This is a genomic window from Amycolatopsis stemonae (assembly GCF_054781455.1).
Window position 1 is genome coordinate 220,849 of sequence record NZ_BAAGUJ010000005.1, and the last position, 54,949, is coordinate 275,797.

General features: G+C 71.7%; 54 protein-coding genes (2 of these 54 running past the window's edge). 36 read left to right on the top strand and 18 right to left on the bottom strand.

Going from position 1 to position 54,949, the window contains the following annotated elements; all coding sequences use genetic code 11:
* Positions 1-194, top strand: the end of a protein-coding gene (locus tag ACYVLJ_RS20325; RefSeq protein ID WP_460439824.1) for a hypothetical protein. It extends 1,087 nt beyond the left edge of the window; 194 of the gene's 1,281 nt are visible here — the last part of the coding sequence; its start codon lies beyond the left edge, outside the window; it ends in the stop codon at positions 192-194.
* Positions 195-967: 773 nt separating this feature from the next.
* Positions 968-1,711 (top strand): hypothetical protein, encoded by a 744-nt coding sequence (locus ACYVLJ_RS20330; RefSeq protein ID WP_460439825.1) that lies wholly within the window; start codon positions 968-970, stop codon positions 1,709-1,711.
* A 179-nt stretch (positions 1,712-1,890) separates the two neighbouring features.
* Here the strand turns inward: ACYVLJ_RS20330 and ACYVLJ_RS20335 are convergent, their stop codons facing one another.
* Positions 1,891-2,130: a three-helix bundle dimerization domain-containing protein gene (locus tag ACYVLJ_RS20335; protein ID WP_451987257.1), complete on the bottom strand. Its 240-nt coding sequence runs from the start codon at positions 2,128-2,130 to the stop codon at positions 1,891-1,893.
* Between the two features lie 125 nt (positions 2,131-2,255).
* Here ACYVLJ_RS20335 and ACYVLJ_RS20340 point away from each other — a divergent pair, with 125 nt between their 5' ends.
* The 3 genes from ACYVLJ_RS20340 (at position 2,256) to ACYVLJ_RS20350 (ending at position 4,078) form a co-directional block, all read left to right on the top strand.
* Positions 2,256-2,561 (top strand): hypothetical protein, encoded by a 306-nt coding sequence (locus ACYVLJ_RS20340; RefSeq protein WP_451987259.1) that lies wholly within the window; start codon positions 2,256-2,258, stop codon positions 2,559-2,561.
* A gap of 53 nt (positions 2,562-2,614) precedes the next feature.
* The gene (locus ACYVLJ_RS20345) at positions 2,615-3,037 is read left to right on the top strand and encodes a hypothetical protein (protein WP_460439826.1); all 423 of its coding nucleotides are present in this window, start codon (positions 2,615-2,617) and stop codon (positions 3,035-3,037) included.
* A gap of 498 nt (positions 3,038-3,535) precedes the next feature.
* Positions 3,536-4,078, top strand: a complete 543-nt coding sequence (locus ACYVLJ_RS20350; protein ID WP_451987273.1) for an RICIN domain-containing protein — start codon at positions 3,536-3,538, stop codon at positions 4,076-4,078.
* Here ACYVLJ_RS20350 and ACYVLJ_RS20355 read toward each other — a convergent pair.
* From ACYVLJ_RS20355 to ACYVLJ_RS20370, 4 genes are all read right to left on the bottom strand, one after another.
* The gene (locus tag ACYVLJ_RS20355; RefSeq protein ID WP_460439827.1) at positions 4,053-7,337 is read right to left on the bottom strand and encodes a BTAD domain-containing putative transcriptional regulator; all 3,285 of its coding nucleotides are present in this window, start codon (positions 7,335-7,337) and stop codon (positions 4,053-4,055) included. The two genes, ACYVLJ_RS20350 and ACYVLJ_RS20355, sit on opposite strands and share 26 nt — an antisense overlap.
* A gap of 446 nt (positions 7,338-7,783) precedes the next feature.
* Entirely contained in the window at positions 7,784-7,936 is a 153-nt protein-coding gene (locus ACYVLJ_RS20360) for a hypothetical protein (RefSeq protein WP_460439828.1), read from the bottom strand.
* 111 nt (positions 7,937-8,047) lie between these two features.
* The gene (locus ACYVLJ_RS20365) at positions 8,048-8,302 is read right to left on the bottom strand and encodes a hypothetical protein (RefSeq protein ID WP_460439829.1); all 255 of its coding nucleotides are present in this window, start codon (positions 8,300-8,302) and stop codon (positions 8,048-8,050) included.
* Positions 8,303-8,413: 111 nt separating this feature from the next.
* The gene (locus tag ACYVLJ_RS20370; RefSeq protein ID WP_460439830.1) at positions 8,414-8,845 is read right to left on the bottom strand and encodes an Hsp20/alpha crystallin family protein; all 432 of its coding nucleotides are present in this window, start codon (positions 8,843-8,845) and stop codon (positions 8,414-8,416) included.
* A 1,025-nt stretch (positions 8,846-9,870) separates the two neighbouring features.
* Between ACYVLJ_RS20370 and ACYVLJ_RS20375 the strand changes: the two genes are divergently transcribed.
* Both ACYVLJ_RS20375 and ACYVLJ_RS20380 read left to right on the top strand, forming a co-directional pair.
* Complete coding sequence (locus ACYVLJ_RS20375; RefSeq protein ID WP_460439831.1) at positions 9,871-10,407, top strand: hypothetical protein; 537 nt, start codon at positions 9,871-9,873, stop codon at positions 10,405-10,407.
* 269 nt (positions 10,408-10,676) lie between these two features.
* Positions 10,677-13,982, top strand: coding sequence for a protease pro-enzyme activation domain-containing protein (locus ACYVLJ_RS20380; protein ID WP_460439832.1), 3,306 nt, complete (start codon positions 10,677-10,679; stop codon positions 13,980-13,982).
* A gap of 46 nt (positions 13,983-14,028) precedes the next feature.
* Here ACYVLJ_RS20380 and ACYVLJ_RS20385 read toward each other — a convergent pair whose 3' ends face one another.
* Positions 14,029-14,955 (bottom strand): XRE family transcriptional regulator, encoded by a 927-nt coding sequence (locus ACYVLJ_RS20385; RefSeq protein ID WP_451987285.1) that lies wholly within the window; start codon positions 14,953-14,955, stop codon positions 14,029-14,031.
* A 136-nt stretch (positions 14,956-15,091) separates the two neighbouring features.
* Entirely contained in the window at positions 15,092-15,877 is a 786-nt protein-coding gene (locus tag ACYVLJ_RS20390) for an SDR family oxidoreductase (RefSeq protein ID WP_460439833.1), read from the bottom strand.
* Positions 15,878-15,997: 120 nt separating this feature from the next.
* On the opposite strand from ACYVLJ_RS20390, the gene ACYVLJ_RS20395 reads away from it, so the two are divergent.
* Positions 15,998-16,792, top strand: coding sequence for a MerR family transcriptional regulator (locus ACYVLJ_RS20395; protein WP_460439834.1), 795 nt, complete (start codon positions 15,998-16,000; stop codon positions 16,790-16,792).
* A 410-nt stretch (positions 16,793-17,202) separates the two neighbouring features.
* Positions 17,203-18,018: a hypothetical protein gene (locus ACYVLJ_RS20400; protein WP_460439835.1), complete on the top strand. Its 816-nt coding sequence runs from the start codon at positions 17,203-17,205 to the stop codon at positions 18,016-18,018.
* Between the two features lie 26 nt (positions 18,019-18,044).
* On the opposite strand, the gene ACYVLJ_RS20405 is transcribed toward ACYVLJ_RS20400, so the two are convergent.
* Both ACYVLJ_RS20405 and ACYVLJ_RS20410 read right to left on the bottom strand, forming a co-directional pair.
* Positions 18,045-19,190, bottom strand: coding sequence for an alkaline phosphatase family protein (locus ACYVLJ_RS20405; RefSeq protein WP_460439836.1), 1,146 nt, complete (start codon positions 19,188-19,190; stop codon positions 18,045-18,047).
* 68 nt (positions 19,191-19,258) lie between these two features.
* On the bottom strand, positions 19,259-20,737 hold the full coding sequence (locus tag ACYVLJ_RS20410; RefSeq protein WP_460439837.1) for an LCP family protein: 1,479 nt from the start codon (positions 20,735-20,737) through the stop codon (positions 19,259-19,261).
* A gap of 247 nt (positions 20,738-20,984) precedes the next feature.
* Between ACYVLJ_RS20410 and ACYVLJ_RS20415 the strand changes: the two genes are divergently transcribed.
* From ACYVLJ_RS20415 to ACYVLJ_RS20440, 6 genes are all read left to right on the top strand, one after another.
* A complete protein-coding gene (locus ACYVLJ_RS20415; protein WP_460439838.1) occupies positions 20,985-21,815 on the top strand; it encodes a COG4705 family protein in 831 nt (276 codons plus the stop codon).
* Positions 21,816-22,017: 202 nt separating this feature from the next.
* Positions 22,018-22,383: a ribonuclease domain-containing protein gene (locus tag ACYVLJ_RS20420; RefSeq protein WP_451987297.1), complete on the top strand. Its 366-nt coding sequence runs from the start codon at positions 22,018-22,020 to the stop codon at positions 22,381-22,383.
* A gap of 172 nt (positions 22,384-22,555) precedes the next feature.
* Positions 22,556-22,717, top strand: a complete 162-nt coding sequence (locus ACYVLJ_RS20425) for a hypothetical protein (protein WP_451987299.1) — start codon at positions 22,556-22,558, stop codon at positions 22,715-22,717.
* Positions 22,718-22,868: 151 nt separating this feature from the next.
* Positions 22,869-23,093, top strand: coding sequence for a helix-turn-helix domain-containing protein (locus tag ACYVLJ_RS20430; protein WP_451987301.1), 225 nt, complete (start codon positions 22,869-22,871; stop codon positions 23,091-23,093).
* On the top strand, positions 23,090-23,650 hold the full coding sequence (locus tag ACYVLJ_RS20435) for a Clp protease N-terminal domain-containing protein (protein ID WP_451987303.1): 561 nt from the start codon (positions 23,090-23,092) through the stop codon (positions 23,648-23,650). Before ACYVLJ_RS20430 ends, ACYVLJ_RS20435 begins: the two co-directional genes overlap by 4 nt.
* A complete protein-coding gene (locus tag ACYVLJ_RS20440) occupies positions 23,647-23,916 on the top strand; it encodes a hypothetical protein (protein WP_460439839.1) in 270 nt (89 codons plus the stop codon). Before ACYVLJ_RS20435 ends, ACYVLJ_RS20440 begins: the two co-directional genes overlap by 4 nt.
* Before the next feature lie 313 nt (positions 23,917-24,229).
* Here ACYVLJ_RS20440 and ACYVLJ_RS20445 read toward each other — a convergent pair whose 3' ends face one another.
* The gene (locus ACYVLJ_RS20445) at positions 24,230-24,835 is read right to left on the bottom strand and encodes a DUF3558 domain-containing protein (RefSeq protein WP_460439840.1); all 606 of its coding nucleotides are present in this window, start codon (positions 24,833-24,835) and stop codon (positions 24,230-24,232) included.
* A 232-nt stretch (positions 24,836-25,067) separates the two neighbouring features.
* On the opposite strand from ACYVLJ_RS20445, the gene ACYVLJ_RS20450 reads away from it, so the two are divergent.
* Positions 25,068-25,901, top strand: a complete 834-nt coding sequence (locus ACYVLJ_RS20450) for a S1 family peptidase (RefSeq protein WP_460439841.1) — start codon at positions 25,068-25,070, stop codon at positions 25,899-25,901.
* A 196-nt stretch (positions 25,902-26,097) separates the two neighbouring features.
* Positions 26,098-26,673, top strand: coding sequence for a DUF2231 domain-containing protein (locus ACYVLJ_RS20455; protein ID WP_460439842.1), 576 nt, complete (start codon positions 26,098-26,100; stop codon positions 26,671-26,673).
* 7 nt (positions 26,674-26,680) lie between these two features.
* On the opposite strand, the gene ACYVLJ_RS20460 is transcribed toward ACYVLJ_RS20455, so the two are convergent.
* Complete coding sequence (locus tag ACYVLJ_RS20460) at positions 26,681-27,706, bottom strand: nitroreductase family protein (RefSeq protein ID WP_460439843.1); 1,026 nt, start codon at positions 27,704-27,706, stop codon at positions 26,681-26,683.
* A gap of 155 nt (positions 27,707-27,861) precedes the next feature.
* Here ACYVLJ_RS20460 and ACYVLJ_RS20465 point away from each other — a divergent pair, with 155 nt between their 5' ends.
* Entirely contained in the window at positions 27,862-28,293 is a 432-nt protein-coding gene (locus ACYVLJ_RS20465) for a DUF2267 domain-containing protein (RefSeq protein ID WP_460439844.1), read from the top strand.
* The gene (locus tag ACYVLJ_RS20470; protein WP_460439845.1) at positions 28,283-30,547 is read left to right on the top strand and encodes a heavy metal translocating P-type ATPase; all 2,265 of its coding nucleotides are present in this window, start codon (positions 28,283-28,285) and stop codon (positions 30,545-30,547) included. The genes ACYVLJ_RS20465 and ACYVLJ_RS20470 overlap by 11 nt, the downstream gene beginning before the upstream one ends.
* A gap of 230 nt (positions 30,548-30,777) precedes the next feature.
* Here ACYVLJ_RS20470 and ACYVLJ_RS20475 read toward each other — a convergent pair whose 3' ends face one another.
* A complete protein-coding gene (locus ACYVLJ_RS20475) occupies positions 30,778-31,908 on the bottom strand; it encodes a site-2 protease family protein (protein ID WP_460439846.1) in 1,131 nt (376 codons plus the stop codon).
* Between the two features lie 130 nt (positions 31,909-32,038).
* Here ACYVLJ_RS20475 and ppk2 point away from each other — a divergent pair, with 130 nt between their 5' ends.
* Positions 32,039-32,851, top strand: coding sequence for a polyphosphate kinase 2 family protein (ppk2, locus tag ACYVLJ_RS20480; RefSeq protein WP_460439847.1), 813 nt, complete (start codon positions 32,039-32,041; stop codon positions 32,849-32,851).
* A gap of 16 nt (positions 32,852-32,867) precedes the next feature.
* Positions 32,868-33,053 carry a hypothetical protein gene (locus tag ACYVLJ_RS20485; RefSeq protein ID WP_460439848.1) on the top strand — a complete coding sequence of 62 codons (186 nt, stop codon included), beginning with the start codon at positions 32,868-32,870 and terminating at the stop codon, positions 33,051-33,053.
* Here the strand turns inward: ACYVLJ_RS20485 and ACYVLJ_RS20490 are convergent.
* Positions 33,044-33,661, bottom strand: coding sequence for a hypothetical protein (locus ACYVLJ_RS20490; RefSeq protein ID WP_460439849.1), 618 nt, complete (start codon positions 33,659-33,661; stop codon positions 33,044-33,046). The two genes, ACYVLJ_RS20485 and ACYVLJ_RS20490, sit on opposite strands and share 10 nt — an antisense overlap.
* Positions 33,662-33,786: 125 nt before the next feature.
* On the opposite strand from ACYVLJ_RS20490, the gene ACYVLJ_RS20495 reads away from it, so the two are divergent.
* The 12 genes from ACYVLJ_RS20495 to ACYVLJ_RS20550 all read left to right on the top strand — a co-directional run bounded on the left by ACYVLJ_RS20495 (position 33,787) and on the right by ACYVLJ_RS20550 (position 44,119).
* Positions 33,787-34,587: a universal stress protein gene (locus tag ACYVLJ_RS20495; protein WP_460439850.1), complete on the top strand. Its 801-nt coding sequence runs from the start codon at positions 33,787-33,789 to the stop codon at positions 34,585-34,587.
* Positions 34,588-34,608: 21 nt separating this feature from the next.
* Complete coding sequence (locus ACYVLJ_RS20500; RefSeq protein ID WP_460439851.1) at positions 34,609-35,196, top strand: CBS domain-containing protein; 588 nt, start codon at positions 34,609-34,611, stop codon at positions 35,194-35,196.
* Positions 35,193-35,717 carry a flavodoxin domain-containing protein gene (locus ACYVLJ_RS20505; protein WP_460439852.1) on the top strand — a complete coding sequence of 175 codons (525 nt, stop codon included), beginning with the start codon at positions 35,193-35,195 and terminating at the stop codon, positions 35,715-35,717. The genes ACYVLJ_RS20500 and ACYVLJ_RS20505 overlap by 4 nt, the downstream gene beginning before the upstream one ends.
* Positions 35,714-37,072 carry a DUF4389 domain-containing protein gene (locus tag ACYVLJ_RS20510; protein WP_460439853.1) on the top strand — a complete coding sequence of 453 codons (1,359 nt, stop codon included), beginning with the start codon at positions 35,714-35,716 and terminating at the stop codon, positions 37,070-37,072. Before ACYVLJ_RS20505 ends, ACYVLJ_RS20510 begins: the two co-directional genes overlap by 4 nt.
* Before the next feature lie 13 nt (positions 37,073-37,085).
* Complete coding sequence (locus ACYVLJ_RS20515; protein ID WP_460440190.1) at positions 37,086-37,364, top strand: DUF1918 domain-containing protein; 279 nt, start codon at positions 37,086-37,088, stop codon at positions 37,362-37,364.
* On the top strand, positions 37,348-38,253 hold the full coding sequence (locus tag ACYVLJ_RS20520; RefSeq protein WP_460439854.1) for an adenine nucleotide alpha hydrolase family protein: 906 nt from the start codon (positions 37,348-37,350) through the stop codon (positions 38,251-38,253). Before ACYVLJ_RS20515 ends, ACYVLJ_RS20520 begins: the two co-directional genes overlap by 17 nt.
* Entirely contained in the window at positions 38,250-38,657 is a 408-nt protein-coding gene (locus tag ACYVLJ_RS20525; protein WP_460439855.1) for a hypothetical protein, read from the top strand. The genes ACYVLJ_RS20520 and ACYVLJ_RS20525 overlap by 4 nt, the downstream gene beginning before the upstream one ends.
* The gene (locus ACYVLJ_RS20530) at positions 38,654-39,763 is read left to right on the top strand and encodes a CHAD domain-containing protein (RefSeq protein ID WP_460439856.1); all 1,110 of its coding nucleotides are present in this window, start codon (positions 38,654-38,656) and stop codon (positions 39,761-39,763) included. The genes ACYVLJ_RS20525 and ACYVLJ_RS20530 overlap by 4 nt, the downstream gene beginning before the upstream one ends.
* Positions 39,764-39,832: 69 nt before the next feature.
* Positions 39,833-40,441, top strand: coding sequence for a CBS domain-containing protein (locus ACYVLJ_RS20535; RefSeq protein WP_451987315.1), 609 nt, complete (start codon positions 39,833-39,835; stop codon positions 40,439-40,441).
* Complete coding sequence (locus ACYVLJ_RS20540; RefSeq protein WP_460439857.1) at positions 40,438-41,343, top strand: adenine nucleotide alpha hydrolase family protein; 906 nt, start codon at positions 40,438-40,440, stop codon at positions 41,341-41,343. The genes ACYVLJ_RS20535 and ACYVLJ_RS20540 overlap by 4 nt, the downstream gene beginning before the upstream one ends.
* A complete protein-coding gene (locus ACYVLJ_RS20545) occupies positions 41,340-43,685 on the top strand; it encodes a phosphoketolase family protein (RefSeq protein WP_460439858.1) in 2,346 nt (781 codons plus the stop codon). Before ACYVLJ_RS20540 ends, ACYVLJ_RS20545 begins: the two co-directional genes overlap by 4 nt.
* Before the next feature lie 35 nt (positions 43,686-43,720).
* Positions 43,721-44,119 carry a hypothetical protein gene (locus tag ACYVLJ_RS20550; protein WP_460439859.1) on the top strand — a complete coding sequence of 133 codons (399 nt, stop codon included), beginning with the start codon at positions 43,721-43,723 and terminating at the stop codon, positions 44,117-44,119.
* A gap of 575 nt (positions 44,120-44,694) precedes the next feature.
* Here the strand turns inward: ACYVLJ_RS20550 and cydD are convergent.
* Genes cydD through ACYVLJ_RS20565 form a run of 3 tightly spaced genes read right to left on the bottom strand, consistent with a single transcriptional unit; the run spans position 44,695 to position 50,480 of the window.
* Positions 44,695-48,066: a thiol reductant ABC exporter subunit CydD gene (gene cydD / locus ACYVLJ_RS20555; RefSeq protein ID WP_460439860.1), complete on the bottom strand. Its 3,372-nt coding sequence runs from the start codon at positions 48,064-48,066 to the stop codon at positions 44,695-44,697.
* Positions 48,063-49,073 (bottom strand): cytochrome d ubiquinol oxidase subunit II, encoded by a 1,011-nt coding sequence (gene cydB / locus ACYVLJ_RS20560; RefSeq protein ID WP_460439861.1) that lies wholly within the window; start codon positions 49,071-49,073, stop codon positions 48,063-48,065. Before cydB ends, cydD begins: the two co-directional genes overlap by 4 nt.
* A gap of 12 nt (positions 49,074-49,085) precedes the next feature.
* Complete coding sequence (locus ACYVLJ_RS20565; RefSeq protein ID WP_460439862.1) at positions 49,086-50,480, bottom strand: cytochrome ubiquinol oxidase subunit I; 1,395 nt, start codon at positions 50,478-50,480, stop codon at positions 49,086-49,088.
* 165 nt (positions 50,481-50,645) lie between these two features.
* Between ACYVLJ_RS20565 and ACYVLJ_RS20570 the strand changes: the two genes are divergently transcribed.
* Positions 50,646-51,284 carry a response regulator transcription factor gene (locus tag ACYVLJ_RS20570; RefSeq protein WP_460439863.1) on the top strand — a complete coding sequence of 213 codons (639 nt, stop codon included), beginning with the start codon at positions 50,646-50,648 and terminating at the stop codon, positions 51,282-51,284.
* Here ACYVLJ_RS20570 and ACYVLJ_RS20575 read toward each other — a convergent pair.
* Positions 51,278-52,261 (bottom strand): Acg family FMN-binding oxidoreductase, encoded by a 984-nt coding sequence (locus tag ACYVLJ_RS20575; protein ID WP_460439864.1) that lies wholly within the window; start codon positions 52,259-52,261, stop codon positions 51,278-51,280. The two genes, ACYVLJ_RS20570 and ACYVLJ_RS20575, sit on opposite strands and share 7 nt — an antisense overlap.
* A gap of 117 nt (positions 52,262-52,378) precedes the next feature.
* On the opposite strand from ACYVLJ_RS20575, the gene ACYVLJ_RS20580 reads away from it, so the two are divergent.
* Positions 52,379-54,097, top strand: coding sequence for a sensor histidine kinase (locus tag ACYVLJ_RS20580; protein ID WP_460439865.1), 1,719 nt, complete (start codon positions 52,379-52,381; stop codon positions 54,095-54,097).
* A gap of 117 nt (positions 54,098-54,214) precedes the next feature.
* On the opposite strand, the gene ACYVLJ_RS20585 is transcribed toward ACYVLJ_RS20580, so the two are convergent.
* Entirely contained in the window at positions 54,215-54,460 is a 246-nt protein-coding gene (locus tag ACYVLJ_RS20585) for a dsRBD fold-containing protein (RefSeq protein WP_460439866.1), read from the bottom strand.
* A 190-nt stretch (positions 54,461-54,650) separates the two neighbouring features.
* On the opposite strand from ACYVLJ_RS20585, the gene ACYVLJ_RS20590 reads away from it, so the two are divergent.
* Positions 54,651-54,949 carry the 5' portion of an Hsp20/alpha crystallin family protein gene (locus ACYVLJ_RS20590; protein ID WP_460439867.1) on the top strand. The gene runs 112 nt beyond the window's last position, so 299 of the gene's 411 nt are visible here — the first part of the coding sequence; its start codon is at positions 54,651-54,653; its stop codon lies beyond the right edge, outside the window.

Consider the following 54,949-nt stretch of genomic DNA (forward strand, 5'->3'; position numbering starts at 1 on the left):
CTTTGGATCCTGACACCACGCGCCAGCAGCTGCCTGATGCGCTCGCAGACTGCGAGGCCGATGTCCGGGTGGTGGCCGCGCGACATGCGCCGCTCACCGGGGAAGTCCGCCGATGGCTTGGCCGGCTGCGTGATTCTCCCATCGAGAACACGGACGTGCGTGAGGCCGCCGCCGATCGCCTCGCCTTGGCGTAAGCGCTCGCTGCACCGGTCGCGACCTCCCACCAGGTGGGTCTGCTCGCTGGAGGTAAACACCATGACGAAGGCCAAGTCGTCAGCATTCACCCATCGGCATGTGAGTGCGTCGCCGCGTTCCTCTTGTCAGGCCCGGACCTCGCGGGCGATCAGTGACGGTGATGCCCGTGAGGGGGATGGACCGCGGGGAGAGTCGAACGTAGTGCCTGCACGACGGGCCCCGGTAGCCCCAGCGTCGGCATCGACTGCAGTTCGGCCTCGAAACCAAGGTCGTCCTGGCCGCAGCCGCAGTCGAGGTACTCCTCCTCGGCGAAGCATCGACGGGCTAGGTTCGGTTCGAAGTCCGGGGGTGCGAGTCGGGCCGGCAGGCGGGTCATCGGCCCGGTCACCGCGGCCGGTTGGGCACGGAGGTCGCCGCGGTGACCGGGCGACGAGGTCCACTGCCGTCTCCGGGTCGGGCACCGAGGTCGTGTGTCGGTCGTACGCGGCGGCCAGCAGTGCGTTGGTGTCCCAGCCGCTGGCTCGTCGGCTCGGGCCGGCCAGTTCGGCGATCTCGGGATCGTCGTTGCCTTCCAGCAGTAGGCTGACTGCGACGTCCGGCCAGTCGCCCGGCTCGAGGCAACCGCGGGATTCGGTCGCCCTCGCCACCAAGAACGTCGTCCGCAGTGAAGCATCGTCCACAGCCGACTCTAACGCCCGCTCGTTCGTGATGATCGCGTGCCGCGGTTCGGGGGCGGGTAGGCTTCGGCGGGCAGCGTTGAGGGGGGACTTCGATGTCAAGGTTCGTCAGGCCTGTGTTGTGGACTTTTGGGGCGCTGGCCGTCGGTGGGTTTGCGTTCTGGCTGTTATTGGCACTGAACATCCCGTATCGAAGTACCGCCGCGCCGGAAACCACGTCGCAGACCGTGCCGGCCCCGTCGCCCGTGTCGGCGCCTCCGGCGGAATTCACCGCGACGGTCACCGACGTCCGGGCGGGTCCGGATGACCACAGTGCGGTGCTGCACGTCGGCCTGTCCGCCTGTGCTGTCGGATCGCGCACCCAGGTCACCGAAACCGCCGACCGGATCGACGCCGCAGTCCTGTACCGGACCACGGACGACTCGGGCTGCCAGTGGACCTCGGCCGACTTCCCGATGAAGACGTCGGCTCCGATCGGGACGCGGCGGGTGGTCGTCAACGACCAGGACACGTGGGGACTGGTGTCCGGCGGCTGGAAGAAGTGTGACAAGTTCCTCGGCTGCCAGCCGCCCGCCGACCATTGCGACCGGGCGTGGATCGCGCAGTTGGAGTTCCGGGTGGAGGCCGAGTTCCCGGGCACCACGCGGGCGTGCGACCAGAACTGGCTGATCCACGACCTGCGGCACCGTGGCCGGCCCGTGAGCCGTGCCATCTACCGCTGGACGGGAAGCGACTGGGCGAGTTTCGCCTGGGCTCAGGGCGGCGGCTGCGCCGAGATCCTGGCCGTCGAGCCGAAGTTCCCGATCGATCTCTGCCGGAGCCTCGCTCCTCCGTCGTGAGGTTCGGCTCTCGTCGGCTGCGTGGCCCAGTTCGTGCTGCGCGAGCTGGCGCAGGACACCGCAATCGGCGGCTGGGTTCGACCGGGCGACGTTCGTCCGCAGCGCCGGGGGCGGTGTAGCGACGTTCGGCGAATCCCGTGGTCGGCGGTGTCGTGTTTGTCCGGATGCTCCGTGCTGGTCTAGGTGCGCTGGTGCTTGCCCGGTGGTGTGGTCAGGGTCGTGCGGACGGCTCGTTCGACCAGGATGGGGACGAATGCGTGTACGCGGGCGTCGTTGAAGCGGGCGCGCTCGCTGCTGACCAGGTCGTGCAGCCGGGGCCTGGGCACGCTGGAGTAGTCGCGGCTAAGGCGGTCCTCCACCTGTTCGAGGTGGGTGTCGAGCTGTTCGGAGGCCAAGGTGTCCAGGTTCGGGTTGTTCATCGCGGACCCTTCCCTGCTGACTGCGCCGTCGCGAGTGATTGCCCTGCTCAAGCCACTATAGAGTGAACGCGAGGTGAACGACACGTGTTCGTCCTGGGGTTATTCCGCTATGCGAGAGTGGTCGCATGGACGGAACTTCGCGTGCGTCACTCGCGGTGAGCTCGGTTGCCGAATTGGCCCGGCTGTCGGCGTGGACAGTGGCGGGCGCGCGGGGCCGGTGGGTCACCGCTGAGCGGGTCGTTTATGCCGACGGCCGGCGCTGGACCATCGGCCTGACCCCGACGTCCGATGGCTTGACCGCGCTGATGCTGTGGCGGGGCGACGAGGTCCGCGTCCATCGCCGGGGGAGCGAGGCCGAGATGTGCGTGGTCGCGTTGCGGTGGGTGAGCAACCTGGTGGCGGGACGTTCGTGGGATGCCGACGAGCGCTGAATCGAGCTTGGTCCTGGATCGCCGAGCGCGCCGTGCCGGGTGATAATCGGGCGATGATCATCGCCGGCACTCGTCAGATGGGGCGGTGGACTGCCGAAATCCGTGCTGCCGAGGTGATTTTCCGGTTCAGTCCGCCCACCGAAGACCTGACTGCGGCGAGTGAGCTGCCGCGGGTGTGGCCGGGCCGCGGCCTGGGAGCGCTGGACGCGTCGTTGCCGGGGCTGTGTGCGGCCCTGGGCGAGGTGATGAAGGTGCCGGCGTACTGGCGTGGGCGGGAGCCGGGCCGCCGGTTTCCGGTTTGGGGTGCGCCGCACCGGGACGGCGAGGACGGTTTCGTCTACTTCGCCGGGCCGGCCGGACATGCCGGTCCGACGGCGGGGTATCGCGCGGTTCCGTGCTTCTCGGTCGCGATGCCCGACGTTCGCGATCTGAGGATCCGGGTCGCGGCCTATCTCGCGGCGCTTCGGCCGCACTGACCGGGTCATGCGGCGCGCCGCACGACCGTTCGGGAGTCACACGCCCAGGTGGCACACCGGGTGCGCGGCGGGCAGTGCTGCTGGGGCCAGAAGCGTCTCCAGCCGCCGGTGAATGGCGCCGGCCGCCGGGCACCGAGGATGCCCTGCGGGGACGGGTAGCGGCCTTCGGCGAGGAACCGCACCGGCTGGAGGCCGTGGGCGTGGTCGGTGTGCGCCGTGGGCGAAGCACTCCGGCCCATGTGCGTATTTGGCTTACATAACAACAGTTTCGTCGGTGATCGTCCATCATCCGAGTTTCCGTGAGCGATATCGATACGACACATGGCTGCGCCGGGACGGTCCGGAACGGCCTCCTGCCGGTCGGTCTTGCCGGTTGTTGCCGGTCACCCGTCGCGACCTGCGGGAACGGGACTGCAGTGGCAGTGGGGCGGATGTCGTGGTCGCGCTTCTTAGGTTTGTGTCACGGCCGACAACCCCGGCCGCGTCACAGGAGGAGACATGAAGATCAGGTTGCCGAGACTGCTCGCCCGGGTCGGTGTGCTGGCCGCGCTGGGTGCCGTCACGTTGGGGGGCGGTGTTGCGCACGCTGATGCCAACTACGTCACGCATGGCACCCAGGCGTACTGGATCACGGCCGGGTACGACGGGTTGAACGTCGCTGTCGCGGGTGGGTCGACCGGGGCGGGTACCCGGATCATCCAGTGGTACAACGACGGTGCGGCCGAGCAGAAGTGGTTCTTCGACACGGTGTCCAACGCCGGGACGTTCGTGGGTTACCTGATCCGCAACGAGAACAGCGGCCTGTGCATCGACACCGACGGCAACGCCGGTGACGCGGTGGTGCAGACCAACTGCACCGCCAATGACGAGGGGCAGATCTTCACCGGAGGGTTCTCGTCGGCGGCGAGCTACCGCGACAAGGGCAACGGCCTGTACCTCGACGTCCAGGGCTTCAGCTACGGTGCCGGCGCGAACGTGGATCTGTGGTACGGCAACGGTCAGCCCAACCAGAACTTCATCCAGACCCCCGTGTCGTCCTGACACGTCCGTCGCTCGTCGGGCGCCGCGCGACCCGTGTGTCGCGCGGCGCGTGCGGGTTCACCGCGGAGGGGATCCGGGCCAGCAGGCGGCGGCCACGCAGCTCGAACAGCGCGGAGCCGGCCAGCCGGCCGAGCACCAGCGCGTCCTGGACGGCCAGCAGCGCCGAGTCCGGCTTGCCCAGACGCAGCAGTGAATCGGCCTGGTCGAGCAGAACCTGAGCCTGCAGGTACGGCTGGTCCTTGGCTTCCGCCAGGTGCAGGGCGCGCTCGTGGTAGCGCAGGGCCTCCGAGGCGTTGCCTTGCCGTGCCAGTACGGTCGCGAGGGTGCTCAGGGCGCCGATCTCGGCTCTGGTGTCGGCGCTGTCCTGCGCCATGCCGAGGGCGAGGACACTGAGGGTGTGTGCCGGGGCCAGGTCCTCCAGGTCGCGGTGTGCCTCCGCCAGGACACGCAGGGTTTCCGCCTCGTTGCGCCGGTCGCCGATGGCGCGGTGCAGGGTCAGTGCCTGGTCCAGCAAGGTTTTCGCGTGCACCAAGCTGGCGCGGCGGGCGAGGCCGGATTCGTCGCAGCTGCGTTCGGCGTAGGCGGCGGCCAGGTTCGCCAGGGTGACGGCTTCGCCGGCCTGCCGTCCGGCTCTGCGGTGCAGTACCAGTGCTTCGGTCAACTGGTGGATCGTGTCCTCGACCCGGCCTGCCGTCCAGTGGCAGCGGGAGAGGTTGTTCAGCGCGACGGCTTCACATTCGACCCAGCCGGCGGCGCGCGCGAGTTCGGCGGCGCGCGCGTTGTGCCGCGCCGACTCCGCCGACTGGCCTGGCGTGGCCATCACCATGCCCGACTGCAGGTGTGCCATGGCCTGTTCGAACGGGCCACCTGCGGCTTCGGCGGCGACCGCGGCGGCGTTCACCAGGGACTGCCAGGTGGCCGAGTCCATGCGCAGCAGGAAGTATCCGTTGCTCAGGTGCGCGATTTCCCAGGCTTCCGTGTAGTGGCCTTGGGCGTTGAGTGCGACGACGAGGGCGACCAGGTTGGCGGCCTCGGCCTCGAACCAGGTGAGTGCGGCGTCTTTGCCGGCGAACCGGGTGGGCGCCGCGTTGCCCGCATCCGGCATGCGCAGCAGGTGCGGGTACAGGATGTCGGCCGCGGCGGCGACGGCGGTGCGGTAGTGCCCGGCCAGCCGCGTCAGGGCGGCGTCCCGCTCGGCACGGTCCTCCTCTTCGGCGGCCAGTTCGGCGGCGTAGCAGCGCAACAAGTCGTGCAGGACGTAGCGGCCCGGGCTCGGCTCGGTGACCAGCGCCCGCGCGACGAGCACGTCCATGCTGCGCCGCGCCGCGTCGGCCGACGTCCCGAGCAGTGCGGCGAGGGTCTCGAGGGCGATGTCCGGCCCGGCCGTCAGGCCGAGCGATCGGAACATCCGGCGTTCGCCGGCCGACAAGGCATCGACCGACAACCGGAACGTCGCCCGGATCGCCGTGGTCGCATCGCCGGGAATGCTCAGTGCCGCAAGGGGGTCCCGGGCCAGCCGCGTCACGTAGTCGGCGATCCGGTGGCCGGGCCTCGTGGTCAGGTTCGCCGCGGCGATCCGTAACGCGAGCGGCAGGTACGCGCACAACCGGGTCAGCTCGGCCACGGCCGCGGATTCACCGTCGGTGCGCCGCGCGCCCAGCATTTCGGTCAGCAGGGCGTGCGACTCGGCCTCGCCGAGCGCCTCCAGCCGCACCAGCCGGGCACCCTCCCGGGCGATCAGGCCGCCCAGCTCCTCTCGGCTGGTCACCACGGCCAGGGAGCCGTCGCCGCCGGGCAGCAGCGGGCGTACCTGTGTCGCATCGGCCGCGTTGTCCAGCAGCACCAGCACCGGCCGCCTCGCCAGCTGACTGCGATACAGCGCGGCGGCCCGCGGCTCGTCCCCGGGGATCCGCTCGGCCGGCACGCCGAGACCGTGCAGCAGCTGGGCGAGCGCCTCCAGCGGCCGCAGCGGCGGGTCGACGCTGTGCCCGCGCAGGTCGAGGTGGAGCTGGCCACCGGGGAACCGGTCGCGGACCGAGTAGGCCCAGTGCACGGCCAGCGCTGTCTTCCCGACGCCTCCCATACCGGCGATCATGACGGCCGGCCCTCGGGCACCGTGCTGCCCGAGCATCGCGTCCAGCTCACGCAGGTGCCCGGTCCGGCCGACAAAGCACGTCACCTCGGTGGGCAGCTGCCTCGCGACCATTGCGGGGCCGTCCGTCATACCCGATGGCGAGCGCAGCTGACCTCGCAGTATTCGCAGATGCGCCGCGCGCAGCTCCGTCCCGGGTGCCACGCCGAGGTCGTCGTCGAGGCGTTCCCGCACTCGCTCGAACAGGGCCAATGCGGTGGACTGCCGGCCGCCTCCGGCCAGCGCCAGCATCAGGCGTGCGGCGAGGCCTTCGTGCAGCGGTTCCTCGTCGCACACCATGCGCAACGGCTCGACGAGCTCGTCGTACTGGCCGAGCGCGAACGCGACATCGGCCCATTCGATGAGGATCGTGACCCGTAGCCGGGCAACCGCGGACACCGCCGGATGCTCACGCAACCGAGATGGCAAACCGAGCAGCACCGGGCCGCGCCAGCACGACCATGCCTCGCGGTAGCACTGGTACGCCGGTTCGGCGAGGCCGTCCGTCCATGCTTGCCGGGCCCGGGCCGCCAGATCGAGGCAATCGGCCAAGTCCAGGCCGTCGGCGTCGAGGCGGTAACCGCCGCTCTCCCGGCGCAGCACCCGCCACGGAGCACCGTCGCGCCGGTCGGGTTCCACCAGACGGCGCACCTGGCCAACATAGGTCTGAACCAATTGAGCCGCGGTTGCCGGTGGGCTGTCGCTCCACAACACGTCGACGATCTCGGCGACGCCGACCGTGCGACGGGGCTGCGTGGCCAGCAGCCCCAGCAACAGCCGTTGCATCGGGGCTTCGAGGGGCTGCTCGGCATCGTCGTGCCAGACCCGCAATGGTCCCAGTACGCCGATCTGTGTCCGCACCGGACGCGGCGATACCGGCCCCGAGGCAGTGTCCAGCACGCCGACCAATGTGTCGACCTCGACGCACAACGCCGCGGCCAGCCGGTGCAGTGACGCAGCCCGTGGGCGGGCGACCTGTCCGCTTTCCAGATATCGCACCGCCCGTACGCTCATCCCCGCCCGCGCGGCCAGATCCTGCTGGCTCAACCCCGCGCGCAACCGCAGCATCCGTAACACACCGGCAGTGCCATGAGCGGACGAGGTACCCACCTGGCCGACCCCCTTCACTACTACAGGGTTCCGTACCATTGTCGTCCCGCGGCCAGGCAACCAGAAGCCGCTGCGCGACCTCGACACCTCGCAAGGACCGCTGCTGCGTGCCCGCGCTGCCGACGCGCGCAGGCACGCAGCGCTCGAGTCCGTGGTCCAGGAAGCTAAGCCACCCGTCGCCGCATCCCACAGACCGACTTCATCGTGACCGCTGGCCGCGGCTGACCATCATCGAGGCCACAACCGCGCGTTCAGCGCAGGTCGGTCGATCCTCCGTGCCGGAGGCCGCCACCGTTGGCAGGATCAGTGTCCTTCGAACGGCCGAGGACGCCATCACTCTGCGAGCTCGAGAAGTGCTGGAGCCAGACGCTTTGGCGGCTGCCCTGATCGAGGCTTTGTCCACCGCAGCAGGGGAGAAGTCAACCCCGGTGACTCGTGCTCCGCGGCGGGCCCAGCTGATGCTGTCAAGCGTCGCCGACAAGGCCGAGTTCGAGGGATGACAGCGAGCTGGCGCCTTCTACGACGCCAGCAGCGTCGTAGCAGGTGTCGTCGTTACCGTGAAGCGTGGCACGCTCATCCCAGCTGGCCTGGTTGAGCTTTCCCGCGCGGTCGATCAACGCGATGTCCTGATCATGCGCGGATCCTGGCCCCGGCGGTGGGCGCCGAGGCATCGTCGATCTGTTTTAGCTTCGATCCCTCAGGGCTCATCACTAGAAACTTGCCCGCGGTCAGGGCCACTGTGGGTCGTCGGGCAGTGGCACGTCGCGGCGCTGGTCGGCCACGTCGGCAGGGTCGGCCTCGAGCACCTCGATCGGCTCGGTGACCGGCTCCACAACGAGGTCGAACTCGTCGTCCGGGAGTTCGGCGTCGGGCTGGGCGGGGCGCAGTTGATCGGCCACGTCGTTCCATGGCTTGTCCAGGCTCATCACGATCGTCCCTTCGGTGGTGGTGACCGCGTGGGTTTCGGTGATAACAGCGGTCACGTCGCCTGCGCCGGGCAATGACGCGTCGGCGAGCAGGCGTCGAGCCTCGGCCGGCGTGGCAGCCCCAGCACCGCCGGGCAGCGCACCGGTGGCTGGCGCCGCCGGCCTTGGTCAGGGGTTGATCTGCTTGCTGTCACCGCCGGCGCTGATGGCGATCTTGCGGGGCTTGGCCCGCTGGGCGACCGGGATCCGCAGTGTCAGCACACCGGCCTCGTAGCTGGCCTGGATGTGCTCGGAGTCCAGGGCGTCGCCGAGGAACAGTTGCCGGCTGAACACCCCGCGGGGGCGCTCGGCGACCTGGTACTCGGCGCCGTCCTCAGCCGGGCCTGAACGCTCGGCCTTGACGGTCAGCACGTCCTGGTCGACGTCCAGGCCGATCGAGTCCGGGTGCACGCCCGGCAGGTCGAAGGCCACCACGTACTCGTTCCCGGCGCGGTAGGCGTCCATCGGCATCGCTGCCGGGCGGGTCAGCGTCCCGTTGGCGCCGAAGAGCTGTTGGGTCAGCCGGTCGAGCTCACGGAACGGGTCGGTACGCATCACCATGGCACAGTCTCCTTCCACACCATCTGGGTTCGAGATCGGCGGTTCAACCCGCCTCTCCTCCTTGACCAGGCTGCATGAGGTCTTGCCTGACAGTCCGATGCCCGCCGCAGCGCGGGCTGTGGCGGGCGGATCGGACTCGACTGTCGAGGAAGGGAAGGCGCAACTCCTGCTGGAGGGCACACAACGGGCGAGCCCTGCCGGGACGTGTCGCCTGGATCGCGTCACGAGACGCCGGGCCGGCGCTCCTCGCGGGTGGCTGCCGGCGAGCACGTCAGGCTGACCGTCCACAGCAGACTCAAGACCTCTCGTCGCCGTGCCCTCCTGTCATCACCTCCTTGCCGGCCACTCGCCTTTCTCCGGTGTGTTCGCTGGATTGCCTGACGCGGCACCGCGACCGGGCGGCGGAGGGGACCGCTCCCGCGCCCCGACTCGGCGGGCCGTCCGCGCGAGATCCCCTCGTCGCGCCCAGGGTGGCGGACCGAGCCGGCGGCCCGCACCACCGGGGCGAGCGCGACGATCCCGCGCGGCACGAGGTGTTCGGCGCGGGGGAACCTCGGGGTGCTCGGCGCCGGTGCCGAAGTTGGCGGCGATGATCGCGTCGAACTCCGCACGCACCCACGCCGGCTCGGCATAGACCAGGTCGGCGAAGCCGCGCTGCTCGGTTTCGGGCAGTCTCCCGCGCTCTGTTCCCGCGGGGCGGGGAACGCTCGTGCCGTCCATCTCGATCACTCCCAGGGTCACTGTCACCAGGTTCCTGACCGATATTTTTCTTATAGCGCTGACTGTAGATTGTGTCAAGCGAGCGCTGAAGATAATCTGGAGGAGCTGGGCCACCCTTGGCCTTCCGGCAACGCTCCGAGGGTGGGCACCCGCCCCTACAACCGCCGCCAACTCCGGTTCGCCGCGCGCATCCGCACCCTGTTCGAGCCGGTTCGAGCCGTAAGAGTCGAATGGCACTTCCTCCGCAGCCCGGCCACCGGGGCGATCGGCCGCACGGAGGGCCTGGCGAGACGTAGGCTCAGACCGTGATGGAACTCGGTCACTGGTTTCCGTACATCCCAGTACACCCCGGGCCGCTCTGGGACATGGAACGCGCGAAGGCGCGCGAATGTTATGACGACATGCTGCGGATGAAAGACGACCGCATCAAGGAGCTGTTCGGGCTCCTCGAATACAACGGTATCGAGTTGACGTGCGACGAGGACGGCGTCCGGACGGTCCTGGAGTGGATCAAGGCGGAAGCCGAACCGGATCCGGGGAACCCGAAACTGCCGCGGCCGTACTGGACCGCGATCACGTTCGACCTGTTCTGGTTGACGGGCGAGGTCCTCCGGAAGGTCAATCCGGACTTGAAGTGGGGTTTCTACACCGGTCGCAAGACGAGCCTGGTCTACCAGTGTCCGACACTCATCAACCTGGTCCGCACCGAACAAGCAGGCCCGCTCGCGTTGTTCGTATTCCTGCAGGGGTTCACCGGAGCCCACGCGCAAGGCATCGGCTACAACGAGAACAACATTTGGTACGCGTTCGAGCGCGCCCGCGAACTGAAGACGCCGAGCTGATCCGGCGCGCCGAGGTCGCGTTCCGGGCAGAACGCAAGGACGTCGATCTGCCGCCCGAGTTCCCTGACGCCCGCGCCGCCGGTGTGGACCACTGGCGCGTAACGAGCCTCTGAACTGCGGAAACCGCCCCGCCGCCCCGGGGGTCGGTGAAAAACTCTGAACGTTCACTTCCCGCGTACCAAGGGGCCGCGACGCCATTAGCGTCTTCCGGCACCGGCGATCGCGCGCTTTCGAGTCGGCCGATCCCAGTCCCGCGAAGTGGAGGAACGGTGTCAAAAACCCTGTCCGCTTTCCGAGTCGTCGCGCTCGCGGCGTGTCTCGTCACGGCCGCCACCTCGGTGGCCGCCGGCGCCACCGGTGGTCCGCCGCCGACGCTGGTCCCGCTCGCTTCCGGCGGTGCTCCGGTACCGGCCGGCGCGCACCGCGACGGCACGCTGTCGGACGCCCCGCCCTTGCACGTCGCGGTGGCGTTGCGGCCCCACGACCAGGCCGGTCTCGACCGGCTCGTGGCCGCGGTGGACGATCCGCGCTCTCCCGCCTACCGGCACTTCCTGACCTCGGCCGAGTACAACGAGCTGTTCGCGCCGCGTCAGTCCGATGTGGACAAAGTGGCGAACTTCCTGCGCGGGCGGGGACTTCACGTCGACGCGGTGTCCGGCAACCGGCAGGTCGTCGACGCCTCCGCGCCGGCGGACGTCGTGGCGAAAGCGTTCGACGCCCCGCTGAGCAGCTACACCGGCCCCGACGGGAAGCACTTCTACGCCAACGACAGCGCACCGAAGGTGCCGGCCGACGTCGCCACCGTCGTGCGGGGCGTAACCGGCCTCACCAACCGTGAGGTCGCGCACCGCGCGTCCGCGCCGGGCGGTCCCGGCGGGCCGGCCGGCGGCTACACGCCCGCCCAGTTCCGCACCGCCTACAGCATGAAGAACCTCTCCGCGTCCTACACCGGGGCCGGGCAGACCGTCGGGCTCATCGAGTTCGACGCGTTCAAGCAGTCCGACATCAATGCCTGGACGAACTACTTCGGCCAGCCTTCGGTGACCCCGCGGGTGGTTCCGGTCGACGGCGGCGTGTCGAGTCCCGGCAGCAACCAGCTCGAGGTGACTCTCGACATCGAGGCCGTCGCGGCGACCGCACCCGGGGCCGCGCAGGTGGTCTACGAGGCGCCCAACACCGACAGCGCGTGGGTGGACCAGATGGCCAAGATCGCCTCCGACAACGCGATCACCGTGCTGTCGGGCTCCTGGCTGCTCGGCGAAAAGTGCGAGGCCGACCCGATCCCCGCGTCGCACGACTCCTACACCCAGCTCGCCGCCCAGGGTGTGACGATGCTGTCGGCGTCCGGCGACTGGGGCGCGACGGGCTGCGGCTACAACGGCGACAACTCGACCGTCCAGGCCGACTACCCGCCGTCGGACCCGCTGTTCACCGGGGTCGGCGGCACCCAGCTGCGCACCGCCGACAGCGCGGGCACCTACACGTCGGAGTCCTGCTGGAACCAGGGCGGCACCGGGAACACGCGCTCCGGCGGCGGCTACTCGGCGCTCTACGACCGGCCGGACTGGCAGACCGGGAGCAACGCCCACCGCTCGGTGCCCGACGTCGCGCTGGACGCCGACTACGGGGCCGGCGCGCTGTCGGTCTACATGAACGGCGGCTGGCAGGACGTCGGCGGCACCAGCCTGTCCTCGCCCCTCTGGGCCGGCTACGTCGCCATGGTCAACCAGAAGGCCAAAGCGGGGGGCAAGACCAACCTCGGCGGTATCAACCCGACGCTGTACTCGATCGCCAAGGGCAGTGCCTACTCGTCGAACTTCCACGACGTCACCACCGGCACCAACGGCACCTACTCGGCGGGCACCGGCTACGACCTGTGCACCGGCTGGGGGTCCATGCAGGGCGACACCCTGGCCGACTCGCTGATCGGCGACGCCACCCCGCCCGCGGCGAACGACTTCTCGGTGGCGGCGAACCCGGCGTCGGTCAGCGTCGACCCGGGCAAGTCCGTGACCTCGACCATCGCCACCACGGTCACCAAGGGCAGCGCCCAGACCGTGGCGCTGTCGGCGAGCGGCCTGCCCGCGGGCGTGACCGCGACGTTCGACCCGGCCTCGGTGACCGCGGGCCAGTCCGCCACGCTCACCCTGACCGCGTCGTCGTCGGCCGCACCGGGACAAGCCACCGTCACGGTGACCGGGAAGGGGTCCGACGCCACCCACACCGCGACGGTGTCGCTGACGGTCAACGGCTCCGGAACGGGCGACTTCTCCATCAGCGTCAACCCGAGCTCCGGGTCGGTGGCGGCCGGCCAGCCCGCCACGGCCACCGTCTCCACGGCGGCGGCGAGCACCGGCCAGGGCGCGAGCCCGAGCGTGATCGGCGGCCAGCCGACCACGGTCGCCAAATACCCGTTCATCATTTCGCAGCACCGCACCGGCGGCGTCCGCCCGCAGGAGCAGTCCTGCACCGGCAGCGTGGTCGCCAAGCGGGCGGTGCTGATCGCGGCGCACTGCAAGTTCGCCCAAGGGGACCCGAAGTACCTGATCTACGGGCGTGACGACCTGGCCGACACCAGCCAGGGCACCCGGATCGAAATCGCGGAGTACCGGATCCACCCGGACTACACCCCGCAGAGCGACGAGGGTTTCCGCAACGGCAACGACGTGGCGATCATCTTCACCAAGACCGACATCCCGGTGCCCGCCGGCATGACCTACCCGGCGATCGCGTCGTCCTCGGACACGCTGCCGCTGGGCACCCAGGGCACCGCGATCGGGTACGGCAAGACCGACGCCAACGACGCGAACAAGAACACCAAGCTGCGCGAGGTGGTGCTACCCACCGTCGACGGGCAGAACTGCCGGACCATCGACTCGTCGATCTTCAACCCGGACTACATGTTCTGCGACGGGTACGGCAACGGCAGCAAGGGCCTGTGCCAGGGTGATTCGGGCGGGCCGTACTACTACAACGGCAAGATCTACGGGGTGTTCTCCTGGCTGCGCACCGACTGCGCGTCCTACAACGCGCACGGGAAGCTGTGGGGCTCGATGGGCGATTGGGCCAACGCGCAGATCGGCGGCACCCCGCCGCCGGGTGGCGGTGACATCGCGCTGTCGGCGACCGGGCTGCCCGCCGGTGCGACGGCGACGTTCGACCCGGCCTCGGTCACCGCGGGCGGTTCCTCGAAGGTGACCATCGCCACCAGCGCGTCGACCCCGGCGGGCACCTACAAGGTGACCGTCACCGGCAAGAACGCGACCGCCGGTCACGACACCACGTACACGCTGACCGTGACCAAGGGCGGCAGCGGACCGGTGACCGTGCAGGACCCCGGGTTCCAGTTCACCCAGCACGGGCAGCAGGTCACCCTGCCGCTGTCGGCGAGCGGCGGCACCGGCAGCTACCGCTGGTCGGCGACCGGGCTCCCGCCCGGCCTGTCGATCAACGCCACCACCGGGGTGATCAGCGGGGCGGCGGGCAACGTCAACCAGCTGTTCCAGGTGACGGTGACCGCGACCGACACCGCCGGGACCGCCGGACGTGACCAGTTCTCCTGGTACGTCTACTGATCCTGGGAGGAGGGGACGGGCCGGTGGCTCCCGGTGGGGCCACCGGTCAGTCCCATTCCCAGCTCAGCCCGGCGATCCCGGGCTGGACGTCCTCGAGCACCAGGTGCGCGGTGTTGGAGGGGCCGATCCACAGCGGCCGGCCCTGCCGGGGCGCCGTGGCGGGGGTGCGTTGCCGGTAGGGCACGCAGTGCGCGGGCGCGGTTCCGGCGAAGCCGACCTGGAGCACCAGCTCCCGGGCCGGGCGGGTGAACCGCCGGTGGTAGGAGGTGAGTTCCGGGCCGGGGGGAAAGCGCCAGGTGAAGTCGACGACCGCCCGTTCTCCCACCGCCAGCCGCTGGTCCAGCACGAGTTCGCAGACCGTGGCCCCGGTTTCGCGGTCACGGCGGATCCGGCCGGGGCGGCAGCACCGCGGCTCGACGAGCTCCGGCAGGTCCGACTCCTCGACCCACTGGTAGACGAGGAAGCGGTCCACGTGCTCGCGCTGTGCTTCCACGACCATCCGGATGCGGACCTCCGCGAGCCGCCGGTCGGCGCCGACCAGGACGTGCTCGTGCACGGTGAGGTAGCGCAGCCGGTCGTCGGCCGGTGCGGCCAGCGCGACCAGCAGCGGGTCGTGGCCGGGCCACATCCGCCTGCGGTCCACCGATCCCGGTTCCGCGGCCCGGCCGCGCGGCCGGGGCGGCCCGAGCAGGGACACCAGGGCGGACTCGGGAAGCCCGAACAGGTCTTCCAGCGCCCGGACCGCCCGCAGCGACTCGTCGCGTTCCGGCCGGTTGCGCCCGGTGCGCCAGTAGCTCAGCGCCGCCCGGCTGACCCGCGCGCCCCGGACGGCGAGGTGGTCCTGCAGGCGTTTGAGGCTCAGCCCGTTGACGTTCAGGCAGTGGTCGAGGACCTGGGCAAAGGTGCCGTGCCGCAGCAACCTGCGCAACTCCCGGTCGCCGGGGAGCGCGGCGGGCAGGCGATCGGCGGGCACGGGCCTCCTCGGGACGGCGTGGTACCACTATCGCCGCCGGTCGGGGGCGCAGGCAAGCACCGTACGTCGGGTCCACAGTGGAGTTCCTCGGGGGAGCGCTTCCGCCGCCGAGGATCGCCCGGAAACGGTTCCTGCCTCAAACGGTCGGAACAGTCCCGCCGTCGATCACGTACTCGGCGCCCACGATCGCCGAGGCGCGGTCCGAGACCAGGAACCCGGCCAGGTCCGCGATTTCCTCGGTGTTCGCGAACCGTCCCAGCGGTACTCCGCCGAGGGAGTCGTAGATGGTCTGCTTGGCTGCTTCACGGGTGAGCCCGTTGCCTTCGGCGATCCGGTCCACGAACCTTTCGTAGGCTTCGGTCTCGATCCCGCCGGGGCTGATCGCGTTGACCCGTACGCCGCGCGGCGCGAGCTCGTTGGCGAGTCCTTTGCTGTACGTGCGCAGAGCCGCTTTCGCTGCCGCGTAAGCCAGAGACGCGTCGTACTGGGGCAGTTCACGCTGGATCGAGGTGAAGTGCAGCACCACGCCCGCCCCGGACTCGATCATCGCCGGGAGAAGAGCCCGATCGAGCCGCACCGCCCCCAGGAAGTTGAGGTTCAGCTCGGTGAGCCACTGGTCGTCGGTGATGACCGCGAAGCCGCCGGCCGGCGTCGACGCACCTCCGACGACGTGCACCAGGATGTCGAGTGCACCGGCCTCGGCGATCCGAGTGGCCACCGCGTCGGTGCCTGCGATCGTCGTCACGTCCGCCTCGATGAACCGGTCGGGGTGCTCGTACCCCTCGGGCATCGTTCGTGCCGTCACGTAGACGTCGGCACCCAGCTCTCGCAGCCTCTCCGCAACGGCTTTGCCCGAGCCCTTCGAACCGCCCGTGACCAGCGCCCGGCGACCGTCGAGACGATCACGATCCGAACTGGACATTTCACTCTTCTCTGAAGATCGGTACCGCGTGGGTTCGGTCATGCGCCCATCGTGTGATCTCGCGGCGCAGGAGGGTCAAGCCGTGGACTCTCTCCCCGGGGGAGAGTCCAGGATGGAGGGGTGCTGAGCATCGGGGAGTTTTCGCGGTTGACCCACTTGAGCGTGCGGACGCTGCGCCGGTACCACGAGGCGGCCTTGCTGGAGCCCGCCGTGGTGGACGAGACCACCGGGTATCGCTACTACGGGCTCGACCAGATCCCGACCGCGCAGGTCATCCACCGGCTCCGCGAACTCGACGTCCCCTTGAACGACGTGCAGCGGATCCTGCGGACCCCCGACCCCGGTGTCCGGGCGGCCCTGGTCGCGGACCACCTGCAGCGCCTCGAGGACGTGCTCGACCGCACCAGGGCCGCGGTCGTGTCGCTGCGGCGCCTGCTCCGTCCCGACCCCGCCCCGATCGACGTCGAGCTGCGTGCGGAGCCCGCCCGGACGGTCGCGGCGGTGGAGGCCGTGGTCGGGCACGGCGACGTCGCGGCCTGGTTCGCCGGTGCGATGGCCGAGTTGGAGGCGACCGTCGGCGACTCCGTGACCGGGCCGCCGGGCGGCTGTTACGACAACGCCCTTTTCGAACAGGAACGCGGTCACGCGCTCGTCTACCTGCCGACCGCGGCGCCACCTCGCACCGGACGCGTGCACCCCGCGGTTCTTCCGGCCGCCGAACTGGCCGTCACCACCCACGTCGGCGACCACGACGGCGTCGAGGTCACCTACGGCGAACTCGGGACCTGGGTGGTGGAGAACGCGATGTCGGTGGCCGGGCCGATGCGGGAGGTCTACGTCGCCGGTCCTCGTGACTCGAGCGATCCCGCCGCATGGCGCACCGAGATCGGTTGGCCGGTCTTTCGCGTGACCTGAAGCGTCAGTTCGGAGCTAGCTCCGGGAACGGCGCAGACCTCCGGCAGCGTCGGGTGGGGCAGCCACAGTCCGGCTGTCGCGAGGACTCGGCGCTTTGAACGCCCCAGGCAACCTCGGAGGTCAGCACGGCACGAACGGTTGGCCACAGGTCCGGTGCCACTGCAGAGCAGCACGGGACGTCATTGACTGCAGCTCCGGAGGGATCACCGGGCTGCCGTACCCGGGCTTGAAAACCGGCTACGAGCACGGGCGGGCGGACCTGGTCGCGCTCGGGCGAGAGCTGCGGTACAACCCGAACTGGCCGCTGGACGCCGCGCGCAAACTGGGCGTGCCCGATCCGTACGTCCGGGTTAACTGGATCGTGACAGATCGGCAGGGGCGGTGTAAGAGACGGCGCGGATGCTGGCCGCATGACCGATGCCGAGGCGCAGCCGAAGACCGTCCAGCGAGCGAGGACCTCGATGAGTCGTGAGCTGGTCGAGCTCGCGGCCCTGTTCATCGCCACCGGGGTGGCCGATCTGTTCGTCAGCACGTTGTCGCACAACCGCGTGGGCCCCGTCGTGCTGTTCGGCCTCGGCGGGCTCTTGATCGCCACGGCCGCGTGGCGCAGGTGGTGGACGCACCGCCCACAACCGAACCCGGCGCGCGGCAGCACGGGTGAACACCCGGCGCGGACCGGGGTGGCCTGGCGGGTGCGTGCCACGGTGCGCGACGTGCCGGGAAGCCTGGCCGGCGTGACGGCCGCGCTGGCGGCGCACCGCTACGACATCGTCTCGCTGCAGGTGCTCGCGGTACCGGACGGCGTGGTGGACGAGTTCCTGGTCCGTACGCCGGCCGACGCGACCGCGGCGGACATCGCCACGGTCATCGAACTCGGTGGCGGCCGGGACGTGCGGGTCATACCCGCGGACGCGCACGAGTTCGTCGACCTGCTGACCCGCGTGCTCACGATGGCAGCTGCGCGGGAAGTGGATCTCGGCCGGCTGCTGCCGGCGGTTCTGGGCGATTGCGACGTCGCGCGGAAACCCTTGGGGCGCCGTGGGAAGCGGGCCGGTGAAGGCATCGACGGAACGGTGATGCGGCTGGCCGACGCCGACGGTGGAGTGGTGGTGACCCGGTCGCTGCTGCCGTTCACTCCGGCGGAGTTCGCCAGGGCCAGGGCCGTCCTGGATCTTCAGCGCCGCCTCGCCGGGGCGCCGGACCAGCTCCGGGCGTCCGGAGCGTAGGTGGTGGAGCCATCCCGCCACGACCGCTATCGGCTGCGCCCGTGGCCCGGCTTCAGGGGGACGTCGTCGGGTGGCGGGAGTGTCCTGCCGTTGCGGAGGATCACCGGCGTGACCGGTTGTGATCCGCCGGGTGGCGGAGGCGGGACGGGAGCCGGTTTCGGTGCGGGACGGGGTGGTGGGGGTGGGGTGACGGTGGTGCCGGGCCGGGGTGGCACGGGGCTGATCGTCGCCGCGGTGCTCAGGTCGACGAGGTCGGCCAGTCCGGCGTCGGAGTCGAGGCGGGGAACACCCAGCGGTGGCAGGCCGAGCAGGTGCAGTGCGGTTTTCGGGATGCTGACGTGGGAGCACCAGCGGGAGTCGATGCGGTTCTTGACCCGGCCGCCGAACATCAGCAGGGGCACCCGGGGGCCGTAGGCCAGTTGCACGTTGTCGGGTGTGTGTTCGACGTCGGGGGTGGCGACGTGGTCGTCGTAGCCACCCCAGTCGTCCCAGGTGAGCAGGAATACCGTGCGTTCCCAGCCGGCCTGCACGACGGCGTCCACCGCCTGCCAGATCGCGGTCATCCCCTGGCTCACGTCGGCGGGGGGATGTTCGTCCAGGGGCGAGTCGTGCCACATCATCGACAACGCCGGCAGGGCGCGTTTTCCGGCGTCGGTGACGAACTGTGCGGAACGAACGATCCGGGGAGAACCGGACAGCTGCTTGTAGAACTGCAGGGGATATCCGCTGGAGCCCGTGTACGCGCGCCATTCGACGCCGTGGTCCTGGGCGTGCCCGGGCAGGGATGGCAAGTCCCAGACCGGTTGCGGGGCCGACCGGGGCGGGTTGCGCAGGGTGGGGGACTGGCCGCCGACGATCAGCAGGTGGTTGGGTGTGGAGTTGGTGCCGAAGCCCGAGCAGTGGTTTTCCAGGAAGGCCCCGGTCGCGGCAAGCCAGGCGTAGAAGGGCAGTGCGGTCGTCGTGTCGAACTGCACGTGGTCGCCGGTGCTCGCCTTGGTCAGCCAGCGGTAGTACGCATGCCGGTCGTGCGGCTGGTCGGACGCCGGGGGATTGGCCGACACCGGCCACCCCGTCGCCACGTTGGCCCCGTATGCGGCCATCGACCGGAAGTAGTTGTCGGTGGTGTGGTTCTCCTGCACCATGATCACGACGTGATCGACTGCGCTGGGCATGCGCCACCTTCCTGTGTCCGATGAACAGTGTGGCGTCGCTTGTTGAGAGGACGCTGAGCGGCGCTTGTTCAGTTGACGCAGGTCAGGCTGTCGGCGGTGATCGACGCATCGCCCGGCGGGGTGGTCTGGCCGGCGGATGGCGTGCCCGAGGTGCCCGCGGCAGCGTGGTAGTCGGTGCCGAGCACCACCCGGACGTGGCCGCGGGCGAGGCTGGGATCGGCGGCGATCCCGACGCCGTTCCCGAGGTGGGCGGCCACCTGCCGGGCGGCCGCCTGCTCGCCGGCCGCGTAGTCGACGACCGAGGTGCGCCGCGTGGCGCCGTTGGCCACGCTGCCCGCCTTGAAACCCAGCCCGGTGATGCTCTGCGATACGGCCGCGGCGAGTCCGTTGGTACCGCTGGCGTTGCGGACGTCGACCGTGACGGCCGGATCGCCCTTCCCGCTCCCCGTACCGGAATTCACCTGGGACGGCGGCAGCCCTGTCGCGGGCGCGACCGGGCCGGCGCCGGTGATCGCCGTCTTGATCGCCGACTGGACCGCCTGCGGGTTGACCTCGACCGCCTCGCCGTCGCCGGCGGTCTTCAGTGCCACGTTGCCCACGGGGATGGTCTTGAACTCGATCCGGCCGGAACTCATGTTCCGCATCTGCTGAGCGAACCCGAGCACGTCCCAGCTCTGGTCCAGGGTGACGGTCTTCTTGATCGCGTCGATCAGGTTGGCCAGCTTTGTGGGATCGCTCAGTGTGCCGCCCGACAGCACGGTCCTGGCCAGGCTCGCCATGAAGACCTGCTGACGCTTGACGCGGTCGAGGTCACCGCCGGGCAGCCCGTGGCGTTGCCGCACGAAGCTGAGCGCCTCCTTGCCGGAGACGGTCTGGGGACCGGCGGGAAAGTCCGCACCGGAGAAGGAGTCCCGCGTCGCCTGCTTGAGGCACACCGGAACGCCGCCGATCGCCTGGCTGATGGAGTAGAAGCCGACCAGGTTGACCGACGCGAAATGGGTGAACGTCAGCCCGGTCAGCTGCTGGACCGTCTTGATCGCGTTCTTGGCCCCCGCCTGCGCGGCGCGGACGTTCAGCTGAGCGCCACCCACGCCCTGCGCGCGCAGCGAATTCGCCTCGGCGACCTGCGCGTAGGTGTACGCGGAGTTGATCTTGTGCTTGCCGAACCCGCCGGCCAGCTGGACGTAGGAGTCGCGCGGGATCGAGAACGCGGTCGCTCCTGCACCGCCCGCCGGGATGTGGACCGCGATCATCGTGTCCGTGTTGTCCCCGCCGTCACTCGCGTCGCCCGCGTGCAGCTGGTCGAGCAGTTCCTGCGGGAGCGGGTTTCCTTCGGCGTCGGTGCGGGTGTCGAGCCCGACCAGCAGGATGTTCTGTTCGTCGGCCGGGCCGGCGGCGGCCTGACCGGGGTCGATGACGTCCGCGGTGGTCACGCCGGTTTTGAACTGCGACCAGCTCAGCCCGGTCAGCCCCAGCACCGCGACGGAGCCCAGCGCCACCACGACCTTGCCGACGCGCAAGCCCGCACCGCCTGATCGGTCGTGCACGAGAACGATCTCCTTAAGAACCAGTAACTGCCCCAGATTCCTCCTGCTCCCGTGTGGCAGGCGTGAGAGCGCGCCGTTTCCCGCACCAGGTAACCGCAGGGTTAGCGCAGGGGCTCCGGCCGGCAAAAAACGCGGCCGAGAAGCAATTGCACCAGCATGAAAGAATCCGGCAAACTTGGCAAACGGTCGAATAGGGAAACGAGTGGGTTGCGGATCGGCCTGTCCGGCCGTGTGCCAGGATTCCGCCATGACAACTGGGCAACTCCGGCTCGACGATTCCCCGGCGGCGCCGCGCCGGATGGCCGCCAAGGTCCCGGAAGTGACGGTGTACTTCTGGATCGTCAAGGTCCTGACGACCGGCATGGGCGAGACCACATCGGACTTCCTGGCGCACCTGGTGGACCCGGTGATCGCCGTCGGCATCGCCGGTGCGGGTCTCGTGGTCGCGCTGATCGCGCAGTTCCGGTCCCGGGCCTATGTCGCCTGGCTCTATTGGACGGCTGTGGTGCTGGTCAGCGTCTTCGGCACGATGGCGGCCGATGTCCTGCATGTCGGTTTCGGTATTCCTTACGTTGTTTCAACGGTGTTCTTCGCGGTTGCCCTGGCCGCTGTTTTCGGGGTCTGGTATGCGACCGAGAAGACGTTGGCGATCCACAGCATCACCACATTCCGCAGGGAGCTGTTCTACTGGCTCGCGGTCGTGACCACCTTCGCGCTCGGCACCGCGGCGGGCGACCTCACCGCGACGACGCTGCACCTGGGGTACCTCGGCTCGGGGGTGGCCTTCGCGGTTTTGATCGCGGTGCCGATGGTGGCACGCCGGACACTGGGGCTGAACGTCGTCATCGCGTTCTGGTTCGCCTATGTCGTCACCCGCCCGCTGGGCGCGTCGTTCGCCGACTGGATGGGAGTGTCGGCCGCCCGCGGCGGGCTCGACCTCGGCACCGGGCCTGTCAGCCTTGCCCTGCTGGTGGCGATTGTCGCGTTCGTCGGATATCTCTCGGCCACCGGCAAGGATGCCGGGCGCACCGATCCCGAGGGGACTCCACCTGCCTCGGCCGCAGGTGAGGCGCGATAGCTTCGGCGACTTGACGTGGGTGATTTGTGGCTCTTGCCGGAGTTCCTACTGAAGTTCATTCACATTTGGCGATGATTTTCCTAGCCTGCGAGCGATCGAAAAGTCAGTCTCATCGAGGTTTGCTCATCTGTGGCTCTTACCTGGAGGACTTGTGCGGAATCGGTTGCGTTCTCAGCGGTCGTGGGCGAAGAGGGTCGGTGTGATGGCCGGTGTTGTCGCGTCGGCGCTGAGCATCTCGGCGGCCGGCACGCCGGCGATGGCCTCGACCTACGACTCCTGCACCATCTCGGGCTGCTCCGCTGCCCGGTCGGCGAATTCGATCTGGCAGTCCGATGGCTATCCGGGCAGTCGTGGGTGGTACGACTGGCCGAACGGGCAGTGCAACTACGCCGGCGGCACCTACTACAACAACGACGGTCAGCTGCCCGGTGGGGACTCGTTCCAGGAGTACGACGTCTACCCGCGGACGTGCGGGGCGCACCGGGACGCCTACCGGATCGTGGTCGACCTCGACACCGGCGAGGTCTGGTACTCACCCGACCACTACAGCGACTTCTATCACCTGTAACGATTTCCCGTTCGTGTCGCCGTCCGCGAGGGCGGCGACACGAACCCTTTCGGCAGCCGTTTCCGCGGTGTCCTGTGAGGACGCTGAGAACGCATTCGTCGTGCCAAGCGTGATGCCTCGCGACGGTGGGTACACGCCGTGTCGTTCGGAATCGGCGTTGAAGGGAGCCGTCATGGGGTTGCTCATCGGTCTGCTGGTCGTCTGGGCGGTTCTGGTGGTGCTCGGCATGGTGATCAAGGGACTGTTCTGGCTGATCATCGTGGGTGCCGTGCTGTTCGTCGCGACGGGAGTGATCGGGATCGTCAAGCGCGGCGCCCTGAGCGCTCGCCGATGAGGTGATCACCGGCCCGTCCGCGGTGGCCGACTCGTCCCGGTCGTCACGCCGTATCCATGACGTCTGGCCTCCGGCGTCCACGTGGCGGCGAATGCCGCGCCCGTCGTCAGCATATGTTGACGACCGTCGGGTGTCAGCCTATGCTGACGGCATGGAGACGCGGATGCAGATCGCCGAAAGCGCGGCGAGTACCGACCCGGACGTCGGATTGCGTGCGGTGGCGGCGTTGCGGGTGCTGACCGAGGAACTCGAGGCGCTGCAGGTGGACCGGGCTCGCCGGGCGGGGTGGTCCTGGCAGGACATCGCGGCCCGGCTGGGGGTCACGAAGCAGACCGTGCATCGCAAGCACGGGCGCAGAAGCGGGGGGCAGGCATGAGGAATCCGCAGTTCGACGAGGACGTCCGGGCTCTGGTGCGCACCGCCCAGGACCGCGCTCGCGCCCTCGGGCACCCCTTCCTCGGCTGCGAGCACCTGCTCTACGCGATCGCGCACTCGCCCACGCCGGTCGGGGAAGCCGCTCGAGCCCTCGGCGTGACGCCGGATCGCGTCGCGGCCCAGACCGAGCGACTGCTGAACTCGCCGCGCAGCGTGTTCGACCGACTGGACGCCGAGGCGCTCGCCACCATCGGCATCGACCTGCAGGCGGTGCGGAACGCCGTCGAGGCCAACCTGGGGCCGGTGTCCGCGCCGACGCCGCGGACCTGGCGCCGGCGGCGCGTGCGGCTGCCCGGCCATCTGCCGGTCACCGGCCGGGCCCGGTCGTGCCTGGACACCGCCGCGAAGGATGCCCGGCATGCTGGAGCCTCGTGTGTCACCGAGCACCACATCGGCGCGGCGGTGGTCGCCGCGGATGGCGGGCTGGTCCCGCCGATCCTGGCCGCGCTGGGCGTCTCGCCACCGCAGCTGCGCACCGCGATGCTCCGCGGCCGATGACCAGGCGCCGTCTGCTGTGGGTGGTGCTGGGGGTGGCCGTGGTCCTGTGGGCGGGGAGCTGGCGGATCATCCACCTGGAGGTGACGCGGTGGCACCACATGGACTCGCACCTGCGGTTCATCCCGCCGCCGGTGCCGCCCGGCAGCCCGGCTCCCTCCGCGGGCCTTCCGGTGATCATGGCGTTGACCGTCGCGGCCGCTGCGCCGCTCGTGACCCTCGCCGCGGCGGTGTTGTTGTGGAGAAAGAGGCGTGCGCCTCGACGATGAACTCCCTGGGGGCTCGGTTCGCTCAGCGTCCACTCAACAGGCTTGGCCTAGTGTCGGTCACGGGACATCCGAGTGGGGAGGGCCGGCCTGATGATCGTCGTCGTGATCGTGGCGGCTGCCCTGTTCTGCTGTGCCATCGGGTTGCTGGTGTGGAGTCCGTTCTTGATTTCGAAGGAACCGCGACCGGGTCGAAGCGGCAGCGGCAAACCCGCGAACGCACCGAACGCGCAGAGCCGTGAGGGTTCTCGGCATCCTCGCGGCGGCCGGTTCGACACGTCGACGTAGGAACACTTTGTGGTGTCCCTGAGCGTGGTCATGGCGTTCGGTGGCCCTGGTACCCGATCACGTCGCCGGCGAAGGTGTCGGCTTCGGTGCACGGGTCGTCGTAGGCGGCGAGCTTGCGGTCACGGGCGTCGATGACGACGTCGAGGACCACGCCGGCGGCCACGCCGACCTCGATCCGGCAATGACCGACGCCGTCTTCGACGTGCACGGCCGGGTAGCTGTGCACGACGGTCGGCTCGAACGCCGAGAACTGCGTCCGCCGTGCGTAGACGCCTTCGAGGCCTCCGCCCGTGGTGTCGATCGAGGCGTAGTAAGTCAATCCGGAGGTGTCCGAAGGCATCCAGGAACACATGGGTCCGTCCGGGCCCGCGATGACACTGCCTGGACGGGTAACGAAGAACCGGCCCAGCGTGGACGCGGGCAGGAGATCGCAGGGTTTCGGTCCGTACGCGCCCAGGTCCAGCGGATCGCCGGGGATCGGCGGGGACAGCGGCGGCGGGGAGGGGGGAGTCGAGCAGCCGGTCGCCAGCGCAGCGGCACCCAGCACCGCGAGGGTCACCGTGACCGTTCGGACGCGTTCTTTGGCCGGTGCCCCGAGAAAGTGCGCAGGGGCCCGTCGTGGTGGCCGGTGCACGCCGGTCCTCCTCTCGGTCCGCTACCGGCCTCGACCTTAGCGGGGCCAGCCTGACAGAACGCTGAGAGCGCAGGGCCGGCGATGGCGAGATCCACTGTGGACCGAAGAACGGCCTCGCGCGGTCGTCACCTGACGGAAAATCACCGACTTTCCCTACTGAGGTAGGTGGTGACCGAAGGGCTGCTCGGGCGACGCTGGAGGTGTCCCCCTCCGGATCACCTGGGAGTGCCTCATGAACACGTCCCTGTCCAGAATCATGTTCACCGCCGGAATCGCGGCGGCCTCCGTGCTTGCCTTGGGAGCACCGGCTTCGGCCGCGCCCGATGCGGCTGCGCTCGCGTCCGCGAAAGGTGTGCTCGACCGCGTCCACAATGTCCCCAACACGGCCTGGGGTATCGATCCCGCCACGCACCAGATCGTCGTCACGATCTCCGACGCCGCGCACGGCAGCGGGATGGCGAGTTTGCGCGCCGCGATCGCTTCGCTCGGTTCGGCTGTCCGCGTCAAGCACACGACCAAGCCACTGACGACGCAGGTCTACGACGGCGACGAGATCAGCACCGGTCAGATCATCTGCTCGGCCGGGTTCAACGTCACCAGCGGCGGCCAGCAGTACATCATCACCGCGGGACACTGCACCCAGGGCGGCCCGGCCTGGCAGGGGATCGGACCCTCGGTCGATTCCAGCTTCCCCGGCACCGACTACGGCCTGATCCGCAACGACTCCGGCGACGGTCCCGGTGAGGTCGACCTTTACGACGGCACCACGCAGCCCATCACCCAGGCCGGCGACGCCTACGTCGGGGAGCAGGTCTGCAAGAGCGGCCGCACCACCGGACTGACGTGCGGCACGGTCACCGCGCTCGACCAGACGGTCAACTACGGCAACGGAGACGTCGTCTACGGCCTGATCGAGACCAACGTCCATTCCGACCACGGCGACAGCGGCGGCGCTCTGTTCGACGGCAGCACCGCGCTGGGCACCGTGTCCGGCGGCGACAGCACCACCGACTACTTCCAGCCGGTCACCGCGGCGCTGAACGCCTACGGCGTGGGCCTCGCCTGACCTGAGCCTGCGCACTTCCTCGTCACGCACGTGCGTACCTTCGCTGCCGGATCGTGTCGCGGCCGCGACACGATCCGCTCGATGCCCCGGTGAACAGGGCTGGTCTTCTTACCCTGTTCTCACCATCGTCACATCGGATGCTCACCCGGCGCCGCCAAGATGATCACCGTCGCGGACATCGACCCCGAAGGACGTCATGACGACGATCAACGGCCTGCCGGCCCACATCCTGCTCGTGCACGCGATCGTCGTGCTGCTGCCGTTGAGCGCGGTGCTCCTGGTGGTGAGCAGTTTCTGGCCGAAGGCGCGCGGCAAGCTCGCCGGGCCGAACGCGCTGCTGGCCGTGCTCGTGACGATCCTCGTCCCGGTCACCACGGACGCGGGGGAGTGGCTCGAACGGCGCGTCGCGAGCACCCTGTTGCTGCACACCCACACCGAACTCGGGGACACCGCGCTCTACGTCGCCATCCCGGTGGCCGTCCTCGCGCTCGTGGTGTGGTGGCGTCAGCGTGAAAGCACGGTCGACGCCGCTGAGTCCCGGGGCGACGACGAACTCCCGGGCACCGGCGGGGGCACCGCCACCGCGGTGCGCCGCAAGACCTACCTCGCGCCCGCCTCGACGACGGTCACCACCGTGCTCGCCATCCTCGCCGTCCTGGCCGCCGGAGCGGCCTGCTACGACATCTACCGCATCGGCGACTCCGGCGCGCAAGCGACGTGGCAGGGCAACTTCAGCCAGACCCCCGCGCCACCCGCCGGCCGCCCGGGCTGACCGTCGCTCACGACCCGGCCCGGCGCCGCAGCTGCTCCGGGATCGGCAACCCGGCACCGTAGAGGTGTGGCCGCGGCCGGAGGACTTCGTCGATCGGGCGGCGAGGTGGTGCCGGCAGCGGATCCGCGTCTTCGGGCGCGTAGCCGATCCGGATCACCAGCTGGGGCTCTAGGCGTCCACTGAGGACGCAGTCGCGGACCAGGCCGCGGGTGGCGGCCAGCTCCAGCGGCTCGCTGTACACGCACGTCGCGAGGTTCAGGCGGGTCGCGGTCAGCAGGACCGCGCTGGCGGCTTCGCCGGCCCGCAGGCGGTCGAGGGCCGAGTCGCCCGCCGTGGCCAGCACCGTGAGGGCCGCGCCGTCGGGGCCCGCCCGGTCGGGCAGCCGCGCGCCGGCGAATGCGCGGACCCGGAGTTCTCTCGCGGGGGCGAGGGCCAGGATCGCGTTGCGGGCGGGGACGCCGTCCGGGGCGTGTTCGCGGCCGCTCCACGCCGCCAGCTCGACCTCGTAGTCCGGGTCGGCCCGGTGCAGTCCCGCGGCTTCCACAGCGGCACTGGTGAGCGCCGACCGGCGTGCCGCGTCGGTGACCACGTGCAGCTGCGCACCCTGGTCGGACGCGCTTTTCTGCAGGAACACCTCGTCCCGGACGAGCAGGGGCCGGCCGGCGAAGCGACGCCGGTGCGAGCGGCGGCGCGGAATGGCCGCCGCGAGGGCGATGTCGCCGTCCCGGGTGTCGTGCGGCACCAGCTCGATCCGGGCGAGGACGCCGGGTTCGGGCAGCCGCTCGACGTGGGCCGCCCAGCCCATCGCCGCGGCGGCCACGGTGAAGTGGTGCAGCGCGCAGCCGCAGCTGACCAGCTGGTCGCGGCCGTCGGGGTCGGTGTGGCGCAACCGCCGGCGCGGGTCGGCGCGCAGCTCGACCGTGCGGCCGCCGTAGTGCCACTGCCACGGCTGGGAGTTGTGCACCGACGGGGCCCGCACGGCGAGCGCGACGGCCGCCTTGACGGTGTACGCGTCAGGCATCGTGTGGTCCATCGCTCCTCCTCGGATCGCTTACCCCCATGGTTGCGCCGGACGGCGGCGGGCCCCAGGGCCGAAGGGCTTCGCGGAAGGGACCTTGTCGAGGCCCTTAGGCCCTTTTCCCCGCAGGAGCGGCAGCCGACCCTGGGGGACCGCACCCGGGAGGCGCCATGCATGCGAACGATCCCTTCGCCCACGCGGAAAACACCGCGCGGACCTGGCTCGCGGCCGTGGGCGACGCGCTCGGGACCGAGGACCGGCACGCGGCCTACCGCGCGGTCCGGGCCTGGCTGCACACGGTCCGCGACCGGCTCACCGTCGAGGCGGCCGTGCATTTCGCCGCGCAGCTGCCCGAGCTGCTGCGCGGCGTCTACTTCGAGGGCTGGACACCGAGCCACGTGCCGACCCGGTACGACGTGCCGGGGTTCGTCGGGCGCTTCGCCGGCTCGGCGGGCATCGCCCGGGCCGAAGTCCCCGCCACTGCGGCGGCCGTGACCGCGGCTTTCGACCGGCTCTGCTCGCCCGGCCGGCTCGACCACGTCCTGAAGCTGCTGCCCGCCCGCCTCGTCGACCTGCTCACCGGGGATCGCCGTGCGCGCTGAAACCCGACGGGAAGCCGTCCTGCTCGGCGGCGTCCTGCTGCTGGTCGCCGCCGGGGGCGTCGCGTGGTGGGCCGGCGCGCCGGTCGTCGCGGACGCGGCCTGGGCGGCGGCGGACCTGCTCACCCTGGTCCCGGCCGTGGTGTGGGTGGCGGCCGATCTCCGGGCCCGGCGCTGGGGTGCCGACCTGCTCGCGGTGCTGGCGCTCGTCGCGACCGTCGCGGTGGGGGAGTACCTCGCGGGGGCGATCGTCGCCGCGATGGTCGCCACCGGGCGCGTCCTCGAAGCCGGCGCGCAACGGCGGGCCGGCCGGAACCTGACGGCCCTGCTGGAGCGGGCGCCCCGGCTCGCGCACCGGCGCACCGGGGACGGCCACGAGACCGTGCCGGTCGACGCCGTCCGCGCCGGGGAGCTGATCGTGGTCCTGCCGGGCGAGGTCGTCCCGGTGGACGGCCTGCTCCCGGACGGCGGGACCTTCGACGAGTCCGCGCTGACCGGCGAACCCCTGCCGGTGTCCCGGCCGCCGGACGACACCGTCCACAGTGGAGTGGTCAACGCGGGCGCCGCGGTCACCGTGCGGGCGAGCGCCGCCGCGGCCGACAGCGCCTACGCCGGCGTCGTCCGGCTCGCGGAGCAAGCCGCGGCCCGGACCGCGCGGATCGCCCGGATCGCCGACCGCGTCGCGGTCTGGTTCCTCCCGGCGTCCCTGCTGATCGCCGCGCTCGCCTGGCTGCTGACGGGGGAGGCCGGGCGCGCGGTCGCGGTGCTGGTGACGGCGACGCCGTGCCCGCTGCTGCTGGCCGTCCCGATCGCGGTAACCGGTGGCATGTCCCGCGCCTCGAAGGCCGGCGTCGTCGTCAAGGACGGCGCCGCGCTCGAAGCCCTCGGCCGCGCTTCGGTGCTGTTGATGGACAAGACCGGCACGGTGACCCGCGGCCGGCCTGAAATCACCGACGTCGTGTGCGCGCCGGGCCACGACGTGGCCGAGGTCCTCGAACGCGCGGCGGGCGTGGAGCAGTACTCGCCGCACGTTCTGGCTGCGGCCGTGGTGCGCGCGGCGGCTTCCGCGGGAGTCGTGCCGGCGGCGGCCGAAGACGTCTCCGAGGAGGTCGGTTCGGGCGTGTGCGGCCGGGTCCGCGGGCACGGGGTGCGCGTGGGCCGCCGGCCGGGCATCGAGCTGCCGGCCTGGGCGCGGGCGGCCGCCCGCCGGGGCCGGCTGGACCTCGCTTCGGTGCTGTGGGTGGAGTTCGACGGCGAGCCCGTCGCGGCGTTGCTCGCGAAGGACCCGATCCGGCCCGACGCGGCCCGCACGATGCGCCGGCTGCGCGCCGCCGGGATCGGCGACGTCCGGCTGCTCACCGGCGACCGCGTCGACAACGCGCGCGAAGTCGCCGCGATGCTGGGCCTGGACGACGTCCACGCCGAGGTGACGCCGGCGGAGAAGCTCCGCGAGGTGGACGCCGCGCGTGCCCGTGGGGTGACCGTGATGACCGGCGACGGGGTCAACGACGCGCCCGCCCTCGCCGCGGCGGACGTCGGCGTCGCGCTCGGTTCGCGGGGCGCGACGGCGGCCGCGCAGGCCGCGGACGCGGTGATCCTGGACGACCGCCTCGACCGGCTCGCCGACGCGGCGGAGATCGCCCGCCGTTCGCACCGGCTGGCCGTGGGCAGTGCGGTGGCCGGAACGCTGCTGTCGCTGCTCGCGATGCTCGCCGCGGCGGGCGGTTTCCTGGTCCCGGTCGCCGGCGCGCTGGTGCAGGAGGCCATCGACGTCGTGGTCATCCTGAACGCGTTGCGCGCCTTGGGAGAGCGGAAGAGCCGCGGCCCGGCACCGGCGGCGATGATGCGCCGGTTCGAGACCGAGCACCAGAAGCTGCTCCCGGCGCGCGCGGCGGTCCGGCAGGCCGCGGACGCACTGGCCGAGGGCGCGACCCCGACGGCGGACACGGCCGCGCGCACGGCCGCGCGCCTGCTCACCGACCAGCTGCTGCCGCACGAGGCGGCGGAGGAGACCGAGCTGTACCCGGCACTGGCGGCGGCCCTGGGCGGGCCCGAAGGCACGGTGACGATGAGCCGCGAGCACGCCGAGATCGGCCGCCTGGCCCGCCGTCTGCAGCGCCACCTGACCGAGGCCCCGGACGGCATCCAGCCCGACCAGGTCGACGACCTGCGCGCGACGCTCTACGGCCTCGACGCGGTGCTGACCCTGCACTTCGCGCAGGAGGAAGAAGCGTATTTCACGCTGCCTTCGGTTTGACCGGGGTGCTTCGGCCGGGGTGGCTGGGGGTGGGGCGGTGGCCTCGGTGCCCGGTGCCGCCGGTTCGGGTGTGCGGGCGGTGTCGCCGGGGGCGCGTATTTCATGCTGCCTTCGGCGTGACCGGGGTGCTTCGGCCGAGGTGGCTGGGGGCGCAGCGGTGGGCTTCGGTGCCCGGCGCCGCCGGTTTCACGCTGCCTTTGGCGTGACCGCGCGAACTTCGGCCGACGTGGCTAGTGGGCGGGGCGGTGGGCTTCGGTGCCCAGCACCGCCAGCTCCACCGTGCGGGCGATGTCGCCGGGGCTCACCACGCCCACGAGCGCGCCGTCCGCGACCACCAGGGCGAGGTCCTGCCCGGGGCGGCCGCCGATCCGCGAGAGGACCGCCGTCAGCGGGGTCTCGGGGCTCGCCACGAGGCACTCGGGCGGGCGGGCGCAGACGTCCTCGACCCGCGTCGACGCCCTCGTCCGTTCCGGCACCCGGGCGAGCTGGGCCAGGCTGATCACCCCGGCCGGACGGCCGTCGAACGTCACCACCGGGTAGGTGCGGAACCGGGCGGACGCGGCCTGGTCGACGAACGCCCGCACGGTGAACCACCCGGGCGCGGTCGCCGGCTGCCGGGTCATGATCTCGCCGAGCCGGATCCGGGCCAGGACCTCGCGTGCCGGGCCGGCCGCGAGCTCGGCACGGGCGCTGAACGCGAGGAACCAGCCGATGCCGACCAGCCACAGCCCGGCGAAGCTGCCCAGCCACAGGAGCTCGAACAGTCCCGCGGCGGCCACCACCACGCCGACGACGTGGCCGGACCGGGCGGCCGCCGCCTGGGCGCGCCGCTTGTCGCCGGTGCGCTTCCAGACGGCGGCCTGCAGCACCCGGCCGCCGTCCAAGGGCGCGCCGGGGAGCAGGTTGAACACGCCCAGCAGGAGGTTCGTCCAGCCGAGCCAGGACAGCGTGTCGCCGGCGATGCCGGTGAGCGGCAGCGACGCCCCCAGGAACGCGGCCCCGGCCACGAGGCTCGCGAGCGGCCCGGAGATCGCGACCGCGAACGCGACGCGCGGTGCCGGCGGCTCGTCGGACATCTCGGTGCTGCCGCCGAGCAGCCACAGCGTCACGCGCTCGACGGCGAGCCCGTGGTGCCGCGCGACCAGCGCGTGGCTGAGCTCGTGCACCAGCAGCGACGCCAGGAACACCACGGATCCGGCCGCGCCGGCGACCCAGTAGACGACCGGCGAGCGGCCCGGGACGGCTGCCGGCAGCAGGGACTGCGCCAGCAGCTCGGCCAGCAGGGCCATGATCAGGAGCACGGACCAGTGCGCGCCGACGCGGATGCCGGCCGGGCGCCCGAGCGGGAACGTCGCTTGCATACCCCGACGGTCCCCCGGCCCGCGCACGCGGGCGAGGGCCGCACCGCCCCGGGGCGAAGGACCAAAGGCCCCTGCTCCGCCGACGTCCGGCCGCAGTCCCGGGACGAGCGGAGTTCGTAGCGTCGGGGGTATGGCCGGACGGAAGAAAGCGCGGCTCCCCCGCGCGGTCTACGAGCGCGAACTGCTTCGCCTGCAAGCCGAGCTGGTGAAGCTCCAGGAATGGGTGCGGGCCGAAGGCGCTCGCCTGGTCGTCGTGTTCGAAGGCCGGGACGCCGCCGGCAAGGGCAGCACGATCAAGCGCGTCACCGAGCACCTGAACCCGCGCGTGGTGCGGATCGCGGCGCTGCCGAGCCCGACCGAACGCGAACGCACGCAGTGGTACTTCCAGCGCTACGTCGAACACTTGCCGGCCGCGGGCGAGATCGTGTTGTTCGACCGCAGCTGGTACAACCGCGCCGGCGTCGAGCGCGTGATGGGGTTCTGCACCCCCGAGGAGCACCGCCGGTTCCTGCAGCAGTGCCCGATCTTCGAGCGCCTGCTCATCGACGACGGCGTCCTGCTGCGCAAGTACTGGTTCTCGGTCAGCCTGGACGAGCAGGAACGCCGGTTCCGTGCCCGCATCGACGACCCCATGCGACGCTGGAAGCTCTCGACGATCGACCTGCAGTCGGTGACGCACTGGGAGGACTACTCGCGGGCGAAGGACGACATGTTCGTCCACACCGACACCACCGAGTCGCCCTGGCTCGTGGTGGAAAGCGAGGAGAAGCGGCGCGGGCGGCTGAACATGATCGCCCACCTGCTCGCGAGCGTGCCGTACTTCGAGGTGCCGCGGCAGGCGGTGTCGCTGCCGCCGCGGCCCGAGCCGGCCGGCTACTTCCGCACCGACCGGCGGTTGCAGACCTACGTACCCGACCACGCGGCGACCCTGCTGCCGCATTGACCGGAGGAGGAAAACCATGGACGACAAGGAAAAGGCCGCGATCGAAGCCGAGGCGCGGCGTGACGTCGCCGAGCGCGGGCGGCACGGCGGCCCGAAGGTCGGCCGGTACCTGCACGCGGTCGAGCACCACGCGGTCAAGGAGAACGAAGCGGACGTCGTCCCGGCCACCGAAGAGGGACCGGCCGGCGGCCGTCAGGGCTGATCCGTGCGTGTGTACGCCGCGAGGGCCCCCTCCCGGGCCTTCGCGGCGATCGCGCGGACGAGCGCCGTGTGGACGGACCCGATAGCCGGCCGCGAGAGCCGCCAGTACCGGCGGAACTTCACCCAGCTCTGCGGGTCGCTCATCCGGACCCGCGTGTGCACGGTCAGCAGCGTGCGGTGCGGGCCGTACGGGACCACCGACGCCGCCAGCACGAGCTTCCCGAACCCGGGCTCGTCGAACGCCGCGAAGTCGTCGGGTTCCACCCGGCGCCAGGTGATCACGGGCTTCCAGAACTGGCCGGCCACCCCGAGCGCGAACTCGCTGCCCGGCCGGTCGGCGAGCAGGGTCCACTCCGAGCCGGCGTCGAGGTCGTCCGGGGTCAGCCGGGTCGGGCGGCGGGGCGGGCCGTGGCGGCGGTTGTGCCAGCGCTCGGGCAGCATGCGCAGCCACCCCGCGGCCGACGCGACGCCGCCGCGGACGTCGGTGAAGTCCAGTTCGCGCGCCGCGGCGTAGGTCTCCTTCACGGGCGCGTCCACGATCGCGGTGCGCACCACCTCGAAGTGCGGGTGCGGCAGGTAGTGGTCGATGAGCAGATCGGGTGTCGTCATCGTCCCAGCGTCGGCGAACACGGCCGCCGGGACAGGCGGATTTGGTCCCCGGCGAAAGGGACTTCGTGCCCTGACCGCCCGGTACGCGCCCCGCCCATGCTGATCCGGAGACCGCAGGAGGAGCCATGACCGCAAGCCGCCCGGTGCTCGTCGGGGTGGACGCCTCGGCGCCGTCGTTCGCCGCCACTCGCTGGGCCGCGGAGGAAGCACACCGGCGTGACGCGACGGTGCGGCTGCTGCACGCCTGCGTCTTCGACGACTCACCCCCGCGAGAACACGACGAACTTCTGCTGGAGCACGTCCACCGCCTGCTTCGCCGCAGCGCCGAGATCGCCCGCGAGTGGGCGCCCGGGGTCCGGGTCGAAACGGCGGTCGAACTCGGGCTCGCCGCCGACGTGCTGCTCGCCGGCGCGGCCGGCGCGGCGCTCGTCGTGCTCGGTTCGCACGGTCTCGGCGGCCTGCGCGGCGCGCTGATCGGTTCGGTGGCCCTGCGGGTGGCTTCGGAGGCGCCCTGCCCGGTCGTGGTGGTGCCCGTGCACCAGGCGGTCCGCACCGGGCCCGTCGTCGTCGGCGTGGACGCTTCCGAGTCGAGCGAGCACGCGCTGCGGTTCGCCGTCGAGGAAGCCGCCGACCGGCGGGCGCCGCTGCTGGTCGTGCACGCCTGGCACACCGGCGACGGCGTCGACGAGCGGGAAAAGCTGGCGGCCCGCGTGGCGAGCTGGACCGGCAAGTACCCGGATCTCGAGGTCTTCACCCAGGCGGTGGCGGACCGCGTCCCGGCCCGTGCGTTGCGGCACGCCGCGCCGGACGCGCGCTTGATCGTGGTCGGCACGCGGGGCCGCGGCCCGGTCGCGGGCGGGGTCCTCGGCTCGACCGGCAACGACCTGCTCGCGCACGCGGCCTGCCCGGTCGCGGTCGTGCACTGAACTTCCAGGAGAGGAGCCGTCGTGAAGGCACGCGACATCATGACGCGGCCCGTGGTGCGGGTCGGCCCGGGAACCCCCGTCCGCGAGGCCATCGTGCAGCTCACCGAGCACTGCGTGGCGGCCCTGCCGGTGGTGGGGGCCGAGGACGCCGTGCTCGGGATGTTCACCGAGGCCGACGCGCTCCGCAGCGGCCTCCCGGGGCAAGGCCCGGCGGCGGAGGTGCTGGTGGGCGCGAAGATGACCACGCCGGCCGTGACGGTGGACCTCGACACCGACGTCGCCGAGATCGCGCGGAAGATGCTGGGCGACCGGCTGCGCAGCGTCCCGGTGGTCGACGACGACGGCGTGCTCGTCGGCATCGTCAGCCGCCGCGACATGCTCAGCCCGATGGTGCGCCAGGACGACACGATCGCCTCGCACCTCAACGCGCTGCTGACCGACTACTCGAGTCACCGCGACCGGTGGACGATCTCCGTCACCGGCGGCATGGTGACCATCCGCGGCGTCTTCGTCGACGAGGCCGAGCGCCGCGTCGTCACCGCGCTGGCGAGGACGATCTACGGCGTTGTCGGCGTCGAGTTGGGGGAAGAAGCCTCGGTGCCGACATGAAGGTTCTCGTCGCGGTGGCGACCCGGCACGGCGCCACCAGGGAAATCGCCGAAAACGTGGCCACGGCCATCGGTTCCGCGCTGACCGAAGCCGGGATGTGGTCGCTGGTCGAGGTCCGCGACGCCGGCCTGGTGCACTCGGTCGACGGCTTCGACGCCGTCGTCCTCGGCAGCGCCGTCTACATGGGACACTGGCTGGAGCCGGCCAGGAAGCTCGCGGAGTCCTTTTCGGACGAACTGCGGCGGAGGCAGGTCTGGCTCTTCTCCAGCGGCCCGGTGGGCGAGCAGAAACGCCCCGCCGAGGAGCCGGTCGTCGTCGATGACCTCGTCCGCCGGGTCGGCGCCCGCGGCCACCGGCTGTTCGGCGGGAAGATCGACCGCCGGACGCTCAAGTTCCCCGAACGTGCCGTCGTGACGGCCTTGCGGGTCGCCGACGCCGACAACCGGGACTGGCCCACGATCCGCGCCTGGGGCCGGGAGATCGGGACGATCCTCGCCCACGCCGAAAGGAGCGTGTCATGAGCGAATACCCGGTGCGGGTCGAGGCGACCCTGGACGAGCCCCTGTCCCGCGGGCTGTGGCTGGTGAAGTGGCTGCTGGCCGTTCCGCACTACGTCGTGCTGGCGTTCCTCTGGTTCGCCTACCCCTTCGTGACGATCGCCGCCTTCTTCGCGATCCTCGTGACCGGCCGGTACCCGCGGCCGCTGTTCGACTTCACCGCCGGGGTGCTGCGCTGGAGCTGGCGGGTGCAGTACTACTCCTACGCCGCCCTGGGCACCGACCGGTACCCGCCGTTCACCTTCGCCGACGTCCCGGACTACCCGGCGCGGCTCGAGATCGCCTATCCCGGACGGCTTTCCCGCGGGCTGGTGCTGGTGAAGTGGTGGCTGCTGGCCATCCCGCACTTCGTGGTCGTCGGCCTGTTCGTCGGCGGGGGCAGCTGGCTGGTGCTGCGCACGGGCGGCGACCAGACGTTCGACTGGGCCGCGGGCGGTCTCGTCGGCGTGCTGGTCGTCGTGGCCGGCGTGGTGCTGCTGTTCACCGGCCGCTACCCGCGGCCGATCTTCGACTTCGTGCTCGGCATGGACCGCTGGGTGCTGCGCGTCGCGGCCTACGTGTCCCTGATGACCGACGAGTACCCGCCGTTCCGGCTCGACATGGGCGGCGCGGAAGCCGGTCACGAGCCGCCGCACCCGGAGGCACCGCACCCGCACGCGGCGGGCTGGACCGCGGGCCGGATCGCCGCCGCGGTGACCGGCGCGGTGCTGGTGCTCGGCTCGATGGGCCTGGTCACCGGGGGTGCGACCCTGCTCTGGGCCGACCGTACCCAGCGCGACGCCGACGGTTACCTGTCCGCGTCGAGCACCTTCGTCTCGGCCGGGTACGCGGTCGCGTCCGACCCCGTGCGGCTGGAGGGATTGTCGGTGCCGAAGCTCACGAGCTTCGTCGGGGACGTCCGGATCCGGGCCACCGGCGACCGTCCCGTTTTCGTGGGAATCGGCCGCTCGGGTGACGTCGAGCGCTATCTGGCCGCGACGGAGTACGCGGTCGCCGGCGACGGGACGCACGCGGGTGGTGCCCCGGCGGCCCCGCCCGGTGACGCGGGGGTCTGGGTGGCCAGTGCGTCCGGCGCGGGCACGCAGACCGTCGCGTGGCCGGTGCTCGCCGGGCAGTGGACCGCCGTGGTGATGAACGCCGACGGGTCGCGCGGGGTTTCGGTGCGCGCGGAAGCGGGTGCCACCGCGCCCGCCCTCGGCTGGATCGCGCTGGCCCTGCTCGCTTCCGGGGCCCTCGTGCTGGCCGGCGGGGTCGTGCTGATCGCCGTCGCGGCGCACCGCGCCTCCCGGCGGCCCGAGCCGTCCACAGTGGACTCGTGAGGAAGTGATGACCATGCTCGCACAGCCGGGTGACTGGCTCGTCGTCAAGGGACCGTGGGTCGACGCGCCCGAGCAGCGCGGCCGGATCCTGGAGGTCCGCTCGGCCGACGGGAGCCCGCCCTACGTCGTCCGCTGGACGGCCGACGACCACGTGTCGACGGTCTTCCCCGGCCCCGACGCGATCGTGCTGACCGCCGAGGAGGAACAGGCGGAAGAACATCGCGCGCGCGGCCGGTTCGACCGGGTCCGGCAGGAGATCCACCGGGAGGACGGCCATGCCCGGGTTCGCTGACGGCGCGGTCGTCGCCGGGATCGACGGTTCCCCGTCCGCGGTCCAGGCCGCGGTCTGGGCCGGGGCGGAGGCCGTCCGGCGCGGTCGTCCGCTGCGGCTGGTGCAGGTCTATAGCCTGCCGCAGGTGAACGCGCCGGTCGCGTTCGGCACGCACGAGCAGGTCCGGACGGGCCTGGCGGACCGCGCCCGGGAATGGCTCACCGCGGCGAAAGCCGCCGTGCTCGCCGAGCACCCGGGCCTCGAGGTCGTCACCGCCGCGCGCGAATGGAGCCCGGTCACCGCGCTGGTCCAGGAGTCCGAGCACGCCGAACTGGTCGTGCTGGGCTCGCGCGGCCTGGGCGGGTTCACCGGTCTGCTCGTCGGGTCGACCGCCGTCTCGATCGTGGCGCACGCGCACTGCCCGATCGTCGTGGTCCGGGGCCGGACGCCGCACGACCCGCCGCCGGCCACCGGTCCCGTGCTCGTCGGCGCGGACGGTTCCCCGGACAGCGACGCGGCGGTGGCGTTCGCGTGCGAAGAGGCCCGGCTGCGCGGCGCCGAGCTGCGAGCGGTGCACACCTGGAGCGACGTCCTCGCCGACGGCATGCTCCGCGCGCACCCGCTGGAGGAGGACCCGGCGGCGATCCAGCGGGCCGAGCGGGACAAGCTCGCCGAGCAGGTGGCCGGCTGGCAGGCGAAGTACCCGGACCTGCCGATCGAGTTCGACGTCGTCCGCGGGCGCCCGGTGCGCACCCTGCTCGAGCGCGGCGAGCACGCGCAGCTGATCGTGGTCGGCTGCCGGGGCCGCGGCGGGTTCACGGGCATGCTGCTCGGCTCGACCAGCCAGGCCCTGGTCGCGCACGCGCCGTGCCCGGTCGCCGTCGTCCGGCCGCAGAGGAGCGGGACATGACCTCGCTGCGGACCCGGGCGACCATGCGCCTGCTGGCCACGTTCGAGACCCTGTTCGCCGCGAGCGCGGTGTACGGCGGGATTGCGCTGATCGCCGGGGCGCCGGGGTTCCGGCTGCCCGTCGAGTGGCTGACCCCGCTGGGCCTGACCAGCTGGGTGCTGCCCGGCATCGCCCTCGTGCTCGTGGTCGGCGGTTCGCTGGCCTGGGCGGCCGTCTTCGCCTGGCGGATCGACTTCCGGGCCCCGGTCGCGGCGCTGGCCGCCGGCGCGGTGCTCGCCGGCTGGCTCGCGGTCCAGTTCGGGGTCATCGGGGTGCGGGCGCCGATCCAGTGGGTGACCGCCGGGCTGCTCGTCGTCCTGCTCGGGCTGGCGCTGCTGGCCCGCCGAAGGCTGGAGACGTCATGAGCGCGACGGTCACGATCCTGCACGAGACGGAGTTCTTCGACACCGAGGGCCTGCGCCTGCTGAGGAACGGCCTGACCTTGAGCTCCCGCGCCGGACGGTGGTGCCTCGACACCCCGGACGGGCAGGTCAGCGTCTTCGGCGCGGATCACGGCGTGCCGCCGGCGTTGTCCCGGCTCGTGCGCGCCTACACCCGGGACGACGAACTGGTGCCGGTCGCCCGGCTGCGGGGCGGGCCGGACGAGCTCCGCGCCCGGCTCGGCAAGCGGCTCACGACGCCGGCCCGGCCCGACGACGGCTCGGCACGGAGCGTGGTGCTGCGGTACGTGCGGAAGCAGATCGCCGCGCTGGCCGCCGCGGACCTCGCCGTCCGGCAGGGCAAACCCGACTCGGTGCACCGGATGCGCGTGGCCGCCCGGCGGCTGCGTGGTGCCTTCTCGGCCTACGCCCCGGTGCTGGGCGGGCGGAAGCTGCTGAAGGAGCTCAGCGCCGCGCTGCGGTGGCTGGGCCGCGAACTCGCGCCCGCCCGGGACACCGAGGTCCAGTGGGCCCGGGCCCGGGCCTGGGCCGGGGAGCGCACCGACGCCTACTTCGCCGAACTCACCGAAGAGGCGAACGCCCGGGTGCGGCGCGCGCTGGACAGCCGCCGGTACGTCCAGCTGCTCAACGCGCTCGACGTGCTCGAGGTCGTGTTGAGCGAAGAGCCGTGGCGGAAAGCGGTTCGCCGGCCCGCGGCGAAAGTGCTGCCCCGGCTGGCCCGCGCCGTGGTCGAGGAGGTGGACGGCCGGGTGGCCGCGCTGCCGGCCGCGCCGGACCGCGATCGTGCCGTCCACGAGGTGCGCAAGGCCGCCAAGCGCCTGCGCTACGCGCTCGAAGCCGGCGCCTTGCCCTCCGGCACGAAGGCCCTGCGGACGTTCCAGGACCTGCTCGGCGAGTTCCAGGACGCGGTCGTCGCGCAAGCGCACCTGCGCGTGCTGGCGGAGCGCGGGTTCGTGGTGGACGCGGACGCCGAAGCAGCTACGGCGGAGCACTGCGCGTCGGAGCTGCCCGCGGCGTGGCACGACCTCCGACGCGAGCTGCGGCGGGACCTTCGGCCCCACGACCGGTGACCGATGGCGGCGGTGCACCGGACGCCGGCTTCCTAGGTTGACAGGTGACCCGAAAGGCAGGAACACCCGATGCGAGCACGCGACCTGATGACGGCGCCGGTGATCACCGTGCACCCGTGGACGTCCGCCAAGGAGGCGGCCGAACTGCTGTCCGCGCACGGTTTCACCGCACTGCCCGTGGTGGACGACGACGACCGGCTCATCGGCATCGTCACCGAGGCCGACCTGATCCGCGGCCGCATCCCGGCCGACCCGCGGTACGTCCACGAACCCCGCGAGACCGTCGCCGGCAAGGCGGTCGGCGACCTGATGACCACCCCCGCCACCGCCATGAGCACCGGCACCGACGTCGCGGACCTGTGCCAGGCGCTGGTGGACGCGCGGATCCGCGCGATGCCGATCGTCGACGGCTCGGCCGTCGTGGGCATCGTCACCCGCGGCGACGTCGTCCGGGTGCTCGCCCGGGAAGACGTCGAGATCGCCAGGGACGTCCGGCACCGGCTCGAGGTCTACGGCGGCAGCGGCCGCTGGAAGGTCGAGGTCCGGGACGGGTTCGTGCACATCACCGACCAGTTCGACGACGACACCGACCGGCACGTCGCGCAGCTGCTGGCGCTCGCCGTGCCGGGCGTCGTCGCCGCCGAGACCGCCTACGCGGGTGAGGAGCAGAAACGATGACCGCGATCGACCCGAGGATCACCGTGGGCGTGGACGGCTCGGCCGGCGCCGGCGCGGCCGTCGCGTGGGCGGCGAAGATCGCCTCCCTGCGCCACCTGGAGCTGAAGATCGTCAACGGCCTGCAGGTCGCCGGGTTGTACTACGGTGGCGGCCTTTCCGGCATCGGCGCGGAGACCCTGTTCGACGCGATCCTGGCCGACGGGCAGCGGGCGGTCGCCGACGCGCGCAAGCTCGCGCTGTCGGTCGACAAGGACCTCGCGATCACCACCGAGGTGCCCAACGACCCGCCGGTACCGCGGCTGATCGACGAGTCCCGGCACGCCCGGATGCTCGTCGTCGGCGCGACCGGCTCCGGCGGCTTCACGGGCATGCTCGTCGGCGGGACCGCCGCGTCGGTGGCCGGGCACGCGCACTGTCCCGTCGCGGTCGTCCGCGGCCGCCACGGCTCCGCCGCGATCCCGGAGCAGGGACCGGTCGTCGCCGGCGTCGACGGCAGCCCCAACAGCGAACAGGCGCTCGCCGTCGCGTTCGAAGAGGCTTCGCTGCGCGGTGCGCCGCTGGTGGCGGTGCACGCCTGGACCGACCTCACCTACGAAGACACCCGGGGCACGGCCCGCATCCCGGTCGACCCGGCGATGCTGGCGGAAGAGGAAGAGCGGCTGCTCGGCCAGCGGCTCGCCGGCTGGGGTGAGAAGTACCCGGACGTCCGGGTCCGCCGGGAGATCGTGCGCGACCGGCCGCGGCACGCGCTGCTGACCGCCTCCGCCGAGGCCCAGCTCGTCGTCGTGGGCAGCCACGGCCGGGGCGGCTTCACCGGGATGCTGCTCGGCTCCACCAGCCAGGCCCTGGTCCAGCACGCCCAGTGCCCGGTGCTCGTGGTCCGCCCGGAGCGGAAGGCGTGACCGCGCTCGGCACCCGGCCCGCGGTGCTCGGCAGCACCGAACTCGCCCAGGTGGACGCCCTCTGGCGGGCCGCGAACTACCTCGCGGCCGGCCAGATCCACCTGATGGCCAACCCGCTGCTGCGCGAACCGCTGCGCCCCGAGCACGTCAAGCCGAGACTGCTCGGGCACTGGGGGACCTCGCCCGGACTCAACTTCGTGTACGCCCACCTGAACCGCGCGATCCGCACGCACGACCTGAACGCCCTGCTCGTCACCGGCCCGGGCCACGGCGGCCCGGCACTGCTGGCGAACACGTGGCTCGAAGGCAGCTACACCGACGCCTGGCCCGAGGTCACCCGGGACGCCGCCGGGATGGCGGAGCTGTTCAAGCAGTTCTCCTTCCCCGGCGGCGTGCCCAGCCACGTGGCGCCGCAGGTGCCCGGGTCGATCCACGAAGGCGGCGAGCTGGGCTACTCGCTCGCGCACGCCTTCGGTGCGGCCTTCGACAACCCCGGGCTCGTGGTCGCGTGCGTCGTCGGCGACGGCGAGGCCGAAACCGGCCCGCTCGCGACGTCGTGGCACGCCAACAAGTTCCTCGACCCGGTCCGCGACGGCGCGGTGCTGCCGATCCTGCACCTCAACGGCTACAAGATCGCCAACCCGACGGTCCTGTCCCGCATCCCGCCGGCCGAGCTGGAGGCGTTGCTGCGCGGCTACGGGTACGAGCCGATCCACGTCGAAGGCCACGAACCGGCGGCGATGCACCAGGCCATGGCGGCCGCGCTCGACACGGCGCTCGGCCTCCTCGCGCAACGGCGCGGGGTGTGGCCGGTGATCGTGCTGCGCAGCCCCAAGGGCTGGACCGGTCCGTCCGTTGTGGACGGTCTGCCGGTCGAGGGCACCTGGCGGTCGCACCAGGTGCCGATCCCGGACGTCCGGAACAACCCGGAGCACCTGAAGCAACTGGAGGACTGGCTGCGGTCCTACCGCCCGGAGGAGCTCTTCGACGAAGCCGGCCGCCCGGTCGCCGACGTCACGGCGCTGATCCCGGCGGGGGAGCGGCGGATGGGCGCCAACCCGAACGCCAACGGGGGCGTGCTGCTGCGCCCGCTCTCGCTGCCGGACGTCGCGGCGCACGCGGTCGCGGTCACCTCACCGGGAGCCACGCAGGCCGAGCCGACCCGGGTGCTCGGCCGGTTCCTGCGGGACGTCTTCGCGCTCAACGCCGACCGGGCGAACTTCCGCCTGTTCGGGCCGGACGAGACGGCGTCCAACCGGCTCGACGCGGTCTACGACGTCACGGCGAAGGAGTGGCAGGCGGCGGTCGAGCCGGCCGACGAGCACCTCTCCCGCGACGGCCGGGTGCTGGAGGTGCTTTCGGAACACCTGTGCCAGGGCTGGCTCGAGGGGTACCTGCTGTCGGGCCGGCACGGGCTCTTCTCCTGCTACGAAGCGTTCGTGCACATCGTCGACTCGATGGTGAACCAGCACATCAAGTGGCTCCGCGTGCACCGGGCGATCCCGTGGCGGCGGCCGATCGCGTCGCTGAACTACCTGCTCACGTCGCACGTCTGGCGGCAGGACCACAACGGCTTTTCCCACCAAGACCCCGGGTTCGTCGACCACGTCGCGAACAAGAGCTCCGAAGTCGTGCGCGTCTACTTCCCGCCGGACACCAACACGCTGCTGGAGGTCGCGGCGCACTGCCTGCGCAGCCGCGACTACGTGAACGTGGTCGTCGCGGGGAAGAACGAAACGCCGAACTGGCTCGACGCGGAGCAGGCCGCGCTGCACTGCGCCCGGGGCGTGAGCATCTGGGAGTGGGCGAGCACGCGGACCGACCGCGAACCGGACGTCGTCCTGGCCTGCGCGGGCGACGCGCCGACATTGGAAGTCCTTGCGGCGGCTTCGATCCTGCGGCGGGAGCTGCCGTCGCTCGCGGTCCGCGTGGTGAACGTCGTCGACCTGATGCGCCTGCAGCCGGCCGACGAGCACCCGCACGGGCTCTCGGACCGCGAGTTCGACGCGCTGTTCACCCCGGACCGCCCGGTGATCTTCGCCTACCACGGCTACCCGTGGCTGATCCACCGGCTGGCCTACCGCCGCACCGGGCACCACGACCTCCACGTGCGCGGCTACACCGAGCACGGCACCACGACGACACCGTTCGACATGCTGGTGCTCAACCACCTGGACCGGTTCCAGCTGGTGATCGACGTGATCGACCGGGTACCGGGCCTGGTGGCGACGGCCGGCGTCCTGCGGCAGCGGATGACCGAGGCGCAGGGCCGGCACCGCCGGTGGATCCGCGCCCACGGCGAGGACCTGCCGGAGGTGCGGCACTGGACCTGGGAGGGCTGAGGCGTGCGCGGCGTGCTCCCGCCGGGGGCGTGAAGGTGCCCAAGACGTGGTGCCCGCCGCACAAGCCGGACGTGCCGGTGGTGCTGCGCGACCAGGCCGACGCGGTCGCCGAGGTGCTGACCGCGCGCGGGGCCTGCCGACCGGCGGGGAGCTGCACACGCCGTTGGCGGCGCGCCAGGCGTTCGGCACGCCACTGGAGGACGTGGTCGAGCTGGCCGAGCGGCTCGGCGACGCCGCCGGACGGCCACCTGACGGCCTTGGTCCTCACCGCGTTCGACATGCTGCACGAAGCCCTGGACAGCCTGCCGTACCCCGACGGCGCACTGTCCTCATCGGACGCCGCGGAACACGCGTACCGGCGGGCCGAGCACCTCGCGCTCGCCGTCCCGCGGCTGCGCCGACGCACCTCCTACGCCGTTGGCAAGATCTCCTGACTGGTCGAGTGCGCGCGGGAGGTGATGGGCACCCAGGGCCGGTTGCGCGGCCTGCTGCACGCCACCCAGATGGTGACCGGCGAGCTCGACCTGCTGACGCTGCTGCGCCGGATCGTGCAGGCGGCCCGCGAGCTGCTGGGCGTGATCGGGGTAGGCGGGCAGCTCGTCGAGTTCGTCCACGCTGCCATAGGCGACGAGACGGTGGCGAGGGTCTTCCGGCGGCCCGAGGGCAGGGCCTGCGCGGGGCGGTCGTGGAGGAGGCACGCCCGATCCGGCTCGCGAACATCGCCGACGACCGGCGGTCTTCGGGGTCTCGGACGAGCACCCGCCCATGCACAGCTTCCTGGGAGTACGACGGAGACTGGCGCAACAGCACTCTCATCACCCACCACGACCATCCACCGCAGGTGAAAGCCTCCGTGGACGAGCGGCTGTGAAACCGCGGCCGAGCACGCGAATCCCGGTGACGGTGTCCTCAGCCTGATCGCGTCGGCGGGGCCCGAACCGGGCACCGCCCACCAGATCCGCACCGACCTCGTCCGGCGTGGCTGGGGATCGCTGGCCATCACGTGGATCTACCCGCCCGAGACCGTCCTGGCCGAAGAGGACGAGTAGGCAGCGTCGAGGTCCACGGCCGGCAGGGCCGGGAACTCCGCCGGCCGGTGCGTGACGACCAGCGTCGCGCGGTTCCGCGTCGCCGCCAGCACGTCCGCGGCCAAAGCCGTGGCGGTCGGTGCGTCGAGGTGGGCCGTCGGTTCGTCCAGCAGCAGGATCGGGCGGCCCGAGAGCACCGCCCGGGCCACCCCGATGCGCTGGCGCTCGCCACCCGACACCGGCGTGCCATGGGCGCCGAGGGGTGTGTCGAGGCCCTCCGGCAGGCTCGAGAGCCACGGTCCCAGCTGAGCGCGGCTCAGGGCGGTCCTCAGCTCGGTGTCCGAGGCGGCGGGCCGGGCGAGCCGGAGGTTCTCCCGAAGCGTGCTGTCGAACAGGTGCGTGTCCGGCCCGCACCAGGCGATCCGCTCCCGGACGGAGTCACCCGTGCAAGCCAGGGTGTCCGTGTCGTCGAGCAGGACGCGCCCTGCCGACGGGTCCAGGTAGCGCATCAACGCCGCGATCACCGTGCTCTTGCCGGCACCCGACCGGCCCGTCAGCGCGATCCGCCGGGCGTGGCCGATCCGCAGCGTGACGTCCTGCACCGCGTCGGCGGGTTCCCCGGGCCAGCGGACGGACAGCCGCTCGGCCGCCAGCCCGGCCGCAGCCGGCGCGCTGGCGGCACCGGCGGTGTGGGGCGCCGCGAGCACGTCCAACTCGGCGATCCGGCGTGCGGAGCCGGCCGCGCCGAGCAGCCGCTGGGCCGCCTCCGGCAGGCCGGCCACCAGCTCGGCGGTGGCGAGGGGCACCAGCGCGAGCACGGCCAGTGCCGGGCCCGGGATCGCGCCCGTCCGAACGGCTGCGATGCCCAGCGTCAGGCAGGTGAGGGAGGTGAGCCCGACGCCCAGCGTCGCGACGCCGCCGCCGAGACCCCGCCAGCCGGCGGACCGGCGTTGGAGCGAGGTCAGCGCGGCGTCGAGCTCGCGGAGCCGGGAGTGCCGCCGGACCGCCGCGTCGTGGACGATCAGGTCGGCCGACGCCTGCAGCAGCTCCACGGTGCCCGCGGTGAGGTCGGAGCGCAGCTTCGCCGTCTCGAGCTGTGCCCGGCGGGCCGCCGCGGCCGCGACCACGGGGGCCAGCACCCCGGCGACCGTCAAGCCCACCGCGGCGGCGAGACCGGCGCCGGGCAGGATGATCCCGAGGGTGACCGCCGTCGCCGCGAGGACCGCGAAGGTCGACACGCCCGGCACCAAGCCGCGGACCAGGACGTCCTGCTGGCTGTCCACATCGGACACCAGGCGGTGCAGCAGGTCGCCTCGGCGCAGCCGCGCGGTGCCCGCGGGCCCGATCCGGACCAGCTGTGCCCACACGCGCACCCGCAGCTCCGCCAGCGCGCGCAAGGCGACGTCGTGGGACAGGAGCCGGTCGGCGTAGCGCAGGATGCCCTTCGCCAGGCCGAACGTGCGCACCGCGACGATCGCCACCATCAGGCTCAGCACCGGCGGGTGCAGCGCCGCGCTCGCGATCAGCCAGGACGACGTCGCCGTGAGCGCGACCCCGCACCCCAGCGCGGCGGTGGCGGCCAGGCAGGCCAGGGCCAGCCGCAGCCGGTGCGGCCGGACCGCGTCGAGCAGCGGCCGCCACTTCGAGCCGGAGAGCTCCACAGTGGACGCCGCGCCGGCGGCGGGCCCCGCGCTGCGCGTGACCGGGCGCGAAGCCGTGACCGGCGCGGCCTCGGCGGCCGGCGCCGGGCCGCCGAGGGAGACGACGCGGTCGCAGCGGGCCAGCACGGCGGGGTGGTGGCTGACGATGACGGCGGTCCGCCCGGCGAGCACCTTCGGCAGCCGCTCGAGGATGGCCGCCTCGGTCTCCGCGTCGACGCCCTCGGTGGGCTCGTCGAGCAGGATCAGCGGCCGGTCGAGCAGCACCGCGCGGGCCAGCGCGACCCGGCGGCGCTGGCCCGTGGACAGCCCGGCGCCCCGCTCACCGACCACAGTGGACAGCGGGACGTCGAGTGCCGCGGTGTCGGCGGCGGCGAGCACGGCGTCGTCGGTGGCGTCGGGCGAGCCGAGGCGGATGTTCTCGCCCACGGTGCCCGCCACCAGATGCGGTTGCTGCGGCACCCAGGCCAGGTGCCGGTGCCAGGTCGCCCGGCCGAGGTCGGCCAGGTCGACGTCGCCGACCAGGATCCGGCCGCCGTCCGGCCGGCGCCAGCCGAGGAGGAGGTCGAGCAACGTCGACTTGCCCGCGCCGCTCGGCCCGGTGACACCGACGATCTCACCGGGCGGCAGGCGCAGGCCGAAACCGTCGAGGACCGGGCCGGACCGGCCCTCGACCGTCACGTCTTCGCAGCGCAACGCCGTGCGTGCGAGGTCCGGCACGACGCGGGTGCCGTGGTCGCCGGACGGGGTGGCGGCGAGCGCGATGATCTCCTCGGCCGCGGCCAAGCCTTCGGCGCTGTCGTGGAACCGCGAGCCGACCGCGCGCAGCGGCAGGTAGACCTCGGGCGCGAGGATCAGCACGACGAGTGCCGTCCGCAGGTCCAGCTCGCCGGCCAGCAGGCGCAGGCCGATCGACACGGCCACGAGGGCGACCGACAGCGTGGCGAGGAGTTCGAGGACGAGTGCGGAGAGGAACGCGACGCGCAGCGTCCGCATGGTGTGCGCGCGGTACTTGCCGGTGATCTCCCGCAGTGACCGGAGCTGCGCCCGCGCCCGGCCGAACGCCGTCAGCTCGGCCAGCCCGGCGACCAGGTCCAGGAAGTGGTCGCCCAGCACCGAAAGCGCCCGCCACTGCCGCCGGACGTCGCGCTGGGTGTAGCGCCCGATGAGGATCATGAAGACCGGGATGAGCGGCACGGTGAGGCCGACGACGACCGCGGCGACCCAGTCGGCGAGCAGGATCCGCATCCCGACCACCCAGGGCACCACCGCCGCGATCAGCAGCTGCGGCAGGTACCGCGCGAAGTAGCCTTCCAACCGGTCGACGCCGTGGGTGGCCAGCGCCGCGACCTCCGCGGGGGAGTGCTCCGCCCGGCGTGGGCCGATCCGCAGCGCGGCCGCGACGACGGTCTCCCGCAGCTGCGACAGCGCCCGGGCGGCGGCGCGGTGTGCGGTCGTCTCCGACAGCCACGAGAGCACGGCTCTCGCGAGCACCACCAGCAGGAGCATCGCCAGCGGCACCAGCAGGTTCCGGACGGAGAGCCCGTCGAGGAACGCCCAGGTGATCGTCTTCGCCAGCAGCTCCGCCTGGGCCAGCACCAGCATCGCGGTGAGCACGCCCAGCGCGGCGCAGGCGAGGACGAACGGCCGGACCGCGCTCGCGTGGCGCAGCAGCCGCGGGTCGAGCGGCCTCACCGGGGGAGGCCGGCGCCGGCCGGGATCGACGCCCGGCTGATCCGCCTGCGGAACACCCAGTACGTCCAGGCCTGGTAGGCCAGCACGATCGGGGTGAACGCGACCGCGACCCACGTCATGATCTGCAGCGTGTACGGCGTGGAGGACGCGTTGGTCGTGGTGAGGCCGAACGCGGGGTTCGTCGTCGAGGGCAGCACGTCCGGGTAGAGGGACCAGAACAGCGTGAAGGTGACGGCGATGATCGCGCCCGCGGTGCTCGTGAACGCCCAGCCGTCGCGCTCGCCGGCGGCGAACAGCACGCCCGCGGCCAGCAGCAGGGCGGCGAGCGCCGAGCTGAGCCACGCCCACCCGCCGTGCTCCACCGCGGTGTAGCCGAGGAACCCGCCGCCGGACACGATCGCCGCGCCGCCGAGCGCGCGGCTCAGCGTCCGCGCGCGGTCGCGCAGGGCGTCGGTCGTCTTGAGCGTCAGGAAAACCGCACCGTGGAAGGAGAACAGGCTCAGCGTGGCCAGTCCGCCGAGCAGCGCGTACGGGTTGAGCAGCGTGAAGAACGAGCCGGTGAAGTGGTGCCGCGCGTCGAGCGGGACGCCGTGGACGATGTTGCCGAACGCGACGCCCCACAGCAGCGCGGGCACGGCGGAGCCGAAGACGATGATCCAGTCCCACGCGTTTCGCCAGCGCGGGCTGTCGATCTTGCCGCGGAACTCGAACGCCACCCCGCGCAGGATCAACGCGACGAGCACCAGCACCAGCGCCAGGTAGAAACCGGAGAACAGGCTCGAATACCAGAGCGGGAACGCGGCGAAGGTCGCGCCGCCGGCGACGAGCAGCCAGACCTCGTTGCCGTCCCACACCGGGCCGATCGTGTTGATCAGCACGCGGCGGTCCGTGTCGTCGTGGCCGAGGACGCGCAGCAGCGTGCCGACGCCGAAGTCGAAGCCTTCGAGGACGAAGTAGCCGGTCCAGAGGACCGCGATGAGCAGGAACCAGATGTCGGTGAGGGCCATGGCGGTGCTCCGTCAGTAGGCGAACGCCGCGGGCCGCGGCTCGTCGGATTCGGGTTCGGGCGCCGCGGGTGGTGGGGGACCGGCCTTGGCGTAGCGGACCATCAGGACGCCGTCGACGACCGCGAGCACGCCGTAGAGCACGGTGAACACGATCAGCGAGGTCAGCACGTTCCCGGCGGAAACCGTGGGCGACACCGAATCGGCCGTCTTCAGCACGCCGAACACCGACCACGGCTGGCGGCCCAGCTCGGTGAAGATCCAGCCGACGCTGTTGGCCAGGTACGGCAGGGCGATCCCGAACGTCGCGACGGGGAAGAACCAGCGGGCGCGCGGGGTGCGGCCGCGGCGGAACAGCCAGAGCCCGGCCAGCGAGATCAGCAGGCACAGGAAACCGAAGCCGATCATCAGGCGGAACGTCCAGTAGGCGACCGGGATGTCGGGCCGGTACTCACCGGGCCCGTACTTCTGCTGCTCGGCGGCCTGGAGGTCGTTGATGCCTTCGACGCGGCCGTCGAAGTGGCCGGTGGCCATGAACGAGAGGACACCGGGGACGCGGATGCTGAACTTCTCCTGCGAGCCGTCGAGCGAGCCGACGGTGAACAGCGAGAAGGACGCCGGCGCGACGGTGTCGTAGAGGGCTTCGGCGGCGGCCATCTTCATCGGCTGCTGCTCGGTCATCAAGCGTGCCTGCAGGTCCCCGGTGACGATCACACCGAGGCTCGCGATCAGCACGGTGACCAGGGCGAGCTTCATCGAAGGCCGGTACACGTCGGCGCTGCGCCCCTTGCGCAGCTGCCACGCGCTGATCCCGACGACGACCATGCCGGCGGTGAGGAAGCACGCGGTGATGGTGTGGGCGAAGGCGCCGACGGCCGTCGAGTTGGTCAGCACGGCACCGAAGTCCTTCAGTTCCGCGCGGCCGGTCGCGGGGTTGACGGCGTAGCCGACCGGGTGCTGCATCCAGGAGTTGGCGGCGAGGATGAAGTACGCCGAGAGCAGCGTGCCGGTCGCGGCCAGCCAGATGGTGGCCAGGTGCAGCTTCTTCGGCAGCCTGTCCCAGCCGAAGATCCACAGGCCGAGGAACGTCGACTCGAGGAAGAAGGCGAGCAGCCCCTCGATGGCCAGCGGCGCACCGAAGATGTCGCCGACGAACGTGCTGTAGTCCGACCAGTTCATCCCGAACTGGAACTCCTGCACGATGCCGGTCACCACGCCCATGGCGAAGTTGATGAGGAACAGCTTCCCCCAGAACTTCGTCATCCGGCGGTAGCGGTCGTTCCCGGTGCGCACCCAGGCCGTCTGCATCCCGGCGACCAGGAACGACAGCCCGATGGTCAGCGGGACGAAGAGGAAGTGGTAGACGGTGGTGATCCCGAACTGCCATCGGGCGAGGTCCAGTGCGTTCATCCGGATCTCCTGCTCGCGCGGACGATGTCGACCACGGAAGCATCCGGTCCGGGAGCCCTTCGGCGAGAGGGTCCTTGGTCACTTCCCGGACGGTCACGGGTCCCTGCCACCGCGGGCCCTGTGGTCGTACCCTGATCTCCGTCGAACCGTGCTCGGGAGGTCGGAATGCTCCGTGTTTTCCTGGTCGACGACCACGAGGTCGTCCGTCGCGGCGTAGCCGACCTGCTGGACGAGGACGAGAACCTGACCGTGGTCGGCCAAGCCGGCAGCGTGTCGCACGCGCTGGCCCGGATCCCCGCGCTGAACCCGGACGTCGCGGTGCTGGACGTGCGGCTGCCGGACGGCAACGGCATCGAGCTGGCCCGGGAGCTGCGGTCGAAGCTGCCCGAGCTCAGGTGCCTGATGCTGACCTCCTACACCGACGAGCAGGCGATGCTCGACGCGGTGATGGCCGGGGCGAGCGGGTTCGTCATCAAGGACATCAAGGGAATGGACCTGGTCTCGGCGGTGCGCGACGTCGGCGCCGGCAAGTCCCTGCTCGACGCGCACGCCGCGGCGGCCCTCATGGCCAAGCTGCGCGACAGCCAGGCGAAGAAGGGGCCGCTGGCCGACCTCTCGGACCAGGAACGGAAGCTGCTGGAGCTGATCGGCGAGGGGCTGACCAACCGCCAGATCTCCGAGCGCATGTTCCTGGCCGAGAAGACGGTGAAGAACTACGTCTCGCGGCTGCTCACCAAGCTGGGGATGGAACGGCGGACGCAGGCCGCCGTGCTGGCGACCGAACTGCGCAACCAGGGTCAGTGACCGGCGGGCTCCAGCAGGACGTCGTCCACCGCCCGCCTCGGGGTCCACGGGACCGGGGCGCCCCGGCCCAGCCGCAGCACGATCTGCGGCCACAGCCCGCCGCCGAGGAGCCGGCGCAGCTCGGCGCGCACGGCCGGGACCTCGACCGGCTGCGAGATGAACGACGCGTCGAGCCCGGCGGCCGTCGCGGTCAGGAGGACGCGCTGCATCGCCTGGCCCGCCCGGATGCGGTCCGTGCGGTCGTCGTCGAACGAGCCGATCACCATGACCAGCGGCTCGGAGTGGTCGGTCCGGTCGCGCGGCACTGAGCCGAAGTCGCGCAGGACCCAGCCCCCGTTGTTCGACGGCATCGCCCCGGCCGCGTATTCCGGCACGCCGTCGCGGCTGTCCGGGGAGCGCGCGGTCCAGTGCCGCCACTCGGCGAGGAACGCCGGGTCGGCGAGCTGCGCGTGGTGGGCCTTGTGCACGAGCTCCCGCAACCCCTCCAGCTGGCTCGCGCTGAGCCGGGGCAGCCACGCCTGCTCGACCTCCGCGGCGTGCCGCAGCTCGGCGACCACCGACGTGGGGACGTGGTCCGGTTCGAACGGCGTCCGGTTGGTGTGCCGGCGCGGGATCGCGTCGGCCAGCCCGACCAGGCGGGGGTCGGGACGGCGCGCCGCGAACGGGCGGACCACCGCCAGCAGGTTCGGCTCGTCGCGCCGGGGCAGCAGGGTCGTGGCCGGGTGCGCGCCGAGCGCCTGGATGGCGGTGCGCAGGTTGAACAACGCCGCTCCGCAGGACAGCAGCAGTTCCCGCCGGTCGGAGTCGGCGACGGGCAGGGCACGGTCCGGATCCGCGTGCAGCTCGAGGCCCGCGGGGGTGCAGCGGAACCGCCAGGGCTGCGTATTGTGCGTCGAGGGCGCCAGCACCGCAGCGCCGATGACGGACTTCACCTGATCGGAGTCCAGCAAGCCGATCGAGGTGATGGGTAGGGTCATGGTTCCCCCTCGGTGCCGGGGACCGGCACACCGTCGATCCGGAAACATCCGTCGACGGTCTCTCGCGCCGCGGTGCCGCGGAAAGGGGACAAAGTCACCGATGATGCGGAGGACTTGGTGAGCGGAGGCGGGCAGGAGCCGCGGCGGCTGGCCGGCACGTTGTCCGGTCTGCGGCTGCGCGAGCTGTTGCGCGACCTGCAGGACCGGATCGAGCTGCTGATCGGCACCCGGGACAAGATGGACGGTCTGCTGGATGCCGTGCTCGCCGTCGCGTCCGGATTGGAACTGGACACGACGCTGCGGCGGATCGTGCAGGCGGCCATCGAACTGGGCGAGGCGAAGTACGGCGCGCTCGGCGTGCTGGCCGAGGACGGCTCCCTGTCCGAGTTCGTCTACCTCGGCATCGAAGACGAGACCCGCCGGCTCATCGGTGAGCTGCCCGAGGGCCACGGCGTGCTGGGCGTGGTGATCGACGAAGCCAAGCCGTTGCGGCTGGAGGAGATCTCGGCCCATTCGGCGTCGGTCGGGTTCCCCACCCACCACCCGCCGATGCACACGTTCCTCGGCGTGCCGGTGCGGGTGCGCGACGAGGTGTTCGGCCGGCTTTACCTGACCGAGAAGAAGAACGGGGAACCGTTCACCGACGACGACGAAGTGGTCGTTCAGGCGCTCGCCGCGGCCGCCGGGATCGCGATCGAGAACGCGCACCTGTACGAGCAGACACGGATCCGGCAGCAGTGGCTCGCCGCCACCAGTGAGGTCACCACCGAGCTGCTGGGTGGCACCGACCCGGCCGAAGCGCTGAACCTCATCGCCAGCCGGGCACTCGAGCTGACCGGCTCGGACGTCACGATGCTCGCGCTGCCGAACTCCGGGCGCCTCGACGTCGACGAGGACTGGGGTGACGACGTCGACGACCTGACGGTCACGGTGTGCGCGGGGACGCGGGCGGCCGAGCTGTCCGGGACGCACATCGCCCTCGACGAGACGGTGCCCGGTGCGGTCTACCGGGACCGGACGCCGCGCAGCGTGCCCGAGCTCGCGTTGGGCACGCACACCTTCGGGCCCGCGATGGTCGTCCCATTGCGCGCGGGCGACCGCACGACCGGCGTGCTCGTCGCCGCCCGCGAGGCCGGGGCCGGCTCGTTCGAGGGGGCCCAGCTGTCGGTCGTCGCCTCCTTCGCCGACCAGGCGGCGCTGGCCCTGCAGCTGGCGGCGCAGCAGCGCGCCGCGCGCGAGCTGGACGTGCTCGGCGACCGCGACCGGATCGCCCGCGACCTGCACGACCACGTGATCCAGCGGCTCTTCGCGGTCGGCCTGTCGATGCAGAGCACGCAGCGCCGGACGAAGTCGCCGGAGCTGCAGAAACGGCTCGGGGACAGCATCCAGCAGATGCACGAGATCGTGCAGGAGATCCGCACCGCGATCTTCGACCTGCACGGCGGCGCGGCGGGGGAGACCCGGCTGCGTCACCGCCTGCACGACGCGATCGCCGAGCTGACCGACGACGCGCTCGTGCAGCCGACGGTGAGCATGGCCGGCCCCATCGACACCGTGCCGGCCCAGCTGGCCGAACAGGTCGAGGCGGTGGTGCGCGAAGGGGTCAGCAACGCGGTACGGCACGCGAACGCCTCGACGGTTTCGGTGTCGGTCGCGGTGAAGGACGAGACGATCCGCGTCGTCGTGGTCGACGACGGCAAGGGCCTCGCCGAGGGCATTTCGCCCAGCGGGCTGGGCAACCTGCGCGACCGCGCGGAAGCCGCGGGCGGGACGTTCACCCTCGGCAGCGGTCCGGAAGGCGGCGTGCGCGTCGAATGGACGGCGCCGGTCGGCTGACCGCCGCGTGCTCCGATCGGCGGAGTGTGTGACGGTCGGATAACCTCCGTCACGCGGGCCGGTGCGCTCCCTCCCCCTCGGCTCGCCGGCCCGCCCCGGTACCGCGTGGTCACGCGGTCAGGTCCGCCACGCGTCGGCCTCCAGTTCGGTCGCCGCCGCCTCCAGCAGCTCTTCCGTCAGGTCGGACATCGCGCGACCCAGCGCCAGGTAACCGGCGACGTGGTCCGGGCCGTCGCGGTGGGCCACGCCGACCCCGGAGAACTCGTGCCCGTCCGGGGTGCGCAGGACGACTCGGGCCCGGGTTCGCAGGGGCTCGTGGTCCACCCCGACGTCGATCCGCCACTCCTCGCCTCCGTGCGTCATGGCCACTCCCTTCGACCCCCGGGAGCCGAGGCTGGCACCGGCCGCCCGGCGGCGCACAGGGGCTTTGGTCCCCGGCTGGGGGCCGGTGACGAAAGTCCTCGTGGTTCAGGCAATCCGGCCGCGTCGCCGGGCACCGTCCCCGAGGTCTGCTTGGGGTGCGACACCCGATGTCGCACGGAAGGAGGAACGGATGACTGCCTTGGTGCCGGGCTCACGCCTGGCGTTGCCGAGCATCGCGGCGTGGCTGGAGAACCCCTGGCCGTTCGCCGAGCACAACCCGGTCCGGATCGAGGAGTCCACCGAGGACGGACGGTACCTCGTGCGGGCCGAACTGCCCGGCTTCGACCCGGAGAAGCACATCTCCGTGACCACGCACAACGGGCTGCTGACCATCTCCGCCGAGCGTGAAGCCAAGGAGCAGGTCGAAGGCGGTCGTAGCGAGTTCTACTACGGCACCTTCAGCCGCACGGTCAGCCTGCCGGCCGGGGC

Excerpts from the sequence above, each read along its gene's own strand:
- ACYVLJ_RS20330 (WP_460439825.1), top strand. The coding sequence starts at position 968 with ATGTCAAGGTTCGTCAGGCCTGTGTTGTGGACTTTTGGGGCGCTGGCC.
- ACYVLJ_RS20335 (WP_451987257.1), bottom strand. The coding sequence starts at position 2,130 with ATGAACAACCCGAACCTGGACACCTTGGCCTCCGAACAGCTCGACACC.
- ACYVLJ_RS20340 (WP_451987259.1), top strand. The coding sequence starts at position 2,256 with ATGGACGGAACTTCGCGTGCGTCACTCGCGGTGAGCTCGGTTGCCGAA.
- ACYVLJ_RS20345 (WP_460439826.1), top strand. The coding sequence starts at position 2,615 with ATGATCATCGCCGGCACTCGTCAGATGGGGCGGTGGACTGCCGAAATC.
- ACYVLJ_RS20350 (WP_451987273.1), top strand. The coding sequence starts at position 3,536 with ATGAAGATCAGGTTGCCGAGACTGCTCGCCCGGGTCGGTGTGCTGGCC.
- ACYVLJ_RS20370 (WP_460439830.1), bottom strand. The coding sequence starts at position 8,845 with ATGGTGATGCGTACCGACCCGTTCCGTGAGCTCGACCGGCTGACCCAA.
- ACYVLJ_RS20390 (WP_460439833.1), bottom strand. The coding sequence starts at position 15,877 with ATGTCCAGTTCGGATCGTGATCGTCTCGACGGTCGCCGGGCGCTGGTC.
- ACYVLJ_RS20400 (WP_460439835.1), top strand. The coding sequence starts at position 17,203 with ATGACCGATGCCGAGGCGCAGCCGAAGACCGTCCAGCGAGCGAGGACC.
- ACYVLJ_RS20405 (WP_460439836.1), bottom strand. The coding sequence starts at position 19,190 with ATGCCCAGCGCAGTCGATCACGTCGTGATCATGGTGCAGGAGAACCAC.
- ACYVLJ_RS20415 (WP_460439838.1), top strand. The coding sequence starts at position 20,985 with ATGACAACTGGGCAACTCCGGCTCGACGATTCCCCGGCGGCGCCGCGC.
- ACYVLJ_RS20420 (WP_451987297.1), top strand. The coding sequence starts at position 22,018 with ATGGCCGGTGTTGTCGCGTCGGCGCTGAGCATCTCGGCGGCCGGCACG.
- ACYVLJ_RS20425 (WP_451987299.1), top strand. The coding sequence starts at position 22,556 with ATGGGGTTGCTCATCGGTCTGCTGGTCGTCTGGGCGGTTCTGGTGGTG.
- ACYVLJ_RS20430 (WP_451987301.1), top strand. The coding sequence starts at position 22,869 with ATGGAGACGCGGATGCAGATCGCCGAAAGCGCGGCGAGTACCGACCCG.
- ACYVLJ_RS20435 (WP_451987303.1), top strand. The coding sequence starts at position 23,090 with ATGAGGAATCCGCAGTTCGACGAGGACGTCCGGGCTCTGGTGCGCACC.
- ACYVLJ_RS20440 (WP_460439839.1), top strand. The coding sequence starts at position 23,647 with ATGACCAGGCGCCGTCTGCTGTGGGTGGTGCTGGGGGTGGCCGTGGTC.
- ACYVLJ_RS20450 (WP_460439841.1), top strand. The coding sequence starts at position 25,068 with ATGAACACGTCCCTGTCCAGAATCATGTTCACCGCCGGAATCGCGGCG.
- ACYVLJ_RS20455 (WP_460439842.1), top strand. The coding sequence starts at position 26,098 with ATGACGACGATCAACGGCCTGCCGGCCCACATCCTGCTCGTGCACGCG.
- ACYVLJ_RS20460 (WP_460439843.1), bottom strand. The coding sequence starts at position 27,706 with ATGGACCACACGATGCCTGACGCGTACACCGTCAAGGCGGCCGTCGCG.
- ACYVLJ_RS20465 (WP_460439844.1), top strand. The coding sequence starts at position 27,862 with ATGCATGCGAACGATCCCTTCGCCCACGCGGAAAACACCGCGCGGACC.
- ACYVLJ_RS20475 (WP_460439846.1), bottom strand. The coding sequence starts at position 31,908 with ATGCAAGCGACGTTCCCGCTCGGGCGCCCGGCCGGCATCCGCGTCGGC.
- ppk2 (WP_460439847.1), top strand. The coding sequence starts at position 32,039 with ATGGCCGGACGGAAGAAAGCGCGGCTCCCCCGCGCGGTCTACGAGCGC.
- ACYVLJ_RS20485 (WP_460439848.1), top strand. The coding sequence starts at position 32,868 with ATGGACGACAAGGAAAAGGCCGCGATCGAAGCCGAGGCGCGGCGTGAC.
- ACYVLJ_RS20490 (WP_460439849.1), bottom strand. The coding sequence starts at position 33,661 with ATGACGACACCCGATCTGCTCATCGACCACTACCTGCCGCACCCGCAC.
- ACYVLJ_RS20495 (WP_460439850.1), top strand. The coding sequence starts at position 33,787 with ATGACCGCAAGCCGCCCGGTGCTCGTCGGGGTGGACGCCTCGGCGCCG.
- ACYVLJ_RS20505 (WP_460439852.1), top strand. The coding sequence starts at position 35,193 with ATGAAGGTTCTCGTCGCGGTGGCGACCCGGCACGGCGCCACCAGGGAA.
- ACYVLJ_RS20510 (WP_460439853.1), top strand. The coding sequence starts at position 35,714 with ATGAGCGAATACCCGGTGCGGGTCGAGGCGACCCTGGACGAGCCCCTG.
- ACYVLJ_RS20515 (WP_460440190.1), top strand. The coding sequence starts at position 37,086 with ATGCTCGCACAGCCGGGTGACTGGCTCGTCGTCAAGGGACCGTGGGTC.
- ACYVLJ_RS20520 (WP_460439854.1), top strand. The coding sequence starts at position 37,348 with ATGCCCGGGTTCGCTGACGGCGCGGTCGTCGCCGGGATCGACGGTTCC.
- ACYVLJ_RS20525 (WP_460439855.1), top strand. The coding sequence starts at position 38,250 with ATGACCTCGCTGCGGACCCGGGCGACCATGCGCCTGCTGGCCACGTTC.
- ACYVLJ_RS20530 (WP_460439856.1), top strand. The coding sequence starts at position 38,654 with ATGAGCGCGACGGTCACGATCCTGCACGAGACGGAGTTCTTCGACACC.
- ACYVLJ_RS20535 (WP_451987315.1), top strand. The coding sequence starts at position 39,833 with ATGCGAGCACGCGACCTGATGACGGCGCCGGTGATCACCGTGCACCCG.
- ACYVLJ_RS20540 (WP_460439857.1), top strand. The coding sequence starts at position 40,438 with ATGACCGCGATCGACCCGAGGATCACCGTGGGCGTGGACGGCTCGGCC.
- cydB (WP_460439861.1), bottom strand. The coding sequence starts at position 49,073 with ATGGCCCTCACCGACATCTGGTTCCTGCTCATCGCGGTCCTCTGGACC.
- ACYVLJ_RS20565 (WP_460439862.1), bottom strand. The coding sequence starts at position 50,480 with ATGAACGCACTGGACCTCGCCCGATGGCAGTTCGGGATCACCACCGTC.
- ACYVLJ_RS20570 (WP_460439863.1), top strand. The coding sequence starts at position 50,646 with ATGCTCCGTGTTTTCCTGGTCGACGACCACGAGGTCGTCCGTCGCGGC.
- ACYVLJ_RS20575 (WP_460439864.1), bottom strand. The coding sequence starts at position 52,261 with ATGACCCTACCCATCACCTCGATCGGCTTGCTGGACTCCGATCAGGTG.
- ACYVLJ_RS20585 (WP_460439866.1), bottom strand. The coding sequence starts at position 54,460 with ATGACGCACGGAGGCGAGGAGTGGCGGATCGACGTCGGGGTGGACCAC.